Origin of the sequence: Wolbachia endosymbiont of Onchocerca ochengi, from assembly GCF_000306885.1 — a bacterium.
Lineage (GTDB): Bacteria > Pseudomonadota > Alphaproteobacteria > Rickettsiales > Anaplasmataceae > Wolbachia.
This window is the reverse complement of the sequence record NC_018267.1, coordinates 865,068-922,738: the sequence shown is the minus strand read 5'-3', so window position 1 is coordinate 922,738 and position 57,671 is coordinate 865,068. Positions and strand designations below refer to the sequence as shown.

At 31.8% G+C, this 57,671-nt stretch carries 37 protein-coding genes, 2 tRNA genes, 1 rRNA gene and 1 pseudogene (1 of these 41 only partly in view); 32 read left to right on the top strand and 9 right to left on the bottom strand.

Annotated elements, in window-relative coordinates; all coding sequences use genetic code 11:
• On the bottom strand, positions 1 to 448 hold the 5' portion of the coding sequence (locus WOO_RS03405) for a hypothetical protein (protein WP_044135442.1). 161 nt of this gene lie to the left of the window's left edge; the window shows 448 of its 609 coding nt (coding positions 1-448); its start codon is at positions 446 to 448; its stop codon lies beyond the left edge, outside the window.
• A 156-nt stretch (positions 449 to 604) separates the two neighbouring features.
• Between WOO_RS03405 and WOO_RS03400 the strand changes: the two genes are divergently transcribed.
• The 7 genes from WOO_RS03400 (at position 605) to WOO_RS03370 (ending at position 8,590) form a co-directional block, all read left to right on the top strand.
• A 16S ribosomal RNA gene (locus WOO_RS03400) occupies positions 605 to 2,108 on the top strand.
• Between the two features lie 113 nt (positions 2,109 to 2,221).
• Positions 2,222 to 2,599 carry a succinate dehydrogenase, cytochrome b556 subunit gene (gene sdhC / locus WOO_RS03395; protein WP_014869275.1) on the top strand — a complete coding sequence of 126 codons (378 nt, stop codon included), beginning with the start codon at positions 2,222 to 2,224 and terminating at the stop codon, positions 2,597 to 2,599.
• A complete protein-coding gene (gene sdhD / locus WOO_RS03390; RefSeq protein ID WP_014869274.1) occupies positions 2,596 to 2,961 on the top strand; it encodes a succinate dehydrogenase, hydrophobic membrane anchor protein in 366 nt (121 codons plus the stop codon). Before sdhC ends, sdhD begins: the two co-directional genes overlap by 4 nt.
• A gap of 85 nt (positions 2,962 to 3,046) precedes the next feature.
• Entirely contained in the window at positions 3,047 to 4,294 is a 1,248-nt protein-coding gene (locus WOO_RS03385; protein ID WP_014869273.1) for a hypothetical protein, read from the top strand.
• A 1,126-nt stretch (positions 4,295 to 5,420) separates the two neighbouring features.
• Positions 5,421 to 6,650, top strand: coding sequence for a lipoprotein-releasing ABC transporter permease subunit (locus WOO_RS03380; protein WP_014869272.1), 1,230 nt, complete (start codon positions 5,421 to 5,423; stop codon positions 6,648 to 6,650).
• 33 nt (positions 6,651 to 6,683) lie between these two features.
• The gene (locus WOO_RS03375) at positions 6,684 to 7,373 is read left to right on the top strand and encodes a hypothetical protein (protein WP_014869271.1); all 690 of its coding nucleotides are present in this window, start codon (positions 6,684 to 6,686) and stop codon (positions 7,371 to 7,373) included.
• The gene (locus tag WOO_RS03370) at positions 7,370 to 8,590 is read left to right on the top strand and encodes a hypothetical protein (protein WP_014869270.1); all 1,221 of its coding nucleotides are present in this window, start codon (positions 7,370 to 7,372) and stop codon (positions 8,588 to 8,590) included. Before WOO_RS03375 ends, WOO_RS03370 begins: the two co-directional genes overlap by 4 nt.
• A gap of 865 nt (positions 8,591 to 9,455) precedes the next feature.
• On the opposite strand, the gene WOO_RS03365 is transcribed toward WOO_RS03370, so the two are convergent.
• Positions 9,456 to 10,829: a phosphomannomutase/phosphoglucomutase gene (locus tag WOO_RS03365; RefSeq protein ID WP_014869269.1), complete on the bottom strand. Its 1,374-nt coding sequence runs from the start codon at positions 10,827 to 10,829 to the stop codon at positions 9,456 to 9,458.
• 729 nt (positions 10,830 to 11,558) lie between these two features.
• Between WOO_RS03365 and WOO_RS04040 the strand changes: the two genes are divergently transcribed.
• The 4 genes from WOO_RS04040 to carB all read left to right on the top strand — a co-directional run bounded on the left by WOO_RS04040 (position 11,559) and on the right by carB (position 18,498).
• On the top strand, positions 11,559 to 11,726 hold the full coding sequence (locus WOO_RS04040; protein WP_158309955.1) for a hypothetical protein: 168 nt from the start codon (positions 11,559 to 11,561) through the stop codon (positions 11,724 to 11,726).
• 1,732 nt (positions 11,727 to 13,458) lie between these two features.
• The gene (locus tag WOO_RS03355) at positions 13,459 to 14,283 is read left to right on the top strand and encodes a YihY/virulence factor BrkB family protein (RefSeq protein WP_014869268.1); all 825 of its coding nucleotides are present in this window, start codon (positions 13,459 to 13,461) and stop codon (positions 14,281 to 14,283) included.
• A 10-nt stretch (positions 14,284 to 14,293) separates the two neighbouring features.
• Complete coding sequence (locus tag WOO_RS03350) at positions 14,294 to 15,043, top strand: SDR family NAD(P)-dependent oxidoreductase (RefSeq protein ID WP_014869267.1); 750 nt, start codon at positions 14,294 to 14,296, stop codon at positions 15,041 to 15,043.
• Between the two features lie 149 nt (positions 15,044 to 15,192).
• A complete protein-coding gene (gene carB / locus WOO_RS03345) occupies positions 15,193 to 18,498 on the top strand; it encodes a carbamoyl-phosphate synthase large subunit (protein ID WP_014869266.1) in 3,306 nt (1,101 codons plus the stop codon).
• A 188-nt stretch (positions 18,499 to 18,686) separates the two neighbouring features.
• Here carB and WOO_RS03340 read toward each other — a convergent pair.
• Positions 18,687 to 18,760: transfer RNA gene (locus tag WOO_RS03340), tRNA-Asp, on the bottom strand.
• 184 nt (positions 18,761 to 18,944) lie between these two features.
• Between WOO_RS03340 and rpsB the strand changes: the two genes are divergently transcribed.
• Genes rpsB through WOO_RS03305 form a run of 7 tightly spaced genes read left to right on the top strand, consistent with a single transcriptional unit; the run spans position 18,945 to position 23,633 of the window.
• The gene (rpsB, locus tag WOO_RS03335; RefSeq protein ID WP_014869265.1) at positions 18,945 to 19,793 is read left to right on the top strand and encodes a 30S ribosomal protein S2; all 849 of its coding nucleotides are present in this window, start codon (positions 18,945 to 18,947) and stop codon (positions 19,791 to 19,793) included.
• A complete protein-coding gene (tsf, locus tag WOO_RS03330) occupies positions 19,774 to 20,649 on the top strand; it encodes a translation elongation factor Ts (RefSeq protein WP_014869264.1) in 876 nt (291 codons plus the stop codon). The genes rpsB and tsf overlap by 20 nt, the downstream gene beginning before the upstream one ends.
• Positions 20,650 to 20,658: 9 nt before the next feature.
• Entirely contained in the window at positions 20,659 to 21,408 is a 750-nt protein-coding gene (gene pyrH / locus WOO_RS03325) for a UMP kinase (protein ID WP_014869263.1), read from the top strand.
• A 7-nt stretch (positions 21,409 to 21,415) separates the two neighbouring features.
• Positions 21,416 to 21,973 (top strand): ribosome recycling factor, encoded by a 558-nt coding sequence (gene frr / locus WOO_RS03320; protein WP_014869262.1) that lies wholly within the window; start codon positions 21,416 to 21,418, stop codon positions 21,971 to 21,973.
• 6 nt (positions 21,974 to 21,979) lie between these two features.
• Positions 21,980 to 22,315, top strand: coding sequence for a hypothetical protein (locus WOO_RS03315; protein ID WP_014869261.1), 336 nt, complete (start codon positions 21,980 to 21,982; stop codon positions 22,313 to 22,315).
• A 6-nt stretch (positions 22,316 to 22,321) separates the two neighbouring features.
• Positions 22,322 to 23,017: a polyprenyl diphosphate synthase gene (gene uppS, locus WOO_RS03310; RefSeq protein ID WP_014869260.1), complete on the top strand. Its 696-nt coding sequence runs from the start codon at positions 22,322 to 22,324 to the stop codon at positions 23,015 to 23,017.
• The gene (locus WOO_RS03305; protein ID WP_025264174.1) at positions 23,007 to 23,633 is read left to right on the top strand and encodes a phosphatidate cytidylyltransferase; all 627 of its coding nucleotides are present in this window, start codon (positions 23,007 to 23,009) and stop codon (positions 23,631 to 23,633) included. The genes uppS and WOO_RS03305 overlap by 11 nt, the downstream gene beginning before the upstream one ends.
• Positions 23,634 to 23,664: 31 nt before the next feature.
• On the opposite strand, the gene WOO_RS03300 is transcribed toward WOO_RS03305, so the two are convergent.
• Together WOO_RS03300 and WOO_RS04055 are read right to left on the bottom strand one after the other, a co-directional pair.
• On the bottom strand, positions 23,665 to 23,889 hold the full coding sequence (locus WOO_RS03300) for a zinc-finger domain-containing protein (RefSeq protein ID WP_025264173.1): 225 nt from the start codon (positions 23,887 to 23,889) through the stop codon (positions 23,665 to 23,667).
• A gap of 79 nt (positions 23,890 to 23,968) precedes the next feature.
• A pseudogene (locus tag WOO_RS04055) lies at positions 23,969 to 24,331 on the bottom strand (nucleotidyl transferase family protein).
• Between the two features lie 80 nt (positions 24,332 to 24,411).
• On the opposite strand from WOO_RS04055, the gene WOO_RS03295 reads away from it, so the two are divergent.
• The 5 genes from WOO_RS03295 to WOO_RS03275 all read left to right on the top strand — a co-directional run bounded on the left by WOO_RS03295 (position 24,412) and on the right by WOO_RS03275 (position 36,209).
• A tRNA-Phe gene (locus WOO_RS03295) sits at positions 24,412 to 24,484 on the top strand.
• A gap of 144 nt (positions 24,485 to 24,628) precedes the next feature.
• Positions 24,629 to 25,570, top strand: coding sequence for a hypothetical protein (locus WOO_RS03290; protein WP_014869258.1), 942 nt, complete (start codon positions 24,629 to 24,631; stop codon positions 25,568 to 25,570).
• 4,323 nt (positions 25,571 to 29,893) lie between these two features.
• Complete coding sequence (gene ppdK / locus WOO_RS03285) at positions 29,894 to 32,560, top strand: pyruvate, phosphate dikinase (RefSeq protein WP_014869257.1); 2,667 nt, start codon at positions 29,894 to 29,896, stop codon at positions 32,558 to 32,560.
• 1,946 nt (positions 32,561 to 34,506) lie between these two features.
• Positions 34,507 to 35,436, top strand: coding sequence for a class II fructose-bisphosphatase (glpX, locus tag WOO_RS03280; RefSeq protein WP_044135436.1), 930 nt, complete (start codon positions 34,507 to 34,509; stop codon positions 35,434 to 35,436).
• Positions 35,437 to 36,005: 569 nt separating this feature from the next.
• Complete coding sequence (locus WOO_RS03275; RefSeq protein WP_044135434.1) at positions 36,006 to 36,209, top strand: hypothetical protein; 204 nt, start codon at positions 36,006 to 36,008, stop codon at positions 36,207 to 36,209.
• Between the two features lie 131 nt (positions 36,210 to 36,340).
• On the opposite strand, the gene ychF is transcribed toward WOO_RS03275, so the two are convergent.
• The gene (gene ychF / locus WOO_RS03270) at positions 36,341 to 37,435 is read right to left on the bottom strand and encodes a redox-regulated ATPase YchF (RefSeq protein ID WP_014869255.1); all 1,095 of its coding nucleotides are present in this window, start codon (positions 37,433 to 37,435) and stop codon (positions 36,341 to 36,343) included.
• A gap of 1,040 nt (positions 37,436 to 38,475) precedes the next feature.
• Between ychF and WOO_RS03265 the strand changes: the two genes are divergently transcribed.
• The 6 genes from WOO_RS03265 (at position 38,476) to WOO_RS03245 (ending at position 47,831) form a co-directional block, all read left to right on the top strand.
• Complete coding sequence (locus tag WOO_RS03265; RefSeq protein ID WP_014869254.1) at positions 38,476 to 39,756, top strand: CCA tRNA nucleotidyltransferase; 1,281 nt, start codon at positions 38,476 to 38,478, stop codon at positions 39,754 to 39,756.
• Positions 39,757 to 41,239: 1,483 nt separating this feature from the next.
• Positions 41,240 to 42,115, top strand: coding sequence for an Mrp/NBP35 family ATP-binding protein (locus WOO_RS03260; protein ID WP_410543188.1), 876 nt, complete (start codon positions 41,240 to 41,242; stop codon positions 42,113 to 42,115).
• Between the two features lie 52 nt (positions 42,116 to 42,167).
• Positions 42,168 to 43,325, top strand: coding sequence for a 2-octaprenyl-6-methoxyphenyl hydroxylase (gene ubiH / locus WOO_RS03255; protein ID WP_014869253.1), 1,158 nt, complete (start codon positions 42,168 to 42,170; stop codon positions 43,323 to 43,325).
• A 226-nt stretch (positions 43,326 to 43,551) separates the two neighbouring features.
• A complete protein-coding gene (locus WOO_RS03250) occupies positions 43,552 to 44,742 on the top strand; it encodes a multidrug effflux MFS transporter (protein ID WP_458695088.1) in 1,191 nt (396 codons plus the stop codon).
• A gap of 469 nt (positions 44,743 to 45,211) precedes the next feature.
• On the top strand, positions 45,212 to 45,385 hold the full coding sequence (locus WOO_RS04035) for a hypothetical protein (RefSeq protein WP_014869251.1): 174 nt from the start codon (positions 45,212 to 45,214) through the stop codon (positions 45,383 to 45,385).
• A 1,141-nt stretch (positions 45,386 to 46,526) separates the two neighbouring features.
• Positions 46,527 to 47,831 carry an adenylosuccinate synthase gene (locus tag WOO_RS03245; RefSeq protein ID WP_014869250.1) on the top strand — a complete coding sequence of 435 codons (1,305 nt, stop codon included), beginning with the start codon at positions 46,527 to 46,529 and terminating at the stop codon, positions 47,829 to 47,831.
• Between the two features lie 1,786 nt (positions 47,832 to 49,617).
• Here WOO_RS03245 and WOO_RS03240 read toward each other — a convergent pair.
• Positions 49,618 to 50,346, bottom strand: coding sequence for a type I glutamate--ammonia ligase (locus WOO_RS03240; protein ID WP_014869249.1), 729 nt, complete (start codon positions 50,344 to 50,346; stop codon positions 49,618 to 49,620).
• A 319-nt stretch (positions 50,347 to 50,665) separates the two neighbouring features.
• Here WOO_RS03240 and dnaA point away from each other — a divergent pair, with 319 nt between their 5' ends.
• Positions 50,666 to 52,057, top strand: coding sequence for a chromosomal replication initiator protein DnaA (gene dnaA / locus WOO_RS03235; protein WP_014869248.1), 1,392 nt, complete (start codon positions 50,666 to 50,668; stop codon positions 52,055 to 52,057).
• A gap of 38 nt (positions 52,058 to 52,095) precedes the next feature.
• On the top strand, positions 52,096 to 52,404 hold the full coding sequence (locus WOO_RS03230) for a hypothetical protein (protein WP_014869247.1): 309 nt from the start codon (positions 52,096 to 52,098) through the stop codon (positions 52,402 to 52,404).
• A gap of 97 nt (positions 52,405 to 52,501) precedes the next feature.
• Here the strand turns inward: WOO_RS03230 and WOO_RS03225 are convergent, their stop codons facing one another.
• Together WOO_RS03225 and WOO_RS03220 are read right to left on the bottom strand one after the other, a co-directional pair.
• Positions 52,502 to 53,029: a phospholipase D family nuclease gene (locus WOO_RS03225; RefSeq protein WP_025264160.1), complete on the bottom strand. Its 528-nt coding sequence runs from the start codon at positions 53,027 to 53,029 to the stop codon at positions 52,502 to 52,504.
• Between the two features lie 26 nt (positions 53,030 to 53,055).
• Positions 53,056 to 54,549 (bottom strand): UbiD family decarboxylase, encoded by a 1,494-nt coding sequence (locus WOO_RS03220; protein ID WP_014869245.1) that lies wholly within the window; start codon positions 54,547 to 54,549, stop codon positions 53,056 to 53,058.
• A gap of 1,782 nt (positions 54,550 to 56,331) precedes the next feature.
• Between WOO_RS03220 and WOO_RS03215 the strand changes: the two genes are divergently transcribed.
• Positions 56,332 to 57,093, top strand: a complete 762-nt coding sequence (locus WOO_RS03215) for a DsbA family protein (RefSeq protein WP_014869244.1) — start codon at positions 56,332 to 56,334, stop codon at positions 57,091 to 57,093.
• The last annotated feature ends 578 nt before the right edge of the window (positions 57,094 to 57,671 follow it).

The following is a 57,671-nucleotide window of genomic DNA, read 5'->3' as shown; positions in this document are numbered from 1 at the left end:
CTATACTTGATTCTAAATTATTAATTTTATCTTCATTTATTTTTTCATTATTGTGAAATAAACTCATTACTTCTAAATATTGTGCTAATTCACGCAGAACATTAGGAATATCTTGATTGTCTGCCATATCGTTGTAAATAGATGCTGCATCTGTTGGTGTTAAATTTGAGATATGGTTAAATGCGCTCTCGAAATTTGCTAAACACTTCCAACTTGAGCCTATTTCCTCTAATAACTTTATATCTTTTTTGGAAAACAATACTTTATAAAACTTATTGCCTGCGATTGTAGATTGTTTTGTGCTATCAATATTATATAATGAGTACAATATGATAATAACTAGAAATGGTATTAATGTAAGTAAAAGGATGTATTTCTTCATAGTAGTACTCTTAGTAAGTGTATATTTATATATTAATGCTTTTGATTTGCAAAAACATATTGACACTATGATTATATCATATAATAATATTTTTAAAGTTGTTTGAATAGTTGAAGATTAAAAAATATTTCTAAAGTAGAAATAAAGACAGCAGTATAAAGCTAAATTATTCTTTATCGGATTTTATCCGATATACCCTCAACCTTTTATAGGTTGAAGTTTAAATTTGAGAGTTTGATCCTGGCTCAGAATGAACGCTGGCGGCAGGCCTAACACATGCAAGTCGAACGGAGTTATGGTATAGCTTGCTATAGTATAACTTAGTGGCAGACGGGTGAGTAATGTATAGGAATCTACCTAGTAGTACGGAACAATTGCTGGAAACGACAACTAATACCGTATACGCCCTACGGGGGAAAGATTTATTGCTATTAGATGAGCCTATATTAGATTAGCTAGTTGGTAGGGTAATGGCCTGCCAAGGCTATGATCTATAGCTGATCTGAGAGGATGGTCAGCCACACTGGAACTGAGATACGGTCCAGACTCCTACGGGAGGCAGCAGTGGGGAATATTGGACAATGGGCGAAAGCTTGATCCAGCCATGCCGCGTGAGTGAAGAAGGCCTTTGGGTTGTAAAGCTCTTTCAGTGAGGAAGATAATGACGGTACTCACAGAAGAAGTCCTGGCTAACTCCGTGCCAGCAGCCGCGGTAATACGGAGAGGGCTAGCGTTATTCGGAATTATTGGGCGTAAAGAGCACGTAGGCTGGTTAGTAAGTTAAAAGTGAAATTCCAAAGCTTAACTTTGGAATTGCTTTTAAAACTGCTGATCTAGAGGTTGAAAGAGGATAGAGGAATTCCTAGTGTAGAGGTGAAATTCGTAAATATTAGGAGGAACACCAGTGGCGAAGGCGTCTATCTGGTTCAAATCTGACGCTGAGGTGCGAAAGCGTGGGGAGCAAACAGGATTAGATACCCTGGTAGTCCACGCTGTAAACGATGAATGTTAAATATGGGGAGATTACTTTCTGTGTTACAGCTAACGCGTTAAACATTCCGCCTGGGGACTACGGTCGCAAGATTAAAACTCAAAGGAATTGACGGGGACCCGCACAAGCGGTGGAGCATGTGGTTTAATTCGATGCAACGCGAAAAACCTTACCACTCCTTGACATGGAAATTATATCTATTCGAAGGGATAGAGTCGGTTCGGCCGGGTTTCACACAGGTGTTGCATGGCTGTCGTCAGCTCGTGTCGTGAGATGTTAGGTTAAGTCCCGCAACGAGCGTAACCCTCATCCTTAGTTACCATCAGGTAATGCTGGGGACTTTAAGGAAACTGCCAGTGATAAACTGGAGGAAGGTGGGGATGACGTCAAGTCATCATGGCCCTTATGGAGTGGGCTACACACGTGCTACAATGGTGGCTACAATGGGCTGCAAAGTCGTGAGGCTAAGCTAATCCCTTAAAAGCCATCTCAGTTCGGATTGCACTCTGCAACTCGAGTGTATGAAGTTGGAATCGCTAGTAATCGTGGATCAGCATGCCACGGTGAATACGTTCTCGGGTCTTGTACACACTGCCCGTCACGCCATGGGAATTGGTTTCACTCGAAGCTAATGACCTAACCGTAAGGAAGGAGTTATTTAAAGTGGGATCAGTGACTGGGGTGAAGTCGTAACAAGGTAGCAGTAGGGGAATCTGCAGCTGGATTACCTCCTTAGGCTTTGTGCATAGCTCACTGCTTTTAATGGTAGTGCTATTATGCACTATACTGCTGTCTTTACTTCTTCTTTGTTTTGATCTTCCTATTCTAATTTCTTGGTATGAGATTTTATGAGTGATAGGCCTCTTTCTCCACATCTACAAATATATAAAATACAAATTACTAATCTTTTCTCTATTATACATAGATTAACTGGTATCTTGCTATTTCTTTTGTTAGTAATGCTTTCTTGGTATTTTATATTACATGTTTATTTTCCTAAACTGTTTATAGTAAAGTACTTAAATGTATTGTTATCTACTCCTATTGCTAAATTAGCTTACGTTTTATGTTTTATAGGTTTCCTATATCATTCTTTTAATGGTATTCGTCATTTATTATGGGATGTTGGGTTTAACTTAAGAATTACTGATGTTTCGAAAAGTGCTATACTACTGACGGTAATGTTGCTTCTTTTTACTATGGCTTTTTTATTTATGTTTATATGAATCAGTTTAGAAATTCAGTACATTATTGGTGGGTACAGCGTGTTTCTGCAGTGGTTTTGCTACTTTTATTCCCCTGGTTTATCTATTTGGGTTTTTATGTATTTTATGCAAATGCTTCTTTACCTTTTAATGAAAAATTACTTCAGGCTATTGATCATCCTCTAGAACTTTTGTTTTTTGTTATATTACTATTTTATATTTTTTGGCATGCAGTTCTTGGAATACAGGTAGTATGCGAAGATTATATACACAGCATACCTATAAAGTTTTTTGTAATTACATGCATAAAGTACTTATCGAGCGTCACTTATATAGTCCTTGCTTTTACAATTTTTTTCTTTTACAGGCATATTTTTTTATAAGATCGTCAACTTTATGTTAATATGTTATTAACGTGTTGGTTTTATTATTGAACTATAGTGCTTATAGTGATCTTAGTTTAATAATATGTTGGAGGTATTAAAGAAAGTAGGAACAAATCTTGTACTAAAGATAAAAGATCTATTTGCTCCATCTGAATCTCAAGTTTACGTCAAAGACCTCAGAAAGGTGATGGTGTACAAAGACGGGCGAAAGTGTCGATATCCAGAGAATTATGATCATATTGTCAGGTTTGGTAAAATCGAAAAAGGTGAAGATAATAATAAGAATATGTATAAGCTTCGTTATGGTGGATATAAATATAATTTAATTTCTGTTTTATCAGATGAAAAAGGAGAACCTTTTAAAACAAGGGACGGTAAAAGTTATTTTACTATTGAATTTTTAGTTGATAAAGGTAAGGTTAATAGAGACAAACATGATTGTAATGACGATTATCGTGGGTTTTATGAGCCATTTAAGTTTAAAAAATTTGATCTTGCAGGACATTTACCAGTTTTTGAGATTGACACTAGTTTACTTAAGTTAATTAATTCTTCTGTACTGACTAAAAAGAAAAAAAGTAAAGAAGGTAAAGTTCAAGAGTTCATTGATGAAAAAGGAAGAAACGGAGAATTGTTATATACTAGTGATTATAAAAAATTAAGCACTAGTTTTTTTGAAATTAGAGCTCAAGGTAATAACCTTGAGCTAGATAAGAGTCTTATATCTGTTTCTGTTGTCTTTATTGCAGGCCTAGCTAAGATTTGTGCTAAGTTGTTAGCTTTCATTCCTATGAAGTTAGCTGAGCATCTAATAAGAAGACAAAATTTAATTGCGAAATCTTGTGGTTATTTTTTATTTACTACTGCAATAATGGTGAAGAACTTGGTAAATATAGGAACTACTATGTTAAAAGCTCCAATTTTATTGTTTGTAGCAAATAAAAAAAAGTATGGTGATGCTTACCTGACTATGTGGAATTGTCAATTACGTGAGTACTGGAAAGAATTCATGAAAGACTTTAGCGTTATTGGAGTTGGAAAAAGGGAAGAATTAAGGGATAAAGATGATGAAAAGATTATAGGAACGTGGAAAGAGCTTAATGTTAGGAAGCTATTTGTTGAAAAAGGCTTAGAAGAGAGAGTAAATAATAGTAGTGAAGATATAAATAAGTCTGAGGAGCAAAGCTTAAATAGAAAGAAATCGCAAAATGAAATTGATAAAAGGATAGCTGAGTTTAGAAATCAGAAGGGCAGCAATGTTTACATTAGGAAAGAGCAAAATAGGAGAAATTCACAGCAAGGGCAAGACGATAAACCACATACGTACTAGTTTGTGATTACTTAAGTTAATATTACCCACTTTCTACTTTAATCGTTTTACGGCAAGAGCTTGTATGTATTTTATCCTTAGCATAAAGTGTTAGTTACTTAGTTAATATCTTAACTAAATGTATTCTATAACACTATGTGGTGGTAGTATATTTTGGCCTTTGTATAAGCCATAAGCCAAAGTAGTTTCAGAAAATATTTAGCTATAATACTCTGTTTTAGAACACTTTGTTTTAAAACTAGGAAACTAGCTGTGTGTTGCCTATAATTGCTATAAATATATGGGTATAAGTTGTTGTGATGAATGAGTTATATGTGTTGCAGAATATGAAGTAATTTTAAACTAGTAAAAGTTGAACAGTATAATTGCTGTACTTTTCTACAATGGAAATAAAATAATGTTGGTTCTGCCTTCAGATTAAAGTAATTTTTATGCTTTCTGCTCAAAAAACATCTTAGATAGTTTATAAGACTGACTTTATGGTCCTTTTTGAGGTGAAGCTTTATTGAATTTGGTTGTGAATATAGCTGTATCGATGTAGTTTATAATTAAAGTGGAGAAGTACTATATAGTGAAGAGAATTCTATAGAGAAACCTGAATGAGTTTAGTAATAGTTGTTACTGGAGTTTTAGCGTGTTTGTGTTTAAAGCAAAGCGCTATATAGGTGAGATTAAAAATTTATTAGATAAAATTTATGAAACAGCAAGATGCTCTAAATCATGACTAAAGAAATTGAGGAATGGAAATTTTGTAGTGTAATTTTAGTGGGTAAAAGTTTTCCTTATTTATAAAGAATCTTTTTATAAATTTGTTAAGCTATATTTCTAAATAATTTCGTCACTATGAAATGAATAGAATATTATATGATGGTCCTATCAGGGGTTAGGCATGATAATTTAGATGACAGGATATATTATAGCAAAAGATTATGTAATAAAGATTCTAAGTAAAGTTTCTCATAAGATTAAAAATAGAAGTATAAGCTTTCTACTTAGGTAGTTGGCTTTTTTAAGTAGAGAGTTTTCTAAATCTAGGAAGGTAAAAATCTCTAGTTTTTAAGTAAAGAAAGGTTTATAATTGTGTGATATTTTAGGGATATAATGCTTAATTTCAAAATGTTTTATAATGTCCATTACCTTTGAAGTTACTATGGCTATTCGCTATTTGCAGGCGAAAAATGCTAAGTTTTGCTCTATAACGACTTTGTTTTCTATTGTTGGCATTGCTCTTGGAGTTGCAACACTAATAGTGGTGATGTCTGTGATGAATGGATTTAAGGTAAAGTTACTTGACTTAATACTTGGTATTGATGGTCATATTAATGTTTATTTCGATAGAAACGTAAATTCAGATTATCGTGCAGTATCGAAATCTATCGAGAAAATTCCAGGTGTATTAAAAGCAATTCCTATGACCAATGATCAAGTTATTGTTGCGGCAAATGATAGAATTGCAAGTAGCATAGTACGAAGCATGTCAACTAAAGACTTATTTTATAATACTACTATTACAGATAATATAATTGTGGGTAATGTGAGAGAATTTGATAAAGGGGTAATAGTAGGAGCTCGATTAGTAGAAGCTTTAAACATTAATTATGGCGATAAAATTGTGCTTATATCGCCTGAAGGATTTGATGCATTATTTGGTGTAATGCCGAAAGTGAAAGAATATGAGGTTGTAGCAATATTTGATATGGGTATGTTCGAGTATGATAGTACTTTAATATATATGCCCATAAAATCAGCACAGGCTTTTTTTAATTATAAAGATAGCGTGAGAAATATAGAAGTATTTGTGGACGACACTGCTAGGGTGAGTGAATTAGCAAGTGCTATAGAAAAAAAAACAGGAATGAAAGCTGAAAGTTGGCAGTTACAACATAGCAACTATTTTCATGCTTTAAAAACTGAAAGGAATGTAATGTTTTTAATTCTTACTTTGATTATAATTGTAGCGGCATTCAATATTGTTTCAAATTTAATGATAATAGTGCAAGAAAAGAAATTCGCAATTGCAATTATGCGAACGTTTGGGGCAACAAGTGGAAGTATTATACGTATATTTTGTACTTGTGGTCTACTTATTGGTCTTGCAGGAACTTGCCTCGGGTGTATTACGGGTATTGTTTTTTCTCTTAACATTGAAAATATTAGAGTATTTTTAGAAAATATTACTAATATTAAACTGCTCGACCCTATGATATACTTTTTTTCAAGTTTGCCAGTAATATTAATTCCTCAAGACGTAGTGAATATTTCTGTACTTGCACTATTCTTGTCATTTTTAGCAACAATTGCTCCTGCATTACAGGCAGCTGCGCAAGATCCTGCGGAGATACTATGTTATGAATGATATTCAACGACAGTATATAAGCTGGTTTTGATTATGGTATTAGGTGTTACTTATATTATGATAAACAGCATAATATTTTTAAAAATGAATCAACGGGAAAACGAAAGTAATATAAAGAGTTTAGCAGAAAGCATAGATGAGTTAAAGATGTTGCTTGATGTTAACCAATCTAGAATAGAAAAAAAAATATTTGAATTAAAGAAAAATTTACTCACTCAATGTGAGCAAGATAATGGTAGTTCAAGGCATAAGAATATTGCAAAATTACTGCTACTTGTGGTTAAAATGAAGGATTCGTTGTTAAAAAAGGAAAAACTTGATGATTATGTAAACGCAGTAAGGCCCTTAATATTAGAACTTGATGATCCAGAGTTAGAAAATGCTCTAAGTGAATTGGGAGGTTTGAAAGAGGTAAGTACTTTACACGAGTTGAGATCGTCTTTTGAGAAAATCATTGATGCTATTAACTACAATAAAAGTATGCTATTTCAAAAAATCATTTCAAACTGGGTAAAGATAAAAGATAAAAATGATCCACTAATGATGAAACTTGTAGAGATTGAGGAGTTAATAAACGATAATGATTGGCAAGGAATAACTACTGTAGTAGGTAATTTAACACACCCAGAATTTAAACCATGGCTTAATAGATTAAATAGTTTTATTATAGCTTATAGGAATATTTCAATAATATATCGGTATTTATTGCAATATATCTCATGATTTATTTTATAGTTCTCACTCTCTCTTTTTTATTTGGCATGTGGATCAAGATGGGTGGTGAAGTAATAAAGTTGGAATCAGGTAGTTACATCATAAGTGTTGATCTGTATTTTATTATTTTCACTTGTGTACTTTTATTATTTTTATTAATTGTACTTATATATTTTTATTTTTTTGTTTTATCAACATTTGCCAGTATGAGAAATAGAAAAAAAGATAGAGAGGAATTGCTTCTTTTTGAAGCTTTGTTTAGTATGGATTTAGGCAATATAGAGAATGCTCACAAGCTAGTTAAGAATTTAAGTAAAGAAAACGATAGATTATCTTTAATAAAGCTCTTTGACTCATGTAAGATGGGAAATTATAGCTTTTTTAGCAGTAGTTTATTAAATATTGCAAATAAAAATCGTAACTTAGCTCTCCTTGTGCTTAATAAGCTAATTGTTCATCTTAAACAAGAAAAAGCAGTCTTTCAAAAATTCATAGAATATTGTTCTAGTTCAATTAACGATAAAATTCTGTCTATTCCCTTTCAAATAGAGGGTTATATATTGCATGAGGATTGGATTAACGCAATTTTGAAGTTAAAGGAAGCTATAAAGTTTAATATTTTTCTTCCCTTTGATTGTGAGAAAATGTTAGCGGTTTTTTATTGTGCTTCGGCAAAACAATATGAAAATAAAGGGAATTACAAGAAAGCTTTGAGGTCTTTATTTAAAGCACAAAGTTATTGTGCAGCTTTTCAGCCAATTAATTATTTAAGAGCAGAGTTATATATTAAACTTGGAAAAATTAGAAAAGCTTCTGTAGTGTTAGAGGAAGAGTATACAGTAAATCCTACTCCCCAATCAGCTAAGATTTACATTAGTTTAAATAGTAAAGGTGCTGAAAAGCTATATAATCTACGTTCTGATTATTATTTTAGTTATTGTTTACTTGCTTTATCTTCAATTAGCTTAAGTAAATATGATCTTGCAAGTCAACATTTAGATATTGCTATGAGAAAAGCTAATTATGTGTCAATCTATCTTATTATGATACAGCTCAAAGTTGCATTACAAGAGTATGAACAAGTAATTTATTGGCTAAACAAAATGGACTCAGAGGCTATATCTGATCCATATTGGAAATGTGCAGATTGTAATAAAAAGCTAAAGCAGTGGGGCTATAAGTGTTCAAGTTGCAATAGCTTTAACTGTGTATATTATGTTCAGTAATATAAGTCATTTTAACTGCTTTTAAGTTAAAGTTTCTTATTGCTGTCTTGTTTATCTATTTTACTGCTTTCTTCTAAAAGAAGTACAGTGTTATTTGTTATATAAAAGATCAAGTGCCGTAATAGAGGTATTATTTGCACGACTTTCTTCATTATGGTTATATTCTTATCATGCCTCTATATAAGGTTCATAATCTAGCTTTTCCATAAGCTTTTTACTTTTTTAGACAAAATTATTTTTGTTTTATTAGTATAATTAACTTTTGTATTTTATACGCATTTTTTCTCTGTTTATTTTGATCTTGTTTATATTCTTTCTCTGCTTTTTGATGCGCTTGCTTATATTATAATACTGTTTTCGATATAGTCTTTTCTTTGCATTTTGTAACTCTTCCTCTGCTACTTGATTTATTGTGCTATCTTTTATATCATTAGTATTTTTCGGTTGCTTCCTCTATAATTTTTTTAAAATGCTGCATTTTTTCTCACACTTCTCCCTTTCATTTAGTGCTTTTTTATTGCATTCACTTTGATAATCTTTATATTGTTTTTATCAAAAATTTTTAATTTCTTACTATTACTGTATACCTTGTAATATAAGTTTACCTTTTCTAAGTATTGCTTCATGCAGTATGTATTTTTTTATACATTCCCTTTACCAAGTTAGACTTGTCAAAAAATTTGTTGAATTGATTCTTTTAAACATAAAATTTCTCTGCATACTAGCTAAATTTAGTTAATATTTTTAATTTAAATATTATTAAGTGTAATGCTTTAGTAACTTTGTTATCCTTTTTTTGGTGTGTACCTTGAGGACACTCACTATGGTTAAGGAAACAATGAGAAGACAGGGTAGGGGGGAAGCTTTATAAACTACTCTTATTTTGATAGTTACAATTAAGGGACCTTACTTCATCAATATAATAAAATAAAGTCTTTTTAGTAAGTTCAAAATCTTCTAAAGTATTTCCTTCACATCTTGCTGTGATGCAATTTTGTGTGTTTGATTCTCTAAGAAGCCACCAGCCTTTGTTATCGTTATTGGTTACTTTAATGCCATCAAACTCTGAAAATATGATATTTTGTTGTTTTAGTGTTTTCTTTATTAATTCAATTATTTGAAATTTTTTTTCGTCTTTAACTACAATCTTCACTTCATGAGTGATATATAATTTTGGTAAATCCTCAATCATCTGAAATAGGCTTTGGTTTTTCTTGAGCAGAATGTCAATAGCTTTGATAGCAGAATACATTCCATCATCAAAACCTAGTTCAGAAAAGAAAAAATGTCCGCTTGACTCACCAGCAAACTTTGCTTCTTCCTCTAGCATTTTCTTCTTAATTAGTGAGTGTCCAGTAGCACAAATAATTACTTGTCCTCCTAACTTGCTGACAAAATCGTGTACTTTCATACTCATTTTTATGTTAGCAATAACTTTGCTTTGTGGATATTCTTCTAGTACTTCACGTGCGAAAATCATAAATAAATGATCGTTGAAAACGATATTGCCCCTATTGTCAATTAAGCACACTCTGTCACTATCGCCATCAAGTGCAATGCCAAGATCACATTTATCTTTTTGTACGATATCGATTAATTGAGCGAGGTTTTTTTCTTCTATAGGATCTGGATCATGTAGTGGAAATGCTCCGTCTATAGAGTTATTAACTACAATATGCGTATGACCAGATAGGATTGTTTCAATGTGCCTTAAAATTCCACTTACTGGACTATTTCCACAATCCCAGGCCATTTTTAGCTTTTGTGTAGTATTGTTGGTCTTTAATGCACTTTTTAATATGCGAATGTATTCGCCATATATATTTATGTTGATTAAGCTTCCAGTTTTTGTACTGTTTTTGATCGGATTGCTTGTAACTTCCCTTATTTCTTGATCTGAGTAGGTTTTTTTACTGCTAAAAAATTTAAAGCCATTATACTTACTGGGGTTATGTGAAGCAGTGATCATAATACCAAGATCTGCTTGTATAATTTGTGTTGCAGTGTAGAGCATGGGTAAAGAACATAGTCCAACACGTGTAACATTTGCTCCGGATAAAGTCAAACCTCTGATTAGTTCTTTTTCTATACTTGGTGAATCTATCCTGCTGTCATAGCCTATACAAACACTGGATACGGTTTGGCCAAATTTTCTGCCTATTTCATATCCATCATTGATCTGGAGATCTTTGCCTACTATACCTCTAATATCATATTTTCTTATAATAGTATTGTCCATACTGTGCTGCTTAGAATAACTACTATATAATATTGTAGACAGATGCTCAAGTTTCTTCTTTATTCATTTGCATAGTTAGTTAACTTTAAGTATATTTTTTAGAAATATTAAGCAATGCCAAGGGAAAAAAGTCTACTTACGTAGAAGAAGAATCAAAGTATGTTTGTTAGAAACCAAAATTTGGATGTGGATAAGCAGAGGAAAAATAATATTTTGAGTTTCATTGAGTCTTGTAGTAATTTTAGGATTTCGTTAAAAGTAGGTTCGAAAATGAAAAAAAAGCTAACGAAGACTATCTCTATTTTAGAGGCTAATATGGAGATTAGATTTGAAGTATGCCTTTAGGAGAAGTTAATCGAGTAACTGTATTCAAGAAAAGTAGTAGTGATGGAAACTATAGTTTCTCTTAACTCTGATTTATGTAAAAAGCCAATTAACTAACAAGATAAAGGTTCTAAAGGGTGATAGTGTAGGTGTGATATTACTACAGCAGTAAGATCTGAGATGGTATAAAGGATAATTGATAAACAGAAATTTGGCGATTCAAGGTTTATGGATCTATTGCCAAAGGAAAAGAAAATAAAATGTTGAGATTAGTTAAACATAATAAAGAAGTTTTTATTAATAGAAAAACTTTGTATCACGCTTTTACTGATATGGTCTAGAATAGAGGAGATCAGCAGATACTAAAGTAAGTAATGTTGACACGAGATCACCTATGTTACCGTAGTGTCTATATCGAGCAGTAATTTATGTTCTTCTCTTGAAGGAAAACTCGCCCTTTCTTTATGGGGAAAGTCTTTGTTTGGTGTTAGTGAGTTTAGTGGTGAAGAAACGCATAAGCGGGGAAAGAAATTAGAAGAAGGAACTGGTATCTTAGGAAAAATACAGAGTTAAAAAACTGTGGTGAGAAAATAGTAGAAGAAGGCTATAAAGAAGCAAGCTTTGGAAGAAAAAGTTAAGAAGCTTAAAAGGCTATAAGTTAAAAAAGAAGACAAAAAAATTGGCTAAAATGATTAAGGCGTTGGGAGTTAGAGCAAAGAATAAGTGAATTGCAGTAAGAGTTAAAAGATAAAGATAGTGAAATAATAGATTTAAAATCTCAATTAGCAGGTAAAAAAGGTAAAGTTCAATTAACAAATAGAATAAAGGAATAGCTGATGTAATAGGTTAGTTAAATAATGAGCAATTAAAGGATCAAGAGTTGGCTGAAGTGTAAATCGGCTACGAAGAGAAAAAGAAGGTTTAGGAAATAAATTAACGATCTAATAGAGAGGTAATAAGTTGCTGGTAGGTAAGCTAAACAAGGGAAATACTTAGAAGAGAGTGGGAAAGCTCTTAGTGTTAGCTCAAAAAAAAGGAAAAATATGTTGTTAGCAATTGCAGAAGAGGAATTGGATTTGTTAAAGAGAATCTAGAGTAATTGCGGAGTAATATTATAGTAAGAAGAAGGTCAGGAGAAACAGTGGCTATGTCAATCCTAAACTGAAGTTTTGAGTATAATGGTAAGGTAGAGTAACGAGAGTAGAATACAAGATTAAGGTGTATAAGCGTGAATAAAAGTTCAAGTGAGAGATTGGTAAATTGAGATAAGAGAATAAAAGTTTAACTGGAGATAAATTAACTATATTTGAACAATTAAAATGTAATGTGAAAGTGGTTAATGAATTAAAGAAAAGTTTAAAGTAATTGCGAGAAGAAAGTAAACAACTACTGTAAAGTGTAAGAATTAATCAACTACCTGTAATAGATGAAAAAGAAGTTATAGAAGTAGGAATTTAACCCCGAAATATTATGATTATGAGTTGACCTATTTAAAAGGGACTTTGATTTTTACAGTAGGAAAAAGTGTAGGTAATCATTTGTAATCGAAAAAAAGAAAAGTTACACTGGCCATTTAATTAGCTCAAATAATTTTACTTCTGATGGTACACAAGACTTTTTTGATGAAAAGCAAAATATTACTGGTGTGGAATTAGAACTATTGCTGCAGGAAACAAAGTTGCAGATATAGAATTCACTTTCAGCAATCCAAAAAAATTACGGCGTAAAGTTTTTGATCTAGCTGTCATAATTTTTATCAATCTGACGTTGGTTTAATGTAAGATTCTGCTAATAAATAGTAGGATGTCAGTAAGCCTCAGCTACTTTAGATATAAATTACTTAGGAAATTTGCTAGAAAAGTAAGACCCACTATGCTGATCCTGACTCTCTAATTCCTTGAACTAGCACTGATAGTCTTTCACTTAGTTTAAGGGCGACTTAGCCATGTGTAAAGGAAAACTTGAAAGGTGTGCAACTACTATAGTCTTATATAATCCACAAAAAAAGACACCTTAAATTTTAAGTTTTTAGTGAAAATTTTACCATTAAATCTTTATACCAGAAGTAGACTTTGTAGTCAAAACACCCTTAACATCAAGACAACGAAGTTGTTAAAATTTGTCAAGTAGTTTTTATAGCTTTTATTTTAAAAACTAATATCGAAGGCTTTAATGATAAAAGAAGGGATTTATAACAGCAAAAGAATGGTAATACATAACAATTTTTAATGTCATTAAAGGGTTTTTTGCTTAAAAATACATTTTATTTATTTATAAATATATTATTTAGTTTATTTACATTGTAGTGAATAAGTTACTGCATAAGTTTTATAATATCATTTATTATCTTTATCGTGCTTTGATTGATACAATTTATAATGACGGAATGGAGCATGCAGGATACTTGTCATTTTTAATTCTATTATCAATATTTCCTTTTCTTATCGTCTTAATGGCTTTGGCATCAATATTTGCAAATTTCTTAGATCAATATAACATTGGCTGGACATCTATAATTGACAATATGCCACAAGACATTTTAGCATCTTTAATGCCGCGCATTGAGGAGATAATATCAGGTCCGCCACACAGTTTATTGACTTTGGCAATTGTAGGAGCTATTTGGACTGCTTCATCAACGGTTGAGGGGCTTAGAACAATATTAAATAAAGCTTATAAAGTTCCGGTTTCGCCTCCTTATGTACTAAGGAGAATATTAAGTATATTGCAATTTTTAGCAATTACGTTTATTATAACTCTAACCATAATATTCTCTGCATCAGTGCCAATGCTAGTAGGTTTTTCCTATAATGGACTGAGTTACATAAAATATCTCCTTATTGAATTTGTACTCTTTATAGTAGTCTCTTGGCTATATTTTATATTGCCAAATATAAAACAAAACCTGTCGGATGTATTTCCTGGATCTTGTATAGCTGTTATGCTTTGGACAATCTCTGCTTTGGTTTTTAAGCAGTACTTAAAAGCTTCCTTTGGCCAACTAGATTTGATATATGGGAGTTTAGGTGGTGTGGTAGTGTCATTACTATTTTTTTATGTAGTAAGTTTAATTTTTATATATGGAGCAAAGTTTAATTTTCAGCTAAAATACTTTAATGGGCTTCATTGAGGAGAAATAGATGGGTAAATTAGAAGGTAAAATAGCTTTAATTACTGGAGCTTCAAGTGAAATAGGGTCTGCTGTTGCAAAAAGGTTTATTAAGGAAGGTGCGTATGTAATTTTAGTTTCAAGATCTGTTGATAATCTTAGGCCGTTATATAGTGAAATTGAAAAACTTGAAGAATTTAAAGAAGGCTCTGTGAAGCTAATTCAGCTTGATCTTTTAGATTTTGAAAATGTAAAGATATTAGCAAATATGATGGAGAGCCTGAAGTTATCAGAGTCTGGAGTACTTGATATATTAGTTGCGTGTATTGGAATTTTAGGTAAGTTAAATCCTGTTCATGACTGCGAACTTGAAGAGCTACAGAATGTAATGAATACAAATTTTATTGCTAATTGGTACTTATTGAAAAACTTAGATCCTGTGCTAAAGAAATCTAGTTCTGGAAGGATAATATTCATGACCTCAGAAGTAACACTTTCTCCATCTTCTTACCCATATTGGATACCTTATGCTGCAAGTAAAGCTGCACTAGAAATCATGGTAAAGATATATGCATCTGAGACAAAACATACAAAACTATGCGTAAATGCTGTGTACCCAGAGGGACCTTTTGACAGCGAAATGTATAAACAAGCCTTTCCTGGAAAGGATATGCCTGAACTAGTGTTATCTGATAAACTAACAGATAAATTTGTGGAATTAGCTTCTGAGGGTTGTGATATATCAGGAAAAATATTGCCATTGAGCAAATCTATTGAATGAGTTATATGAATATCGTTCTTTAGGAAACTATACTAATTTTAAATTACCTATTATTGTTTTCACCTGATTATATAGCTCATAAATTTAATAAAAATTCACATTTATAGGAAAGATTGGTAACATTACTCAAGTAAGGATTGTGTTATATTATGCCAAAATGCACGGATATAGAATCTATATTAGTAATAGGAGCAGGTCCGATAGTTATAGGTCAGGCATGTGAATTTGATTACTCAGGAACTCAAAGTTGTAAAGTATTAAGGAATGAAGGTTATAAAGTTATTCTAGTGAACTCTAATCCTGCAACTATAATGACAGATCCTGAATTTTCTGATGCAACGTATATTGAACCTATACTACCTGAGATCATAGAAAAAATCTTAATTAAGGAAAAGCCGGATGCAATATTACCAACTATGGGTGGGCAAACTGCTTTGAATTGTGCAATGAAGCTTGCAGATGATGGAATATTGGATACATATAACGTAAAGCTTATCGGTGTAAGTAGAAAAGCAGTTAAAAAGGCAGAAGATAGAGAGCTATTTCGTCAGTCTATGGATAAGATAGGGCTGAAGTATCCTAAAAGTATGATTATAAGAAATCAAAGGCAAATAAAGGAAGCTTTAGATTATGTCGGGTTGCCTGCAATTATCCGTTCATCATTTACTCTTGGCGGTGTAGGCAGTGGTATAGCATATAATAAGGAAGAGTTTTTCAACATTGCAGAAAACTCCTTGAAAGTTTCACCAATAAATGGAGTTCAGATAGATGAATCCATTATTGGTTGGAAAGAGTACGAAATGGAAGTTATTCGTGATTGTAAAGATAACTGTATAGTGGTCTGTTCAATAGAGAATGTTGATCCTATGGGAGTTCATACAGGTGATAGCATTACTGTTGCTCCTGCTTTAACTCTACGCGATGCGGAGTATCAACAAATGAGAAATGCGTCTATAGCAGTACTTAGAGAGATTGATGTTAGTGCTGGTGGTGCAAATGTTCAATTTGCAGTTAATCCTAAAGAAGATGGGAGCCTTGTTGTGATTGAAATGAATCCAAGGGTTTCTCGCTCTTCTGCGCTTGCCTCAAAAGCAACAGGCTATCCAATAGCAAAAGTTGCAACTAAGCTTGCTATTGGGTATTCGCTTGATGAAATACGCAATGACTGTGCACCAACTATACCTGCTGCATTTGAACCGGTGGTTGATTATATTGTCACTAAAATTCCTCGTTTTGAGTTTGAAAAATTTAAGGGAACAGATTGTGAATTATCAACTTCTATGAAATCAGTGGGAGAAGTAATGTCCATAGGACGTACTTTTAATGAATCAATACAGAAAGCTTTCCGTTCACTTGAAACTGGTCTTACAGGACTTGATGAAGTGTTTTCTAATGGCACAGATGTTAATCATATAAAATCTCAATTAGCAAAATTACTACCAAACAGATTACTGGCTGCTGCTGATGCAATGCGTCATGGAATGAGTATAGAAGAAATAAATTCGATTACAAGGTATGATCCATGGTTTTTACAGAATATACAGCAAATTATTTTAGCTGAACAGAAAATTAAGGAAACCGGTTTGCCTGAAGCTGCACACGAGATATTAGAACTAAAAAAGATGGGATTTTCGGATGCAAGGTTGGCAAGTTTAAGCAATAAATCTACTTCTGTCATTGATGTAGCTGACACTGAGATCCAAATGCAGATTTCGGCTTCAAGTGCTAGAACTATGCCAGATCGGATAGAGCAGATTGAAGCAATAAGAAAAAAGTTTAGCATCAAACCTGTTTATAAACGCGTAGATACTTGTGCAGCTGAATTTGAGTCTAGTACTGCTTATATGTATGGGTGTTATGAAGGAGAGGTTATGAATAAGGCAGAATGCGAAGCAAATGTTTCCGACCGAAAGAAGGTTGTCATTTTAGGTAGTGGACCAAACCGTATTGGTCAAGGTATTGAGTTCGATTATGCATGTGTGCATGCAGTTTCCGCTGCTAAAGAAATGGGATATGAAACAATAATGATTAATTGTAACCCTGAAACTGTTTCAACTGATTATGATACTGCTGATCGTTTATATTTTGCTTCATTAACTGAAGAGGATGTACTTGAGGTGCTAAGTAAAGAGCAGGAAAACGGCACACTGGTTGGTGTTATAGTCCAAATAGGTGGTCAGACGCCTTTAAAATTAGCCAAAACGTTAAATGAAAGGGGTTTTAATATCTTAGGTACATCTTTTGATTCTATAGACCTTGCTGAAGATCGTATGAGATTTAGGAACCTTATTTTGCAACTTAATTTAAAACAACCTGAAAGTTCTATCTGTTCTTCGGTGGAAGAAGCATTAGCTAATGCAGAGAAAATTGGGTTCCCATTAGTGGTTAGGCCATCCTATGTTTTGGGTGGTCAATCTATGTCAATCAAACATGATATTGATAGCTTTAAGGAATATGTCCTTAGTCAAACTAAAATTTTTGGACATGGCTCGTTGTTGCTTGATAAATTTTTGGTAAATGCAATTGAAATTGATGTTGATGCTATATGTGATGGGGAAAGAGTTTTCGTTGCAGGGGTTATGGAACATATTGAGGAGGCTGGAATTCATTCCGGTGATTCAACTTGTTCGATACCAGCAAATACATTAAGTGATAAAATTGTGAAGGAAATTAAGCTGCAAACTAAAAGAATAGCTCTTGAATTAAAAGTTAAAGGTCTGATAAATATTCAATTTGCCGTTCAAGAAAGTGACATATATATACTTGAAGTGAACTTAAGGGCTAGTCGCACAGTTCCTTTTATTTCTAAGGCAATCAATATTCCTATCGCGAAGCTTGCTGCTCAAGTTATTTTAGGTAAAAAGTTAGACCAAGAAAAAAAATCTATTGATCACTTTGCAGTTAAAGCTGCTGTTTTTCCGTTTTCCCGTTTTTTAGGAGTTGATGCCCTACTTGGTCCTGAGATGAAGTCAACAGGAGAAGTGATGGGAATTGACTCATCCTTCGAAGCTGCGCTTGCGAAAGCGTACATGGCTGCAGGATATAAGTTACCAACGGAAGGAAAAGCTCTAATTTCAGTGAAGGATGATGATAAAGAGTATATATTGTCAGTTGCACAAATGTTGGAAGAGCTGGGTTTCGAGATATATGCTACTAAAGGTACAGCTTTGTACCTGAATAATAATGGTATAGCTGCAGAAGCTGTGAATAAGGTGAGAGAAGGCAGACCTCATATAGTTGATATGCTTAAAGATGGAAAAATAAATCTGGTAATTAATACTTCAAAAGGTGTAAAATCAGTTTCAGATAGCAAAGATGTTCGCACAACTGCTATTTCGCAAAACATCGCTTATAGCACTACAGCTTCTGGGGGCAGAGCACTAGTGCTTGCAATCCAATATTTAAAGAATAGCAAGCTGGAAGTGAAGTCATTACAACAGATACAGAATATTTAAATGCTAAAAATGAAATAATTTTGTATACATAGTTTTAATATTTTTGGAGTAGAATTTTCTTTACTTGTACTAATGAAGTTAAAATTTGTTGGCATTATATTACGATGCATTTACTATAAAGTTATATATCTAAATTGGAGAAGAAAAAGCTAATAGAGTAAGCTTAAGCTCTGTAGGAAACTTATATGCGGGAGTGATGAGACTTGAACCCATGACCTCATGCGTGACAGGCATGCGCTCTAACCAACTGAGCTACACCCCCCCCATTTCCTTTTGAAACTTTACTTTTAAGGCTAATAAATATGCTTCATTTTGTCAATATTTTTTTATTTGCATTTTAATCTTCTTTATATTACCATGAAAGTAATTTAATTTCACATATGGCTCATACAAATAGCCTTGTTACGGTTGTGCCATGTAAAGATGAACTATTTTGAGGGATTGGAATGGTAAATTTGCCTGAAGTTACTGTGCGTGATTTAGCTGGATCTGGTGTGCATTTTGGTCATAAAATTAGTCGATGGAATGCAAAAATGGCTCCGTATATATATGGAGTGCATCAAGAAAATCGTATACATATAATTGATTTAAGAAAAACACTACCACTGTTACAGGTAGCAATGAGAGCTTTATATGATGTTGCATTTCAAGGTGGCCGCATTTTATTTGTCGGTACGAAATTTCAGGCTTTAGATATTATTGCAAGTGAAGCAATTCGTTGTGGTCAATATTATGTAAATTATCGTTGGCTAGGTGGTATGCTTACTAACTGGGGAACTGTTTCTTCTTCGATAAAAACTCTAATTCAGTGTGAGAAAATTTTAAATGATGAGAATAGCGTTTTAACGAAGAAAGAATTAGGGAATGTTGAAAAGAAAAGGCAAAAACTTGATAAAGCATTAGGTGGCATTAGGGAAATGGGAGCAATTCCAGATATTTTATTTATTATTGATACTAATAAAGAGCACATTGCAGTCAAAGAGGCTAAAAAATTAAGGATTCCAATAGTTGCAGTGCTTGATACTAATTCTAATCCGGATGATATTACTTATCCTATACCAGGGAATGATGACTCAAGAAAATCAGTAGAACTTTATTGTAGGTTAGCTGCTGACTGTATATTAGCTGGGATAGAATCTAGTTTGGCAAAGTCTGGAGTTAAGGTTGGTGATGTAAAGGGTAGTGAGTTTATTCAGGAGAAGGGAAATAATGTTGTGCAAGCTAAAAAGAGGTATAGTAAGGTTCATAAAGGAGATGGAAAGGAGCTAGTGATAGATGAAAATGAATCAAGATAGTATAAGAGAACTGCGCGGTAGAACAGGACTTAGTTTAAGTGACTGTAAAAAAGCATTAGAAGAGTGTGATGGTAGTATTAAAAAAGCCATTGATAGATTACGTACAATAGGACTTACTAAAGCTGATAAAAAGATTGACAGGGTAACTTTAGATGGGCTGGTTGCTATGTATTTAAATAAAAACCGTGGTGTATTGATAGAACTCAATTGTGAAACTGATTTTGTTGCGAGAAATGAAAAGTTTATAGAGTTGATTTCAAACTTAGTATCAATTGCTTATCAAAACCGTTGTACTAGCGTTGGCGATTTAAAAAGTGCTGAGTATGAAGGTATTGGTACAGTGCAAGAAGCTATTATAAATAATACGTCTGTTTTTGGTGAAAAGGTAGAGCTAAGCAAGCTTTGTTACCTGGAAATTAAGGATGGGGTTATTGCTGGCTACGTGCATGGTGATAGTGATATACCTAACTTAGGTAAAACTGGGGCTTTGGTTGCATTGCAGTCATTAGGTGATCAGTTAAAGCTACAGGAAATTGGAAAGCAAATAGCAATGCACATAGTTGCTATGAAGCCTGAAGCTCTTTCTATAGATGATTTAGGTTATACAAAATTGAATAATGAACGTTCTATAGTTGAAGAACAAGTAAATAGCTTAAATAAGCCTGAAGAAGTAACAAAGAGAATAGTAGATGGTCGAATGGTCAAGTATTATGAAGAAGTTGTTTTGCTGGAGCAGAAATTTATCAAAGATAATAGGATAAAAATTTCTGATTTTATAAAGTTGAGTGAATTGAGTGTGAATTCTTCTATTAAATTGTCTGATTATAAGTTATTCATTTTAGGTAATAAAAATTAGTAGTTAGAAATGACTGCTGCAACAGATGAAAAAAGTAAGCTAAAGTACTTTAGGGTATTATTGAAAATTTCTGGTGAAGCTTTAATGGGATCACGACCTTTTGGTCACGACATAAAAGTTATAGATCAATTGTGCAAAGGTATAGCTGATGTTTATAAGCTTGGAGTTCAAGTATGTATTGTAGTTGGTGGTGGTAATATCTTCCGTGGTGCGTCATCTGCATCTTTAAGTAGTTGTGAAAGAGCAAGCAGTGATTATATTGGAATGCTTGCAACTATAATCAATGCTCTAACTTTACAAAACTTTTTAGAAAAAAATTTAGTAAATTCTAGAGTGTTGTCTGCAATACCTATGACCACTATATGTGAGCCTTATATAAGGGAAAAAGCTATTCGTCATTTAGAAAAAGGTAGAGTAGTAATCTTTGCAGCTGGTACTGGTAATCCATTTTTTACTACAGATACAGCTGCAGCTCTACGTGCTATTGAAATGAATTGTGATGTTATCCTGAAAGGCACCCAAGTAAATGGTGTATACTCTGCTGATCCTGAGGAAAATGAAGATGCCATAATGTATGATAGGCTTTCTTATATGGATTTATTAACGCGTGATTTAAAAATTATGGATGCATCAGCCGTCTCTCTTGCGCGTGAGAATTCTATTCCAATTATAGTTTTTTCTTTGAAAGGGGAAAAAATAGTTAATATTATTAAAGGTCTTGGTACTTATACTATAGTTTTATCAGGTTGTAAACGATAGGTAATTTATGTTGAACGAGGTAAAAACTAAAACAAAAGAAAAGATGCTAAAGACTATTCAGTCTTTTCATAATGATATTAAAGGTATACGTACTGGCAGAGCTAACGCATCATTACTAGATGGCATAGTTGTAAACATCTATAGTGGGCATCAAAAACTAAGTCAGGTTGCAGGTATCTCAGTTGCAGATAATAAAACTTTGTCAATTAAAATTTGGGATATTAGTATTATAGGTGAAGTAAAAAATGCTATATTAAGTGCTAATTTAAACTTAAACCCTGTTGTTGAAGGTAATGCTATACGTGTAACTCTTCCAGATCTAACGCAAGAAACTCGTGAAAGATTAGTAAAATTATTGAACCAGTTTGCTGAAAATGCGCGGGTTGCTATTAGAAATATACGTAGAGATGCTATGGAAGAAATAGAGAAAATGCAGGAGAGTAAAGAAATCTCAGAGGATGATTTTCATGGTGCTAAAAAGCAAATACAAAATATTACTGATGATAATATCGAAAAGATTGATGATGAATTGTCTATTAAAGAAAAGGAGATATTGCATTGCTAAGTTGATATGAAAGAAGCCTTCGATAGTGAGGAAAAACAAATTACTTTAAAAGGTGTTATACGGGTAGCTGATGCGCGACTGTGTAAGTGTTGTGGTTTAAGAATAGTTTCTGCCAAGAAGGATGTCATCTCAGTTTTCCGATACTTGGATTCAGCTTTTAGTAACTTTATTAAGAAAGTTATATTTTGTAACATAAGACCAGCTGCTTTTATGCTCATCAACTTGATGTGCTTATTGTTTACAATCAAGGTTTCTGGATCTCAGTATCGGAATATTGAGATGATGCTTTCCAGGTACCTGCTGAAATCAAAAGAATTTTCACTTAAGTCAAAACCTGGTTAAATTTGAATGTTAAATTTAGAGTCTCTACCAAAACATTTAGCGATCATAATGGATGGTAATAGTAGATGGGCAAACAAGCAGGGGAAAATAAAAATTGATGGTTATAGAAAAGGTAGTGAGGTTGCATACGATATTGCTAAGTATTGTATAACTTTAACCATACCATGTTTAACTTTATATGCATTTTCTATGGAAAATTGGCTCAGGCCTAAAGAAGAAATTGATTGCATATTTGATTTACTTTACTTTGCTTTGACAGATAAAGATAAAGTTAATTTTATTTGTAACTATAATATTAAATTGAATTTTGTTGGAAATTTAAATTTGTTACCTCAAAAAGTATTTGATCAAATAAAAAAAGTGGAAGAAATGACTCGTAAGAATGATAGCTTATTACTTACTGTAGCGGTTAGCTATGGAGCAAAACAAGAAATTATACATGCTATAAGTAACATTATAAAAGAAAATATTGATTCTGTGTCAGAGGACAGATTTGAAAAATTTTTGTATACTAAAGATTTGCCAAAGTTAGACTTATTAATTCGCACTGGTGGTGAAAAAAGGTTAAGTAACTTTTTATTATGGCAAGCAGCTTACGCTGAATTATATTTTTGTGATACTTTGTGGCCTGATTTTTCTTGTCAAGATTTGAGCAGAGCATTAGAAGACTATGCAAAAAGAGAGAAAAGATATGGTAGATAACAACTTTATAATTAGAGTACTGTCTTCAATAATAATATTGCTTATATTCTTTTTTGCTATATATTTCAATGATTTATCATTTTACCTACTGGTTCTTTCGATAGCAGTTCTATCTTCTTTTGAATGGTATAATCTAACTCAGGGGAACAGGATCTTATATGTTTTCGCGTTGTTATTGATTGCACTACCGAATGCTTCGTTGATATACCTATATAATCTACCACAAGGGAAATACACATTAGTATGGCTCATCTTAACAATTTGGAATATTGATATTACTGCGTATCTGTTTGGCAAGAATTTTGGTGGAGCTAGAATTTGCTCAATTGTTAGTCCTGGAAAAACTTGGTCAGGATTTTTTGGTGCAACCTTAGCTGGAATGATATGCGCGATTCTTGGATCAGTATTTTTAGGTCTATTTTCAATCTTTTATTCTCCAATAATCGGACTTATAGTTGCTATTCTAGCACAACTTGGCGATTTCACTGAATCTCTTATTAAAAGAGCTTATAATGTTAAAGATAGTGGAAGTATGATACCTGGCCATGGAGGAATACTTGATCGTATGGACAGCTTCATTTTCACTGCTCCTCTTATTGCTATCTGTATAAATTAGCTAACTTTAAAAAGTGGAATGCTGTTAAAGTTCACCCATGGATTTTTCTCCTTTTATTGGCTGCTTCCATAATAGATTTATCAGCGGGTTTAGGTTCTTTAGATTTAAATTCTTCATCCATTAGCTTATTACAATAAGGACAAAATGTTTTTCCTTTTTCTTTATATAAATATATTAGCGGATGACCAGAACCATTATCGTTCTCATCGCCGCGGCAACAAACTATTATTACACTATTATTCCTTACTTCTGTCATGTTGCTCCTTTGGTTTATAATATTTTATGTATTAAATATATATATATATATATATATATTTGGGAGTGGAAAATAAATACTATTCTTCACTTCTTGCTTTATTCATGTTGAAGTTAATCAACTCTTTTGAACTCTTTCTAGAGCAAATTTGCTAACACTTTCTCCTAATCCTGCTATTTTTTTTACAAAACTTGATGAGATAAATTGAGTGTCTTTAGAGCAGGAGGAAATATAGTCTCAATTTTATGGGAAGTTTATAATTTACCATGCTTGTATGTAGCTTTGCGTTAAAAGTAGTGTATGTGTACTTATTAGTGTTTTCTATAATGTTAATTAATAATTTACTAACTAGTTTATATTCCCTTTTTATTATGCCAATATGCCCAAAGGTTATAGGGTCAAGTATGCTAGGATAAATTTCTATTTTATTGTCAGTGTCCACTTTTTATTTTTATAAAAATTGCTTTAAAAACTTTTAATAGACATGATAACATTTTTTATTTAAGAATGAAAGCACATGATGGCCTGATAGCTCAGTTGGTAGAGCAAAGGACTGAAAATCCTTGTGTCGCTGGTTCAATTCCTGCTCAGGCCACTTTCTCCTTCTTACCAAATTTACTTTTTGTTGCAAAATGTTTTATTATTGTATTATAATACTTATATAAGTATAGGTATTAGGTAGGTTATAACGTGTAAGTATTATAACAAGGTATTTAGTATCTTATTAGGTGTAATTCTGTTGTTCAATAGCATTGCTTATGCAAGTGCTAGTGGAAGTTTACATCTAATAAATGGTAGTATAGTTGTTGGTTTATTGAAAACAGAGGAAAAAACATATCCGTGTGAGATTAATTTATCTCGAAATATCTATGAAATGTTTAATAATTGGAAAGTTAGGACTGTTTTGATTGATTGTGATAAGATAATTAGCCTTAAAAAAATCCAGACAGAGTCACTTAATTTTACGGAACAGGATGAAATATTAGCAAGAAAACTGATATTAGAGAGAGTAAAAGTTGAAGTTGCAAAATTCATTGAAGAGCACAAAATAAATAGGATATTTATTCTAGGAAATTATTGTAATTTGTACTTAGAACAATTTTTTCTTGCTCCATGCCACCAACTTGTTACTGAAGCAATTGTGGAAATAGTGAATAATAATCCTGCAATTCACTTGCTTAGTATATGTGGTGGTTTGCAATGCATTATGAATACAAAAGGGATTGAAGTAGTAAATGTGGCAAATCTTGTGAGCGATGAAGAGAAGCAAAGGTTTCATTTAAGATCAACACCTAATCTACAGCAGCAAGAAAATGTACCTCTTCAGCAGATAAAGATAATTCCAAATAGCCACTTAGCAAAAGTGGTAGCTAAATTTTTACCACCTAATGAGAATGGCTGGTTTTTAACATATTTTCCGGATGCTCATTCAGGGGAAGTGAGTAATACGTCAGAAAATAGAAAGAAGTTGGAGTCACTTGGTTATAAAGTTGCAGCATTTTCCAATAATGGAGTAATAGAGGCTATTGAAGATAAGTATGGTAATATTTGCTTTCGAAGCCATCTGGAAGCACTTACTGTAAAATTGGATAAAAGCCTCTATTTATTAGATCACAAGGCGCGTTATGTTTCAACGTTAGTTGCTATGGCGATTATAAATGATTTTCTTTATCGAATTTAATAGAAAACTTTCTGAGATCGATATCATCATACCAGTATGTGATGCTAGAATCTACTCCTTATTATGCAGCTACTTGGTTAAAAGTGAATTCTTTGGGTCCTAGTATCAAGTGCTTTGAGGTAACAGAAAAAAAAGAGCTGCTTGGATGACTTTCTTATGATAAACAATGTTTTATAATCGTAGGTGAAGTTGTAGATAATAAAGTGAAACTATAAATTCAACAAAAAAATTGCTTAGCATATTTTTGTAGTTCCATTGTAATTAACAGTAATAATGTTTTAGAATCAGAATTTGTTTTTGCTTGCAAGTTTTTTTTGTTGAACGATAAAACTATGTAAAAAATGTAGTGTATCCCTTCTTCAATGAAGGCAGGTGTATATATATTTCTATTGTATTTATATTATGTTTTTCTATCTCTTAGAGGTTCTATTAGCTATGACTAACTTTTGTGTAGCTTATTAAATTGTATAGTCTATTGTCAGTATAGCATAGTATATATTATTGGCATTGTAGATTAAAAAAATTTTTATAGTGGCTATACATATATACAAATATTTGTTTTGCTAAGATAATGCGTACAAAAACGACGCCATGAAAGTAACTGACGCTATATATAGCTTTTTTTGAACTTCAGTGTCAACTACTTAGATAGCAAAAAGCAATGTGCTGGGGTGAAAGATGCTCTATCATGGAGTTTACTATGTGGGTTAACTTTCAGTCCAACAGTTTAAAAAAAATCTATTAAAAGAGAGGATTGTTATGTCTATAATGATTTTATCATTAATTTTAGGCTAAATTGGCAGCATTTTTAGTCTAGTTAGGTTATCGGTTTAGAGTCTGAACTCTTTTTTTGGTGAACAGCTCAGTAATGCAATATTTGTAGTCTTGATGCCGAACAAAAGGTAATGTGTAGACAAAGCTAAAAAATCTGTAAGCTTGAACCTTAATCTGCGGTAGGACAGTTTCAATTATCTATGGAACTATTCATGTTGTAGAGGAAATATTATTTAAATTCAACTAATGAAAAAAGAGGAGATGACCGACTGAAATGATATGGGTGTCGTGTATAACTACTATGTAACGCTTGCAATTACAAGTTGCAAAAGAGAAGTAAAAGAATTAAATAAGTACTGAGCAGGTACAAAGTTGTTGAGTTTTGATGAAATAGAGTATGTTTTTACAGCAGTGCAGAAGGTCAGAATCCTGATCCATTTCGCAATTGAAGGAATATCTTGTATAGATATCAAGAGTTTTCCTTTGAAAGACTATGGTAACTATGTTCAGATATTTATTTTTAAAGTGTAAACTGTATTATGGCTAAGTGAATTTTCAGTAATGAAAAACATTAGGAATATCACAATATCATATTCAAAAAAGTTTATGTATGATACAAAATATAAAAGAAAGTTGTGTAAGAAAGGGTAAAGTAGCAACCAGTGTACCTAAATATGGACTAGCGTAAAAAGGGTGGATTATGAAGTTACCTAAAAAAGCATTGCGCTTTTTTTTAGATTAACTAAAAGAAGGTTTATTAAACCTTAAGTAAGTGGGTGTCAATAATGGTTAGTTAGTTTGTATAAGCGATTTGAATATCAAAGATTGTAAAGTATACTCTGTAGTTGAGTTTAAGGGTAATTCTATAGTGGTGCCTGTGATGATAAGTGGGGCAATTAAAGATAGTACTCAGCTAATTTCAAAAGATAGTGGCAAATCAACAATGTGGTGTTGAGTAAGGACATTTGTTTCTCACTTACTGATGGTTTCAAACCTTCTTTTTGTTTTTTTATTCTGCGAAGGTGTAGTTAATAGCTTGAATAATGAAGTTAGGTATAATTACTTCTATGATTATTTAAAGAGCGAACTAAGAGAGTAAAGTATAATGACAACAAATATGCAATAAGAAAATATGGAGAAATAGTAAAGTGAAGCTCACATAAATCCTGGTAGTAGTAAAACAAAGTGAAACCAAAAATGAAAAAATATGGGTTACTAAATATTGATTTCCTAATTCAAATGAAGAGTGATCTTTCTTTTACATAAAACTGCAATTGAAGGGATGATAAAAAAGTGGTAGAATTCAGAAATAGTGGGAAAAATGTTTTCTTGGTATGGAATACAAGGTTATTTTCTTGTTTCTCTAATTTATCTGATGTGTGTGCTGACTTACTATAACTGAAGGCGTGGTGTTTGATTTCAGGAAAAAGTTTCGCAGCTAATATTTCTTTCAGAGTTCTATCTAATCTACTGTAAAATGCTGATTTTAAAAAGTAATTATTTTGATGTAAGTGAGACGTTAAAGGGCGTTATTTAAATATGGCATAAACAATTAACAATCCGTAAATTCAATGATTAAGATGTTGTAAAGTCACTTTTTTTGATGTAGCTGAGCAGAACTCTAAGTTTGAAGTAGTCTAAAAGAACAGAGGAGCTGTTGTACAACATAAAATATCAGTTGATAAAAAGTTGTTTTTAATCACAGTTTAAGGCTGATATAACTTATTAATGTTAGAATTGGGCAGACTTGAACAATCAGTCAACGTTGTCTATTTTAACCGTAATTTTGACTGTCTAGTTGATATTAAGTATTTCTGACTACCAAATCAAAATGTTGTCATAATAGTTGAAATCCTGCACTTATGAAGGAAGGGCGCAAAAACATAGCCAAAGTTTTACTTTATTTTTTTTGTGCAGGGGAGAAATGTATGCAATTTAAAGCTGCCAATAAAACATGCGTGGCTTTCACCGTGAGGTGAAATAACAGTTTTAGATAATAGGGAAAGTATACTATAAAAAAGAATTGTAAAAACAAAATTTAAAGACATGTATATTTAGGTAAGTAGTGTTAGTTATGACCGTTCCATATACATAAACTCTTCTTTCCTTAATAAGATTATTTATTCTTTTAAAATACCTTTTTTTTTGCATCAAAAAACCATAATATAGAAACGATAGATTTATGGTATATTATACTAAAGGTAATACTGCAAGCTTTACTTTAGTTAGTAAGGGAGAAAATTGAAAAGAAGCGATACTTTTTATTTTTTATAACAGTAATAAGAATTATAAACCTATCGCAGGTACAAATGAACAGTCTACTTGTGATATGTAATGGAGTATATTAATAAAAGAATTACAGTTGAATTTTGGTGAGCTGTCTGTTATACATTCATGCTGATTGAAAAAGAAGTAATAAAAATTCAAAGCGCCAAGCTTATAGATAAAAATGAGTTAAGCTTAGCAATTTAATTCGGTGGTAATGAGGCACTAAAGAATGTAACTGTACCGCAGGTGAAATTTTACTCTACTTGATGCTTCAATAATATCTTTTTAAGCGCAACCAGAAAAATGGCTTGTTTTTAAAACGGCAACCTATACCTATGATGACTTATTGGGTAATATAGAGACGGAAGCCTTGATCTTAGGGCTTAGAATAAATAATTTAAGTGAAATATTAAAATTCGCCATTTGACAAAAGGATCAATAATTTGAGCCGTAACGTTTATAGAGATACTGACCATAAGAAGAGCTGCTGTTTTCATCTATTAAACGTTTTTTCTTTGCTCATATGCTAGTAGCTCTTCTCTCGGCAAATTAATAAACTTACTTACCTCTTCATGAGCTTGTTTTATTATTAGGTTATTCTTGTTATTTATCTAAGTTCTTTTCTTTTAATTTCTGCTGTATATTAAAGAAATGATACCACTTTTCTATTATACTCCTCAGTTATTCTTCTTTTGTTTTTATAAATTTTTGCAGCTCAATAGATATGAAATAAAGGTTCTTTAAGTCGTGTTCACTAGTGTTCTCATTCTGAATAATATAAATATAATTTGATTTGTGATTAGCCTTATCTGGAAAAATGCTTCAGTTAGCAACAGATATAAAGGTGAATTTCTTGAGGTTATGATAATTATTGTTTCCTTGATCTACTTTTAACTTGAGTAAATTTTAGCTACGTGACATTGAGTATGCTTTCAAGATCTTTAGCTTATTGAACAACTAACTATGTTCTTCTGTATCTAGAGCTTAGAAAAGCTTTATAAGAAATATCAACAGTAACCCCGCTTTTTAACATCAATCTCAAAATATAAATAAGTAGCTAAAAACATCAAGAAACTTCAGAAGATCTGTAAAAAGTCTTTAAAATGACATTGAATTATATATTCTCATTGAGAATCATTTAATGATTTGTTATTTATACTTTACTGACGTTATTACAAGAAACTCTGTTGCTAAGTTTTGCAAAATTTATTACCCTATGATTTCAAGTCCAGACGAGCTTATTGAAATCATGTATATAGTATATTTGTGAGTAAAGGACCAATGAGAGAAAAGTTGATATATTACTTTAGCCAAATTAAGTGTGAAGGTAATGCAGAAATGAAAAATCTGCTAGGAGGAAAAGGTGCAAATTTGGCAGAAATGTGTAAAATTGGTGTTCCCGTTCCACCTGGTTTCACAATCTCCACCTCTGCCTGTAAGCAGGGACTATCTGACAATTTGTGTAATGAAATCAAAAGATACATGGTGATGCTCGAAAGTGACGTTGGGTGTAAATTTGGAGGCTCGGATAATCCTTTATTAGTTTCTATACGCTCTGGTAGCGTAAATTCAATGCCGGGTATGCTTGATACAATTTTGAATGTTGGTCTAAATGATGTAACTGTTGTTGGACTTGCAAAAAAAAGTGGAGAACGCTTTGCCTATGATAGCTACTGTCGTTTCATCATAATGTACTCGAGTGTTGTACTGAAGCTTGACTATCACTTGTTTCAGAGTGTTATTGATAATGAAAAACAAAAGAGAGGAGTGAAAAATTTAGCTGACTTTAGTATTAGTATTTTAAAGAAGATTATTACTCATTTTATGAAAATAGTATATGAAAAAACTGAAAAACATTTTCCGCAGAGTGTTGAAGAACAGTTGTTCAGCTCGGTGAATGCAGTATTTTTTTCTTGGCAGAATGATAGAGCTGTTTCCTATAGAAAGATAAATAATATTCCTGAAGCCTTTGGAACTGCAGTGAATGTACAAGCAATGGTTTTTGGTAATTTAAATAATAATTCTGCGACTGGTGTGGTATTTACGCGTGATCCTTCAACTGGAGTAAAGAAATTTTTTGGTGAATTTTTGGTCAATGCTCAAGGTGAAGATGTGGTTTCAGGTATTTACACTCCTATGTCGATTAATGGGGAGCAAGAAAATACCATGGAAAAATTGATGCCAAGCGTGTATCGAGAATTGTGCGATGTATGTGAAAAACTTGAAGCACACTATAAAGACATGCAGGACGTTGAATTTACTGTTCAGGATGGTAAGTTATGGATTTTGCAAACTAGATCTGGTAAACGCACGGCTGAGGCTACCGTTCGTATAATAGTTGATATGGTAAGCGAAGGAGTGATTACAAAAGGAGAAGGGATATTGAGAATTAATCCAAAGATTTTTGGTAGTTTATTGCATCCGGTTCTTGATATTAAAAGTGATCAAAAAATAATAGGAAAAGGACTGCCGGCTTCTCCTGGTGTTGCTTCTGGGTATGTGGTATTTAGTGCAAATGATGCAGAGAAAGCTGTAGAGCAGGGTAAAAAAGTAGTTTTGGTGAGGCCAGAGACGAGTTCTGAAGATATTAATGGAATGAATGCTGCAAGCGGTATAATAACAGCACGAGGAGGAATGACTTCACATGCCGCTGTTGTTACAAGAGGAATGGGTAAGCCGTGCATTTGTAGTGTAAACGGACTTTATCTAGATAAAGGAGGGAATTTCTTTTCTGTAGGGAATATAAAAGTAAAAAAAGGTGAACCAATTACCATCAATGGAGGGACAGGTGAGGTAATGCTTGGCATTCTTCCTACAATTTTACCTAGATTATCACAGGAATTTAAAACAATAATTAACTGGGTAGATGGAATCAAAACGATTAAAATAAGAGCAAATGCTGATACCCCAAAAGATGCAAGGATTGCTAAAGAATTTGGCGCAGAAGGTATAGGTTTGTGTCGCACAGAACATATGTTTTTTGTTCATGATAGAATTGAGTTTATTCAAAAGTTAATAATAGCTGACGATAAAAATGAAAGAGCAAGTGCATTAAGTAAATTAGAAGAAATGCAAAAATCTGATTTTAAAGAAATATTTTCTATTATGGAGGGTAGAGAGATTACTATACGTTTGCTTGATCCACCTCTGCATGAGTTTTTGCCTAATGATCACTCTATTATAGAAGGGATTGCTAAGTCACTGAATAAGCCCGTTGAGTTAGTAAAAAATAAAATAGCACAGTTATCAGAAAAAAATCCAATGCTTGGCCACAGAGGTTGTAGGCTCGCCATTTCTTATCCTGAAATATATAGCATGCAAATTAGGGCGATACTCAATGCTGCAAATGAGTTAAAAGAAGAGAAAAAGGTAGAAGTTATGCCTGAAATTATGATCCCTTTTGTCATGGATGAGAGAGAGTTGATTCTGATATGCGAGTTGATAAAAAAAGAATCTTCTGTCATCTTGGATGAAATCCAAGCACAGATTCCGATGTCATACACTGAAATGGCACCAGGTAAGGCTTATTCAATTGGAACGATGATAGAGCTGCCACGAGCAGCACTGATTGCTGATAAATTAGCACAACACGCGGAATTTCTTAGTTTTGGCACTAATGATTTAACACAAACAACCATGGGACTTTCAAGAGATGATTCAGTAAACTTTCTTGATTCTTACAGGAAAAATAATATATTTGGAAACGATCCATTTGAAGTACTAGATATTGAAGGGGTAGGCGAGTTAATCAAAATAGCTGCCGAGAAGAGCAAAAAAATGCGAAAAAAGATAAAACTTGGTGTATGTGGAGAGCACGGTGCAGATCCACAATCTATAGAATTTTTCATCAAATCAGGTGTGGATTACGTTTCATGTTCACCTTATAGAGTACCAATCGCAAAATTGGTGGCAGCGCAGTTTAGTGTTAAATCCAAATGTATTAGGTAAATTAAATTTCAGTATCACGTGCTGAAATGACACTTATTTCTAATCTTTCAAATCGCAAAGTTTATATGGTTTTCTAAATTTGTATGCTCGATCTTATTTTTCTCTCATTTCTCTATAACTTGGCAATGTGTGATTTTTTGCATGTAATCTAATAGAATTATTACAGTAGCAATGAATAATACTGTAATGTAACAACTTCAATAGTATCCTTTGCTAATGAGATGTAAAAACTCTCTTTGCTTTTTTGTACTTAGTTTCTTATGTATTTGGTAAAGAGGATTGAGTTTCTATAAGCTATCAGCTTTATTGCTACTTAATATGGCGGTTAAAAGCTATATCTGTTTTTTTTGTTAGTGTAGAAGGCATTGGTTTATTACTAACATTTTCTTTATCATTGTTAGATCTTGTTTCATTTTTTTTATGCTTGGCACAGTAATAACTTGATTAATTTCTTGTTTCCTGTATTGATTTGCATAATGCAATTTTCTTTTGATCATTCTGTATTATAGAATTGTTGTTATTGCTATAGAATTACTTCTAATTGTTAATATAATCTATATAATTCTTTTCTGGGGTTTAACTTTGATTGATGTGCATTAATATTTTGCAGTAGCATAACTTAGAATATCAATATTACTATTATCAGTATAAGAAATAACAGAGCCTAATATAGATTTGCTCTCCTCAGTTTTGATAATGTATATAATATTTTCTCTTGATCGATTATTGCATTAATAATGGTTATTCCTCTTTAAGAGAAGCTTTATAGCATCTAATTTTTCATCTTTGATTGTGTCTGTACTCTAATAATGCGCTTTCCAGCTCAGTACTTTACTTATGTTTGCTCTGAAAGCTAATTTTTTCCTATTATCGGCTTTCGAAGCTGATTAAGTTTATCGTTCTAGCTATATTTAGATGAAATCTCGTAAATCGTTATCTAGCACGGCAACTAACTAATACTTACAATTTTATAACTCCTGTTGGATTCTGCTCCTCGTTATTTTCTTTTGTATCAGATGTGCTTTACTTATCTTTTTTATTTATTATTGATCTAAGCAGTGCAATTACTATATAGGTTGAGAAGTATATAGAATAATTAGGTTAAGTTGTGGAAATCTACTTTAACTTAAAGAGCTTGTTCTAAGAACTTCCTTAAATAGTAATTTGCTTTTTTTAGTTATTTCTGAAAGATTTCTTATATCAGCTTTTAATTTGTGTGTATCATCTATCTATATATTCCAAAAGTAGTTTAATAACTATTGAATCATTACTACTACAATGTTATTACTTAGAACGTTGATTTTCCTCTATCCAAGAGGTTATTTATAACTTCAGCTTGTTATTTTAAAGAATCTTATATCTAATTGTTTATCTTCAATGATCTTGCTTAATATCTCTAATTTTCCTTTGTGACCTATATAATCTAAAAGCATTTTAACTTCCTGAATGTTGTCTTTATAAATAGTATTATTTGAAGCGTTAAGTGTTTCTTTTTTATTTCTATTAGAATTTGTTGCTATCTAAAAGTACCCTTTAAAGCATCAGCTTCTTTATTGTTACAGTGTAACTTAATTGATTTTGATACTTAATTTCATAAGCTATTCCAATTAGTTTTCAGAAATGTACTGCAGTCAATGGTATTACTGGTCCCTTTGAAAGGATAGAACATTAGAAACAGTTTTTTTAGTATAGTATCCTCAAATGAATTAGCAATTTCTTCATCCATCTTTTTCTCTTATGTTAGTTTTTACAAAACTCCTAAGCAGTTATCTCGGAGCTTTAAGTTGTAATTTCCTTTATTTTTTCATAAGTTAAACTATTAGTTATTTCAGATCTTATCAAATATTGCTATGCTTATTTATATTGACTTTTTACAATTAGTTAGAGAATCTTGCAATTTTGGATGGTGTAATATATATTAAATACTTGTTATTCTTAAATAAATGATGGAAGATTTAGCGTACAAATTAATCAAAGTAACTGAAGCTGCAGCACTTGCTGCATATAAATTTGTAGGTTTAGGTAATGAAAAGAAGGCTGATCAAGTTGCAGTTGATGCAATGCGAGCAGTACTGAATTCTATGGAAGTAAATGGTACGATTGTAATTGGCGAAGGTGAGAGAGATAAAGCGCCAATGCTATATATTGGAGAGAGGGTTGGTATAGGGAATGGTCCTGAGATTGATATTGCCGTTGATCCACTCGAAGGTACTACAATTTGTGCTCATTATAAACAAGGAGCAATGTCTGTTCTTGCTGCAACAAAAAAGGGTAATTTTTTGCATGCGCCTGATGTTTATATGGAAAAAATAGCAGTAGGAAGGGGTCTCCCGGAAGGTGTAGTTTCATTAAGAAATAGTGTTGAAGAAAATTTGGGTAATCTAGCTAAGGCAAAAGGGTGTAAAATAAGTAATCTTGTAGTAACTGTGCTTGAACGTGAAAGGCATAATGAATTAATAGCAAAAATTAGAAAGTTAGGAGCGAAAGTTAAACTGATAGATGATGGTGATATTACTGCTGTAGTTTCACTAATAAATGGCAATCATGATATGTATATCGGAATAGGAGGAGCACCAGAAGGAGTGTTAACAGCTGCAGCACTCAGTTCAATCGGCGGACAGATAGAGGGGAGATTAATATTTGATACGTACCAGTTAAAGGAGAAAGCAAGAAGTTTAAATATTGAGGACCTAGAAAAAATCTACACCATAAAAGATATGGTAAGAGATAAATCAGTGTTTATTGTAACTGGAGTAACAAATGGAGAACTTGTAGATGGAGTTAAATTTAGTCATAATACTTGTTTAATTAATTCTTTAATAATTCTACCTAATATGCTGATAAAGTTGCAAACGATAGAGAATTTGTGCCGGTAATGTTACACGCCTAAACTTTAGCTTTTACAGACACTGATACTAGATATATTGCTCATTATTTCATAGTTTAATAGTAGTGTGATGTTATAGTTATTGAAGGATCTTTCTCAAGAAAAGTTAGTTATGCAAAGAATTTTTTAAACGAGTATAAATTTGACAATGATTCTGGAGTACAAATAGTATTAGGTATTATAAAAAGGGCAATTCGTAGTAAGAATGAATGTATTTTTAGGTATGTGATTAGCACAGAGGAACTTGATACAAGAGAGTTTCTAAATGAGAGATTCCGTATAGTGATACTAGTTGCTTTCTTTAATGGGCTTCAAACAATGTACAAGATCAAGTTCACAATATTCATGAAATCTTAATATTAACTTTATTAGTTTCAAGCTAATTTTAGAAATTAGTAGGTATTTTAGTAAAAAAATAAAAGAATAGAAGAAGAGAAAAGTAAAATAAAAAATATACACATACACAGTAATGGTAAAAATAGTAGCAATTCAGAAAAATGATAAGTAATAGAAAAGCTACTACTTTGAAAAGTTTGCAATGTGTAACATTGAGGTTGGTTGAGTGTACAAGATGAGTCTAGAAAAAAACTAAACTATACTGTTGTTTTAAATATAAATTCTAATCAAGTTGATGATAAGAAATCAGCTATTGTTAGTAAAGATGTTGGACCAAAGGGTATTTTAGAATTAACTAAACAAAACGAAGCTATACTTATAAAGAGTGAAGCTTCGCATGGAGTTTTAGGAGAATGTCTAAAGTAAGTGCCATATATGTAAGAATATAGTTATAGTTATGTTTGGCTTTGGTATGCCTAGCTCTACTATTGACTAGAGAATAGCTGTAGGAGGTAGAGTTTTTTCCTCAAAAAGAACTGTTGCTAGTATCGGGTATGTTAAGCCTTGAACCTAAAGTGTATTATATCACCATCTTGTACAATGTAATCTCTACCTTCGAAGCGGATTTTGCCTGCATTTTTGCAAGCTGATTCGCTTCCATATTTTATATGGTCTGCAAAGCTTATAGTTTCTGCTTTTATGAAACCTTTCTCAAAATCAGAGTGAATTACACCTGCTGCTTTATCAGCTGTCGATCCTATTTTTATCGGCCAAGCGTGTGCTTCTTTTGGCCCCACAGTAAAAAAAGTTATCATATTCAACACTTCATATATAATACGAGCTATTCCATTGAGTCCTGACTCTTGTAAACCAAACTCTGATAAAAAACTCTGTTTTTCTTTTTCGTCTTCGAGATTTGCAATATCTGCTTCAAGTTTTGCTGAAATACAGTAGAATTTGCTCTTGCTCTCTTCTGCTATTTTTTCTACCTTTTTAGATAGTTCATTACCAGTTATGATACTTGAGTCTTCAACATTACAGACATATATAACTGGCTTCGTTGTCAGCAATTGAAGCAATTTCATTTCATCTTCATCTATGTTTCTTAAACTTCTTGCAGGTTTACCAAATTTCAAGCTAGCTAAAACCTCCTGCATTAAATCAAGTTGTTTCTTCTGCTCTTTATCACCTTGCTTTGCTTTTCTTTCTAGTTGAGGTAGTCTCTTTTCTATGCTATCAATATCGGCTAGAATTAATTCCATCTCCACTACTTCAGCGTCTGATATTGGATCTATTTTATTGTGCACGTGGCTGATATTGTCATCCATAAAACACCTAAGTAGATGAATGATGGTATCAACTTCTCTGATGTGACTTAAAAACTTATTACCGAGTCCTTTGCCTTTACTTGCACCTCTTACTAAGCCTGCGATATCTACGACTTTTAACTGATTGTAGATTATCTTCTCTGAATTAACTATCGCTGCAATTTGCTTCAAACGTTGATCTTTTACTGTCACTTTGCCAATATTAGGTTCGATTGTACAGAAAGAATAATTTGCAGCTTCAGCTATGCTTGATTGTGTAAGTGCATTAAATAAAGTTGATTTTCCTATGTTTGGTAATCCTACTATGCCACAGTTAAAGCTCATATTTGCTGTAAAAATTATAATTGTTGTACAATTTAAAAATTTTTGCTATACTTAATTATTAAGTTCTTATTTAGATAGAAACAATTAATATTATAGAGGAAAAACTGTGACTATAACTGATAAGTGGAGATTGTCAAGCAGCTATATGGTGTTAAAAATTTAAAAAGGCTGAGGAGCTTAAAACAGTGAATGGTATTCTTTAAGTGATTAGCTTTTGTCTTGGTAAATTCCATACTGGGAAGGTGATTATCAATGAAAGCTGTTTTTTTTACTAATTTAAACAGGGTTTAAGTAATTAAGAGAGATAGTTGTAGGAGGTTTGTATAAAACAATCCTGCTAAAGTAGTTTACAAGTGCAATCGGCAATGATTTTGATGAGGTCAACGAGTAAATTTATAAGAATCGTGAAATTATGTATGATTAATGTATCAATACTACTGGAGAAGATGAATTCTAGAGTGCCTTAATGTTAAAAGTAGAATACTTTATAAAAAAAGTTGTGTGAAAATTACATATTGTAGAAAATCCAAATAAATAGAACCTGTTTTTGCATCAATTGATAGATGATACAGGGTTCAAAAAATATAGATAAATATAAGTAGGGCTAATTATAACGACAGTGATGTTTTATATATAACAAATAAAGGTAGTGCTCATTTCGAACCATTGATTGATAAAAATGGAAGTTGAATAAAACGAAGGCAAGAAGACTTTCACTAGTAAAAAAAACTTCAGTTAAGTGAGGATCTTAATAATGTTATAACGTTTTAATGTATAATGGAAAGGAGAAGTCGAAAAGGTATCTGAGAAAATATTAGCAAAAAATGTTAATGAATATAATAGGTAGGTTATAAAACGTTCCAAAGAACAAAACTTTTTTAGGCCCGTCATGTAATAGCAGTATAGAAGAATTAAAAGTGACGTTTCATCAACAGCACAAATACTTTGTAAGATAAATCTTCATAGTCCTATGTATTTTTATGTATGACTTTTTACAGATATTTTATATAGTATGAGCTGCAATATTATTGCTAATCTAAATGCAAGTTGTTGACTATGAAACCAGTCTAATTATTAATGCCGTAGAAGAGTTTGGTGGTGAAATAAGGCTTGTTGGTGGGTGTGTGAGAGATTCAATTCTACAGCGCAATGTTCATGATATTGACTTAGCCACTAATCTATTTCCTGGTCAAGTGATTGAAGCACTAAAACTACGTAACATAAAAGCTATTCCAACCGGCTTGAAACACGGAACTGTTACTGCAATTTTAAACAGAAGATCCTTTGAGACTACAACACTAAGATGTGATATTAAATGTGATGGTAGACATGCAAAAGTGGAATTTACCAACGATTGGAAGGCTGATGCTTCAAGGCGTGACTTTACATTTAACGCTCTATATGCAGATAAGTACGGTCATATATATGATTACTTTGGTGGTATTCAGGACTTAAAAGCACGAAGGTTAAATTTTGTAGGTGATGCTGAAGGCAGGGTTAAGGAAGATTATCTGCGTATTTTAAGGGTGTTTCGTTTTCACGCTAAAATATGCGTTGGAGACTTGAGTGATGAAATATTGGATGTATGCAAAAGGCATTCACACATGATTCAAAACCTTTCTGGAGAGAGAATAAGAGAAGAAATGTTTAAGTTGCTGGAGTGCGACAATCCGGTTATGACTCTTAAGAGTATGCAGAAATCTGATGTTTTACAAAAAATTATTCCGAAAGAAGTAAAATGTGAAATTCTATCTTCGCCACTTCTTATTAATACTAAACTTCTTGCAGAGCCATCTGTTATTTCAGCATGTGATACTGTAATTCATACATCTTTCCTAGGTCCCAATGTTAGCTACTTGGATGATATCAAACCAATTGACGCGCTAACAAAATTAGCATTACTTCTTAGAACTACTGAAAAGAATGATCAGGTGCATCTTGGAGAATATGTAAGCAAGTTTTTACGTTTTTCGAACAAGCAAAAGAAAAAGCTATTATTTTTATTATCCAACAATATCAAAATAGAGCTTTCGGAAAGGAAGCAAAAAAAATACATATCTTTCTTTGGTAAAGAATTATATTGCGATTTAGTGAAAATTTATGGTGTTGAGTCTGGAAAGAATATTGACAAATATATTGAGTTTGCCAAAGCGTTTGATATTCCAGAATTTCCTTTGTCTGGTAATGATTTGGTAAACATAGGTCAACAACCAGGAAAAAGTTTAGGTAAAAACTTAGAGTTACTAAGACAACATTGGGAAAATAGCTCCTACACTTTAACAAAAGAAGAGTTGTTATTCTATGCTAAGAGATTGATCTAACTACTCTTTGAGAATTTAATAAATTAACATTTACAGTATTGCTAGCTCAGCTCATAAAAAAGCTAGGCTTTTTGTAGCTGTTTTGATCGATTCCATTTTGCTCAGTGAACTCTTTGCTTATTTCTCGTAATTCTTTCTCTTTCTTTTTTCAATTTTTTTTATCTGATTATCCTTTTTAGATATGATACCTTTTTGCTTTTTGACCTTACTTTTTTCATGATTTAGTTCTATTTGTAAGCTCCTGTTTCATGAGATAAATTAAGTTTATGCTTTTTAAACCTCTTTGCTTTGAGCTACTAATTTCATATTTTCTTGATAGAATCTATTTTTCTATTATTGTGTATTTTTTACTTTTTCAACTTTTTTTTAAAATTTTTAATTACTAGATTAAAATTCTTTATTTTCTTCTTTTAAAGGAAATGTTTTATAAACGTTCAAGTTCTAATTCCTGACTTACATTCTCTAATTGTTCATTTAATTTTTATTACCATCTTTGTAAATTTTATAATGATCGCACTAAACTAATCAATTTTCATTACCTGCTTCTTTATTATCTACTCCGATGCTAGAATAATCTTTTCAGTAAATCTATCTTACTGTAGAGTAAATTTCTTCATCTTCATTCATTACCTCACTCTCTTTTTCTGCAGCTTCAGGTTTTTTAATCAAATTGAATGCTTTCATCTACTGTTTAAAGACTATCAGTATAAATCTTATCCTTTATACAACAAGCTTTAAGTAGAAATGTATATGTTTATAAATATATTAGGCATTTTTATTGTTTTGTTAATAACTTTATTTATTATCTTAACCCTTCACATTAACTACCTGAACAGGTCAAAAGAGCTAAATTGAAAATCCACTAACTATATATCCCAGTTTTAAGCATCAAGTAAGTCTCTTATACTTTTTAAGTGTCCAAAAGTGAATATGTTTATGTATAGATCTAGGTTCGCTTGAGTTGTGCTACTAAAGGTAGTTATATTTTATTCTCTATCTTGTGATTATTCTATTTATTAACTGCGTTAAAAACCTCTTATGATCAGGAAAAACATAACGTTTTTCTCCTGTATTTTTGTTGATAATGGCAGCAGAAGAATTTCTTATTATAAAGCCTCCTTGTAGATTATGGTATTAGAAACTTTGTTTAGAGTATGTGTTGCAATACTCACCTCATTATACTTTCTCCAGAAAGAAAGGAAATATTTTTAAGAAGTTATATAACGGTAAAGCTTGCGTCCAGGTAGTTAAGCTTATTTATATCTGTTCTCTCCCATTGTTAGATGATAGATAGAAATTGACTTTAAGCTATACTGTTCGTACAGTATATACTAGGTGATATTAAGTATATTTAATGATCAATTAAGGAATTGTAAAAGAGAATTTAAAAAAAGTCATAGTAGAGGAAAGTGTTGGTATAGTATCCTCAATTCTTATTAATAGTAGTAGAAATGTTAGTTTTGTTCTTGAAATTTTTGGTGACATGCAAACACCGAATGAAGAATTGAGAAAAAGTTGTGAGCAAATTGTTAAGGCCATACTAGGGGTAGGAAAGGTGACTATAGTTGCTACTAATCAAAAACAAGCTATAAAGCAGAGAGTTAAACTACATATTGATGGGGTAAAAAATATAATTGTTGTAGCTTCTGGTAAAGGAGGAGTAGGTAAGTCTACAGTTGCAATAAACCTTGCTCTTTCATTAGTAAAATTGAAACATAAAGTTGCATTAGTTGATGCAGATATATATGGTCCTTCAGTTCCTAAAATGCTTGGTGCTGAAAAATTAAAGGCGAAAATACAGGATGGCAAAGCAATACCTATAGAAAAGTATGGGTTACATACTATTTCAATTAGCTATTTTATTGATAAAGATCGTGCAGCAATATGGCGTGGACCCATGGTCACAAAAGTACTTTACAATTTGCTAATGGGAACGAAATGGTTGGATATAGAATATTTAATAATTGATACACCACCTGGAACTGGTGATGTACATCTAAGTCTGATGGAAAATTTTAACTTAACTGGAGCGGTGATAGTTTCAACTCCGCAGGAGCTTGCTTTGATTGAGGCCCGTAGAATTTACGACATGTTTACAAAGCTCAGCGTACCAGTTATTGGTATTGTAGAAAATATGAGTTATTTTATTCAAGGTAACTCAAAAATGTATGTTTTTGGAAAAGGTGGCATAAGAAAAGTATCTGAGGAATTAAGAATAAAGCTCTTGGGCAGAGTTCCTTTAGATCCACAGATATGCAGTGCTTCTGATTGTGGAAATCCCCTGATGTTAAGTGAGAATTTGATGAAGATTTATAAAAACATTGCTAAAGATATGGGGTCTTTTATATGCAATCTATAAAGGTTGTTTAAACTTTTTTAAAGTAGGTAGGATGTAATTTAAAGGTCAGCAAATGAATTATGATATAATTATTTCAGGTGGTGGGTTACTTGGTTTTATTGCTGCCATTGGTCTCAGCAATAACTCTGTATCCGTAGCTGTGATTGAAAAAAGTAATCTACAGCATGTAATTAATGACAATCGAGTATTTGCTATTTCTCAAGGTTCGAGAAAAATATTGGAAAAATTAGGAATTTGGCAGATCATAGAAAGTGAAGCAGAACCTATACTTGATATATTCATACTAGATGAAAATAGTCCGGTTACTGTACATTATGATCATAAAATAGTTAGTGAAGAACCAATGGGCTATGTTATCAGCAATACTGCTATATGGGATGCAATCAATAATAATTTTTTGAAAAAGCTAAACATATATTCTCCACTTTCCTATAAGACAATTATTTGTGATGCAGGATATGTAGAGGTTATTCTCGATAATGACCAGAAATTAATATCGTCGTTACTTATCTGTGCTGAGGGTAAAAACTCTAAATTACCGGAGTTATTTTCTATACCGGTAATGAAATTTGATTACAAGCAAAATAGCATAGTATTTAATGTAAAACATGAATTGAATCACCAAAATTTAGCTGTAGAACGGTTTTTTCCTGGTGGTCCGTTCGCAATTTTGCCAATGAAGGGTGGCCATACTTCTTCAATAGTTTGGACAGAAAAATCTGAAGTTTCTAAAATGCTAATGAACTTAGCTGAAGAAGAATTTATCATAGAGCTCAAAAAAAGATTTGGCTCTTATTTGGGGGAAATTAGATTAGAGGGTAGAAGAAAATCTTATTCTTTGAGTTTTGCTTTTGCGAAAAGATTGTATAAAAGCAGAGTTTTGCTTATCGGTGATGTAGCACATTTGATTCATCCTGTTGCAGGTCAAGGACTTAATCTTGGAATTAGAGATATAGAAAGTATTATAAAGCAAATAACTGCTGTAAAAGCATATGGTATTGACATTGGTAGTAGTTATTTATTGAAAAAAATTTCATGTGATAGATATTGTGATAATTTTACTATGGCGCTTGCAACTGATTGGTTAAATAGGATCTTTTCTAATAGAGTATTTTGCACTAAAACACTGAGAAATCTTGGCTTAATGGTAGTTGAAAATTCAAATTTCCTCAAAAAACGCTTTATTCATTACGCTATGGGGTTTAGGTAAGATTTATATGTCAAAGACCTTGACTGAGGTGAATTTCAGTGTTTCTTTACTTCTGTTGTTTAAGCTGACTCTTTATCTCAGAGAAAACTCTTTTCTTTTTCTCCACTTCTTCTTAGGCAAAGTTATCCTTCGAATAGCTATCTTCAGTTCTAGTAGTGATAAACTAATGTACTGATTAAGGAAAATTTATTATAATAAAGCTTCTGTAGCTCAGCGAAGCAATTAAGTGGCAATACAAAATATTATCTCTCTTATCATGATACTATCTGTAGCAATTGCCGATATAGCAACTGACCTATATTTAGTCGCATTACCGAGTATTGCTAATCATTTTAAGGTAGAAGGCAGTGTAGTGCAGCTTACTATTAGCTTAAACTTAGTTGGATTTGCGATATCTGGACTAATTTATGGTCCGCTATCTGACTATTATGGTAGGCGTCCGATCATGCTAATTGGTATGACAGTTTTTACTTTGGCGAGTATTATGTGTTGTATGGTTAATAATATTGTGCTCTTAATACTAATTCGCTTTATACAAGGAATAGGAGCTGGTGTTACAGGTGTTGTTGGGTATGCAGCAATAAAAGATATATACTCAGGTAGTGAGTATTCGAGGATGATTTCAAAATTAAATATGGTGGTAGCACTTTCACCTGGAATAGCACCAGTGGTAGGTAGTTATATAATTTCACACGGATATAACTGGAAATTTTTGTTTCTTATTATATCACTAGCAGCAATTATTATGCTTATTTTTATTTACTTTAAGTTACAAGAAACACTTGCTGTAAGTAAAAATAAAATTAGTATAGCTAATTTGCTTGTTGATATTTTCAAGCAATATATATCGATGTTTAGAAATTATCGTTTTCTTGGATTTTCGGCTATTCATGGATTAACTTTTATGTGGCTTTGGGCGTATGTTGCTAACTACCCTTTCATATTTGAGTCTATTGGTGTTGAAGTACAGTATTTCGGTTATTTCATATCAATCATAGTTATATTTTTCATAATCGGAGCTTTGGTTAATAGAAAGTGTGTGCCAGAAATAGGTGTTAGCCGAATGTTAATAATAGGTTTAATATTGCCAATAATACCTGAGAGTTTATTGGCGTATTTTTACTCTATAAACAAATTAAGTATGTTTGTTCTTCAAATTATTTGGATTCCAAGTAATATAGGTCTTGCACTTGTAATAAGTAATAATGTAACTTCTGCTTTGGAAACAATTAAAGGTATAGGACTTGGCAGTGGAGTTCTCTCATTTTGTAATATGATGTTCGGAGCTATCGGAATATATATAATAGGGAAGTTTTTTTCTTACTGCGTTTTGTCAAATGCACTGTTAACAATTGCATGTTCTACAACTGCAGTTCTTATATACTGTTTACTTGAATATACTAAAAAGTATTCTTAAGCCTAATAACGAGAGGTAGTCAAAGCCTAACTAAGATAAAAAGGTATTTATTCAAAAGTGTGATTAATATATAAATATTGAAGTGAAAATACTTTCATAAGAATAGCTGATACCTAAAATACGGAAAACTTAATTTTAATTAAGTGACTGCATTTAGATTACAGTGCCTAGCATATAGATCTACTGTTTAAGTATCAAGATAAAGGTTATTATTTTTTGTTGTGGTATTTAAATAAACGATGATTTTCCTCATTACAGCAATTAAAGAGATTTTAACAGTCCTGCGGAGAGTTACTAAACGCTGGTAAAGTATTTTTCGTTTTTCTGTTACGGATAGATAGTAACCATAACAGACGACATGTATAATACTTTTTAAGTATAAAATCTGTCGCCTATAATTTATAATTTGCTAACTTTTTATATAAATCGTACAATAATTAAATTATGTTGTTTTTAATACGAAAATTATATGCCTGATTATGAAAGTTTGACACAAGGACAAAAGGATTGGTACAATAAATCATTGTATGTACTGTTTACTAGAGCAAAGTTATCACTAACAGAAAAATATATAATTAGGAGAGCTATTAAGACGATTAAAGAAAATAAAAAAGAAGCTCACCATATTGTAGAAACGCTCTAAAAAATGATTTACTGTAAGTTATTTTTATCAATTTAGATATAACTGAAATTCTTAGCTCTACTGCGTAAGTATCAATGTTTGTTTTTTTTGTAATTCATGATGATGAAGATTATTACGGGGAGTTGATTATTTTTTAAAAAATTAAAGATAATTACAGATACTTTATGTAATATTATCAATATTTTTGACTATAGTTAGTATAACTATAGCTACTGCATTGACAATTAGACTTATTACTCTAAGTGACATTGAATATACGAGATCAAAGTCTAGTGTTAAATTAAGTGTTCTGGAAGATAAAGTAGCATATAATATTAGCTCTATTAAATAGCTATTTGTAATCTTGCCCAGAGAAATGAAGAGAAAATTTAGAGTCTTTTTATGAAAAAAGAGTGTTCAATAAACCATACTATACTATGTTGGGTTCAAAAAAGGTGAGTAGTAAATTGTTCGATGTCTTCTACTTTTTCGAGATTAGTATTTATGGCAATATACAATGTAAAGTCTAAGAGAGCTGATCAGCTTTCATGTAACTGTTTTTATACTATATGTATATGCACTTCTACGATGTACAATACGATGCTGCTTGTAATAATATTATACTAACGCTAGCTATAACTGGTTGAAATGCTGCTTTTGGAGATTTTATGAAAAATTTTTTATCAAATATCTATTACACAGTTTTATTTCAGTAGAAGAAAGATTATCAGCAGGTTTGGTTCTTGCTCGTTGATTTTTTCTATCAACGGAAGTTAATTCTATAGCAATTTCTATCAAGAAATTTTGAGCTTTTTCGCCACTTCCACATGCAGGTTGTTTCTATATGAAGATCTTTATTGTTTTTTATACAATAAACTATCAGTTTTTGTAGATTCTATATAAGAGGTATCTTTCTGGATTTTGAAACTCTAAGTATTTTATTCAACATTGAGATGAGAGTTTCTTGTTGTTTTAGTCTGCAGAAATTAGAGATAATTAAATACCTTCAGCTTTATGATAAAAGGGCTATACAATTTGTCGAGAAATTTTTAAATACACTTTACTAAAAGTTTATTATATAGCTATGCAGTAGTAGGTTTATTTTATCCTTGTCATTTGTAGTGTACTGCATTAATATTTACATGTTGATCAGAAGGTATTGATGAATAACATTGTAATTGTCGGCTTACAGTGGGGTGATGAAGGAAAAGGTAAAATGGTAGACTATCTTTCTGAGAACGCTGGTGTGGTTGTTAGATTCCAGGGGGGAAATAATGCAGGGCATACTATAGTAGTAGATGGTGAAGTTTATAAATTAAATTTGCTGCCTTCTGCTATTTTAAGGACAAGCAAGATATCCATTATAGGAAACGGTGTTGCTCTTGATTCACATGCCCTAATCTCAGAAATAGAGTTATTAAAAACTAGAGGAATAGATGTTAACCCTAACAATTTGATGATTTCTGAAAGCTGCCCATTAATACTCAGTGTACATAAGGACAAGGAAAAGTTGTTTGAAAATTTAAACGGGAATCATAAAATTGGCACAACAAACAAGGGAATAGGACCATGTTATGAAGATAAGGTTGGAAGAAGAGCTATACGCCTTTGCGACTTAGAAAATACAGATGAGCTTAATGGAAAGATTGATACTCTTCTAAGTTACCACAATGCTATCAGAAGGAGCTTAAGCTGTCAGGTAGCAAAAAAAGGGGAAATATTAAAGGAAATTGAAGAAGTCTCAAAAAAAATTCTTCCGTATAAGAAACCAGTATGGAGAATATTGAACGATCTCATAAAAGAAGGCAAGGAAATAATATTTGAGGGCGCTCAAGGCACATTTTTAGATATTGATCATGGGACATATCCTTTTGTTACTTCAAGCAATACTGTGGCATCGCAAGCAATAACAGGTTCAGGATTCTCTTCCAATGCTTATGTTATCGGTGTAGCAAAAGCTTATACTACAAGAGTAGGCAACGGTCCATTTCCTACTGAACAAAAAAATGAACTAGGAGATAGCTTATTTTCTATAGGTAAGGAGCTTGGAACAGTAAGTAATAGGAAAAGACGCTGCGGTTGGTTTGATGCAGTTTTAGTACGTCAAGCAGTACAACTCTCTGGAGTTTCAAGTGTTGTATTAACTAAGCTAGACATTCTTGATTCTTTTGATAGAATTAAAATATGTACTGGTTATGAGTACAATGGAAGGGTGTACGATTATTTACCTGCATCACATGCAATACAGGGAAAATTAGAGCCAATATATGAAGAATTTCCTGGCTGGAAAGAAAGAACTCAGGGCAAAAGGTTGGTTAAAGAGTTACCTACAAATTTAATAAGATATATAAGAAGAGTAGAGGAATTAATAGGTGTGCCAATTCATTTAATTTCAACCAGTCCAAAAAGGGAGGATGTTATTAAGCTTAGGGATTTTAAACTTTCTGAAAGAGTTCTTATATCTTAATTAACTACTACCCAGTAAAAATTGCTTGTTTAACGAAAAAGTATTTGTGTTACCTTTAGTGTGAGTTTGTTAGTTAAAATGGCTTTGTGCTATAAATTTATAGCAATGGTTAATTTAGTATGTGGAGAGGAGTGAAAGAGTTAAATTCAAGTTTAACACTTGTAGTTATTTTCAACTTAGTTAAGATTTATAATCAAAGTTAATATAAAGAAGGTTTGTTAGCTTTAAAGTATGATTGTTTATTTTGAGGTAGGTTATTTGCTGTGACTAATGAGGTAGAGAAAAGTAAAGCAGTGAGTGTGGAAAAAGTAAGTAATCTTTTTAGAAGATGATCTTGTTTCATACTTTAGAGTAGTTCTTATTTCAAATGGGACAAACAACTTGTTAAAATTAAATAATGAATTATATTTACTGAATATAATGATGCAAAAAAGCTTAAGGTAGATTATGATAATATTAAGTTACTTATGAGTAGTATTGGTGAAAATAGGAGAGAGTGGGTCTTTGCATGGGAAAGAACTAAAAGCATTATAATCTTGCAGAAGATTTTTATATAACACCTGGCTTTATCAATTATGGAGAATTACGTTTGTTATTGAGCGAGTGGGATAGTAGAAGATTTTACACAACAAAATTTAGTAGACAAGATCCTCCTTTGATGATTTATGAAAAACAAAAAGAGCTTCACTACTATATTAAAAAAATCTTGAGTGGTGTGTTTATAATCTAATAATCAATAAAATTTTTAAATAAAAGTATATAATTAGAATAATAAATGGAAAAGTGAGGACTTTTTGAGAAAGTGTAGGTAATTAGATAGAATTAGTAAAAAAAGTGGGAAGTTACAAGCAGGTATTAGAAAAGTAGTTTTTTGAATTTACTATGAAGAAACTTTAAAGTAGATAAAATCTTCAGTGCTAATCTTTATTGGCTGTAATAGAAGTGAGCTGATTAAGGTTAGTGCTATTTTATAGCAAGAAAGAAATGTTGGTGGGTTGGGTGTCTATTGTGGTAACACTTATTGAAAAAGTGAGAAGAGAAATCATAAATTAAAAGAAGAGCATATTATTTATCAAACGAAAAATTGACTTGTCGAAGATATGTTTAAGAAGGTGGTTTTAACTTGAATTATGATTATAAATGAGGTGAGAATCATGCCTTATTGTCAAGAGAAGATAAAAAATTAATAAAAAAGTGTATGATATTAATAAAAAGTAAAGGATCTAATTCTATATTATTGTTTGATGTCATATCTAAAAGTATGTTGGTAGTAATCTTACTTCTACTACTGATAATGATTTGTTAGTTTAAACAGAAATTACTTTATAGTACGTAACAGACTGGAGTTAGAAAATCAAAAATTATGAGAAAGGTTAGAGAAAGAGTTTAGTAAACTAAAAGAAGAGGGAGTGGTATTAAAAAATTAGTTAGAAGTAACTCGTAGAGTAGCTGAGGGAAAAATTAAAGAGTTTTTGAAAGGGAAAAAAATCGCGCTTTTTGAAAAACTGATGTAAATGTAAACATAGTCAGCGTATGACATTACAGTGAATGGTAAAAGGTTTGTCCGGTAGACATCTTTAAATGTAATGTTTAACTTACATATAGAAGACAGGTGTTATCTTTACAGTATAACGAAGAATTAAAAGAAACAATAAGCAATAAGTGGAAAAGATGGAGTAAAGAAATGTGTTTAACATGACAGTATGTAAAATATTTAAAAATATGATTTAATTAGTTTATTTTTTAAGTAAATATAATACCTATATGGTAGTAAAATGGTTGAGACTTATATTAAACTTTCCATCTTATACTGGGGGTCAGATGCAATTCCGTATACTCTATTTGGTGGGATGATTTTATTCTCTATCCCAAAAATGATACCTTCAATTATAGCTATAAGTACTTTTTCAAGATTGCAATCTGCTCCGGGAACGCGGTGTTCTAAGCGACATTTACTGCTGGAACTTAAAGTCCTAATCGCAGCAGTTCTATTATTCACACCCCAACTGACTGTAGTTGGGGTGTGAATATCTGGGTACTGAAATCTGAGATATGAATCATTGTTAGGAGCAAAGAATAACATATCTTTTTTCATCATAGCACATAATCCACCAATACTATAAATCAAGAAATCACTGTACTTTTGTTCACTGCAATAAAATAAGTTGCTGTTATGTAAATTAACTAAGTTAACATGCACATTTAATGCACTACCTGCTCTGTCTAAGTAAGGTTTTGCTTTAAAGGAAGTATTACCACCAAGTTTTTGTGCTGTTTCAGTAATTAATCCCTTTACTAACTCAAAGTGTTTAATTAAGTCATTAAAGTTCGTATAACAACTACTTTTTATCTCATATTGGTGTATAGAGGTCTCTTTTTCACAGAAAAAACCAAGTAAGGCTATTTTGTCTTTAGCATTACTGAGAAATAAGCACTCTTTCTCTATTCCTTCGATATAAAATTCTAGCTCAATACCAAATTGAATATAATAGTTTAGATTACTTAATATATTCATGAATTTATTTCAGTAAGTTTATATTAAGTTAGTTATATTTATACTGGCACTTTACTTTTTTGCCAATACATTCAATACTATATTTATATATGATATATTATTGTTTTTTTAGTACACTGCTAAGCACTTAAGGATAAGTGGAGTTCATTTATTGAAAGAAAATAAGATTTAATTTTAGTGCTTTTATACCCTTTACAACTCATCAAAAATCACCATAATTTTTAGTGTGTATTGAGTAGTGTTAGCTTTTCACTTTGCAACAAAATTATTGATTACCTTTTGTTTTTCTGATTATTTACTTTTTTTCTTGGTGTAGTGTATGAGCTTAATTAACTCTAAGGTTTCTGCTATGTTTTTTGACCAAGTTGTTACAGTAACAGATCACAATGTTACTTGGGAAAAAATCCAGAATTGTCTTTATAATCTTTATGGGAAGGCGACATATAACAGCTGGCTAAGTTCACTTAGATTTGTCAGTAGTAGCAATGAAGAAGTTTTGTTATCTGTACCAACAAGGTTTATAAAGGAGTGGATTACAGTTCATTATATGGAGAAGATACTATCTTTATGGCAAAGTGAGGATAAAAATATACGTTCTATTGATATTCGAGTAACCGGGGAGGAAAAGGATTTAAGTTCTAATGCTATAGCAAAGAGTAAGGAGGAGAGTAATAATCATAGCCTTGGTTCACCACTGGATCCGAGATTTACTTTTGATAACTTTGTAGTAGGAAAGCCAAATGAGCTAGCGTTTACAGCTGCGAAACGTGTGGCAGAGTCTATAATAGATCCAATATCAGGTAGCAATCCTTTGTTTCTATATGGCGGGGTAGGGCTTGGTAAAACACACCTAATGCATGCTATAGCTTGGTACATAGTCAATTCTCTTCCAGCAAAAAGAAAAGTAGTATATTTATCAGCGGAAAAATTCATGTACCAATATATTACAGCACTAAGGAGTAAAGATATCATGTTGTTTAAAGAACAATTTAGATCGGTAGATGTATTGATGGTAGATGATGTGCAGTTTATTAGTGGTAAAGATAGTACGCAAGAAGAGTTTTTTCATACTTTTAATGCATTGATAGACCAAAATAAGCAATTGGTTATATCAGCTGATAGATCTCCTAGTGATCTTGACGGAGTAGAGGAGAGAATAAAATCCCGTCTTGGTTGGGGGTTGGTAGCAGATATTAATGAAACGACTTTTGAATTAAGACTTGGTATATTGCAGATCAAGGTGGAACAAATGAATATATACGTTCCAGATGATGTCCTAGAATTTCTAGCAAAAAACATAAAATCTAATATAAGAGAATTAGAGGGAGCCTTAAATAAAGTTGTCCATACTTCATTGATCGGAAGAAGTATAACAGTAGAATCAGCCAGTGAAACTCTAGCAGATCTTCTTAGATCAAATCATAAGCCAATTACAATAGCAGAAATACAAAAAAAGATAGCTGAGTTTTTTAATATAAAAGTTGCAGATATGCACTCTAATAGAAGACTCCGTGCTCTTGTAAGGCCGAGGCAGGTAGCTATGTATTTTGCTAAAAAGTTTACACAAAAAAGTTTTCCAGATATTGGAAGGAGCTTTGGTGGTAGAGACCATGCTACTGTTATACATGCAGTAAAACAGATAGAAAATTTTATAAGGACTGACTCAAATTTTGCTGATGAAATTAATCAGTTAAAAAAAATGTTTAAGTAGACTTTTTTAAAGTTAGATTATATATAGGTCTTAGTACCATGTTTGTTAGGTTAAGAAAATGTTGTAGAGAATGTAAGTTTCTTAAATTTAATAAAAAAGTGAGTAGCCTACATAATGAAAAAGAGCAGTTTATTAATCAAAAAAGTTCAAGGAATTTTTTTAATGAAAAAATAGGTAAAATCTCGTCAACTATAATAGGGTTGATAAAAAAGGAGGAAAAAGCTGTAAAAGGTTTATTATTAGTAAAAGCTACAATATTGGAGAATATAGAAATTGATAATTATAGTGTAAAAACGATGTATCAATTGTTAAACAAGGACATAATGAATATAATAAAACAGGTTTGAACTTTGGGAAGTAGTAGAATTCATGAAAAAGATGCATAGTAAATCTTTGACATTATTATTACATTAATTAACTAAAATATCTACTTTTTGGCAGTACCTAGAAAGTATATTTGTAAGATTGAGACTGTCGTGTTTCCCAGTTTTTCACATATTGTTGAATTAGTTCAGGATAGTCTTCAATAATTAGTAGGTTCTCGGCATTACCTTTTTCAGCTGTTCTACTAAGATTGAATGATCCTGTGATGACTCTTTGATCATCAATGATTATTATTTTATTATGAGCAATCTTAGGTTTATCATCAATCCAAACTGGTATTCCACCTGCAGATAATTCATTTATTACACTATATTTTGAATAAAGTTGCGATTTATCTAAGATGACTTTGACATCAACACCACGCTTTTTAGCCTTAATCAAAGCATCCGCAACTGTTTCAAGAGTAAATGTGTACTCTTGAACTAAAATAGATTCTTTAGATCGATCTATTTCATTAATTATTGGCGTAGTACAATCTTCTTCAGGTGAAAAGCAAACTGTAGCTCTTGGACAGGGTGAAAATATAGGGCCTGCATAATAATACAGGGAAAAGCATATTAATAAAGATAAAAGGTATAAAAGCCTCACAAGCACACCAAAAGCATAGGACTACATTATAATTTATAATCTATCAATCCATATTCCTTCCACTTTTGCGTAACTTTCCTTACTATTTCCTCACTCATTTCAATTTTTCTTCCCCACTCCCGTTTAGTTTCAGGTGGGATTTTGTTTGTTGCATCAAACCCCATTTTGCTTCCAAGTCCACTTTCAGGAGAGGCAAAATCTAAATAGTCAATTGGTGCATTTTCTATCATGATAGTATCACGCACAGGGTCCATTCTCGTTGATATTGCCCATGTTACCTCTTTCCAATTACGGATATTTATATCATCGTCAACAACTACAATAAATTTTGTGTATAAAAACTGTTTTAGAAAGGAAAATATTCCCATAACAATTCTTTTTGCATGTCCTGGATAAGATTTTTTGATTGACACTACTGCTATTCTATAAGAACACCCTTCTGGTGGCAGATAAAAGTCTACTATCTCTGGAAATTGATTAATAAGAGTTGGCACAAAAATTTCATTAAGTGCCTCGCCAAGGATTGATGGTTCATCTGGTGGCTTGCCAGTGAAAGTGCTGAAATAAATTGGATTTTTACGCATAGTAATTGCAGTAATGTTAAACTCAGGAAATTGCTCAACAGAATTGTAATAGCCGGTGTGGTCTCCGTACGGCCCTTCATCTTGATATTTATCCAAACTCACGTAGCCTTCTAAAACAATCTCTGCATGAGCTGGCACTTGAAGTGGTATAGTCTTACACTTTACAAGTTCGATGGGCTTTTTTCGCAGCAGTCCAGCAAATTGGTATTCTGACAATGTTTCTGGCAATGAAATTACTGCAGCAATAAGTGTTGCAGGATCACCACCAATCGCAGCAGCAGCAGGAAATTTTGTGTTTCGCCTTTCTTCTTTCCATCGTTTGTGATGACTTGCCCCACCACGGTGTGTAAGCCAACGCATCAAAGTCGTTTTTTTATCTATGACCTGCATGCGATATATACCAAGATTGAAATTATCTTGTCTGTTTTCCGTTGGTCCTTTTGTTACCACAATCGGCCAAGTGATAAGCGGTGCAGGTTCATTTGGCCAACATGTCTGAATGGGTAGTAATGCAAGGTTCACCTCTTCTCCAGTCAGCACTACCTCTTGACATGGGGCTTTGCTCACTACTTTACTTCGCATCGATAATACGGCTTTTAATAAAGGAAACATTTTTATAGTATCTCTGAAGTTTTTTGGTGGCTCAGGAGATTGCAAAAATGCTAAAAATTTACCCAGATCTCTTAGTTTACCAGGATTTATGTTCAAACCTAAAGCTATTCTATTGATAGTGCCAAATAAATTCACTAGAACAGGAATTGGATTTTTGCCGTTTTCTGTAACAACATTTTCAAAAATGATAGCTGGTCCATTATTTAACAGAATTCTACGGTGAATTTCTGTCATTTCAAGAACTGTCGAAACCTCTTCCTTGATTCTAATCAAGTCCTTTTTTTCTTCTAAGGCTTTAATAAAGTCGCGTAGGTTGTTATACATAACTTAAAGCAAATCTTCTAGTGTAATTACGTAATATATTGCATTTTTTAATTGATTTTTGTAAATCCTGCTTGCAGTAATTAATATCCAGAATATTTACTTCTTTGATTTCATTTTCTCCACACAAACTACTTCTTTTTCTCTTCAATATTTAATAAACTCCTTTGTACTATAAGGCTTATTGCTATGCTTATTTCATAAAGTATTATGCATATCTTTTCGATCAAAAGCTAGACCTATTTAAACACCAGATTCTTTAACTGTATTTTATATCGATACTGATATTGCCGATTTTCTACATATAAATCCTATATGCTTTTATATTAATTTTTTTATAATTATATTGACATATTTAAAATATACTGTTTAAAATACTTGTTTTTCTGCATTTGCAGGCTGTTTTTTATTGTTAATTTCTGATAGTGAATGCCCATTGTTACTACCTTTTTCATCTCTTCTCTGAATGGTTTAATTCATGCTGAAAAAAATAACACATATTCATCCATATACTATAATATGTTTTTCTTATTGCTTTATTCAGTGTAAAAAACATCTAATAAATCCTGTTTTTTCTAAACTCCTTGATTTAGTACTCAAGTAGCACCACCTTCAGTGATTTTAGTTGCTTTTATTATCTCTTTTTGCTAATTCCTTTTAACCTCTTTATAGTCATATAAATTTTATATACGTTTCTGGTTCTTTACATCTTCATATAAAGGGTAAACAGCATATTAAATTCATTGAATAGCAAACCATCCATTTTTCAAATGGACCTCATTAATATTTTGAATCACTAACAATCATTTACTTATTGTTTTTAGGTAATGTAGTATTTTTTCCGTTATTACATAAATCTGTAGTACCTGTTGGTGGTTGAAATTGACTTTTAAACATCTAAAATACTTTTTAGTTTCACGTGAGTCAAAAGACTTCAAACTTATTTTTGCAGTAATACGATTATGTAGTTTCTTTTATTATATATTAATTTTTAAATATCTAAGAAACTGCTGAGTCACAAATAATTAATATATGGTTTTTTGATATATCTAATACACATTCAAAAATGCTCAGTACTATTAATAATCAGATTTTTACGTAGCAAACTATAGCAACTCATTAAAAAAATATCACAGCTTATCCATTTCCATATTTATCAATCAAAAGAGGTAAATGACATAACACATCCACCCAGTTTTTTAGGTACAGCAATTCTTATGCCATCATGAAAAACCCTAGACAATAATTTTATAGGACCTCAAACTATGCCTTTAAATTGTATTTATTAAGATCTGTTTACTCAAGTAGGATTACATTAATTTTGCTAAAAGTGGTTTACGTTTTTCCACACGACGTCAATTATATTCTGCAACGAACTTAGCAAATTGGGAAAAACTTATTTTCTAAAGTAGCCGTTTCTTTTTCTCTAGCAATTATTAGCCCACTCATATAATTTACTGCAGCATATGTTAAAATTGTGTTCCGCGATTATAAAATAGTCAACTTTTTATTGCGACGTCTATAATTACTATATATAGCAGTGAAAGGTAGAGCATTTCATAATTGGTCACTCTAGAGAGCTTTAACTACCTGCATCACCAAATCTTTTGATAAATTCGTGATAATATATCTAAATTTCATTGTGCGTAAAGCTTGTACTTACAGTAAAACTGACTATAAAATACACTTAATACGAATGTTTTTATATCTTAACATAGATTCTTCTTTTGATATATAAGTAAATATGTGCTAAAAACTTCATGTTGTAGATTATTTAGTAAGTATATGTCTAGAATACAATTTTTATTGATTTTTATGTTTACAGTAGTAAGTTTGCCAGTAATAAGCAATTGGCTTTCATATCGCAACCAAACCTTAAACAATGATTGTATCGGTAAGGGAATAGATAATAACTATGTGAGTAGAAACTTTGATAAGATTATAAAAACTTTCCGAAAGGAGTCAATTAGAAGTAGTTATGCTACCCTGGATGATGCAACTAAAGATAAAATCTTACAATATAAAAACAAAATATTTGACTCGGCTTATCCTTACTCAGGAAACAAAAATAGTAAAATTATAGCTGTGTGGTTCTTTGACTATTCTTGTAGCTATTGTAAAGCCATGAAGGACGATATCAAACAGTTGATTAATGACGGTAAAATTAAGTATATTTTCAGGGATACTCCAATACTTGGTAATAACTCTTTAAAGGCAGCAAGAGGTGCTTTAGCTGTCTATTTCATTGATAAAGAAAAATATTTCGATTTTTATTATGCTGCCTTAAGTTATAGGGGAGAATTTTCAAATGAAACTGTATTAAATATAGTGAAAAATATAGGGGTTAATGAAAGTGATTTTAATAATTCTATGAAAAGTAATGCAGACAAAATTGAGCAAGCGATAAACAATAGTAAACTTTTAGTAAAGGAATTAGGAGTAGGTGGTACACCTCTTTTAATAATTGGGGATAGTCTGTTTGTAGGGGTAACTAATTTGAATGTATTACGCAAGAAAGTGGATGAATTAAGCCATAAGCAAAACTAGTTATAATTTGCTACAAAACTTTATTTTTTTGTTTGAGAGTACAAGTAAGCTTAAGTGTGTAAACGATAGTAAGCAACAGCAGTTTTAGTATCAATCTAGGTAGCTGTAATTTAGTTACTTATTACGTAGATGTAGGATGTTCCAAAGTTGTAGTGCTTATACACCTCTCCTTTAGTCGCATTACTTCAACTTTATCTTTATGAGACAGATATGTTTCATTTATAGAATTAGATTTCCAGAAAATATATCTTATAGTTTTACTAGAGAGCTAGAATTTTCTACTTACTGACGTGCACAACTTATAATGGTTGTGAACAGCGCAATATCAATTGGTTTCGTTCATAAAAATTAGAATAGGAGAAAGTAAAAAGCTTCTTGTTAACTGATTTAAAACCTTATGCTAATGAAAAAGATAAATAAGCACATATGTGCATAATTAAGAAAATATATACATGATGCAGTAAAGATCCGCTTAAATGGTGAAAAAAAAGCGAATATTTAGTAAGTTACTCGTGAGGTAAGTAAACTTACCAGTAAAAGGGAACAATAATCACTGCAAGCTGTGAATTTTTGGATAC

Excerpts from the sequence above, each read along its gene's own strand:
- WOO_RS03260 (WP_410543188.1), top strand. The coding sequence starts at position 41,240 with ATGCAAACACCGAATGAAGAATTGAGAAAAAGTTGTGAGCAAATTGTT.
- WOO_RS03385 (WP_014869273.1), top strand. The coding sequence starts at position 3,047 with ATGTTGGAGGTATTAAAGAAAGTAGGAACAAATCTTGTACTAAAGATA.
- WOO_RS03305 (WP_025264174.1), top strand. The coding sequence starts at position 23,007 with ATGGTAGATAACAACTTTATAATTAGAGTACTGTCTTCAATAATAATA.
- WOO_RS03265 (WP_014869254.1), top strand. The coding sequence starts at position 38,476 with ATGCAAGTTGTTGACTATGAAACCAGTCTAATTATTAATGCCGTAGAA.
- WOO_RS03240 (WP_014869249.1), bottom strand. The coding sequence starts at position 50,346 with ATGAATATATTAAGTAATCTAAACTATTATATTCAATTTGGTATTGAG.
- carB (WP_014869266.1), top strand. The coding sequence starts at position 15,193 with ATGCCAAAATGCACGGATATAGAATCTATATTAGTAATAGGAGCAGGT.
- glpX (WP_044135436.1), top strand. The coding sequence starts at position 34,507 with ATGGAAGATTTAGCGTACAAATTAATCAAAGTAACTGAAGCTGCAGCA.
- WOO_RS03215 (WP_014869244.1), top strand. The coding sequence starts at position 56,332 with ATGTCTAGAATACAATTTTTATTGATTTTTATGTTTACAGTAGTAAGT.
- WOO_RS03300 (WP_025264173.1), bottom strand. The coding sequence starts at position 23,889 with ATGACAGAAGTAAGGAATAATAGTGTAATAATAGTTTGTTGCCGCGGC.
- WOO_RS03365 (WP_014869269.1), bottom strand. The coding sequence starts at position 10,829 with ATGGACAATACTATTATAAGAAAATATGATATTAGAGGTATAGTAGGC.
- ychF (WP_014869255.1), bottom strand. The coding sequence starts at position 37,435 with ATGAGCTTTAACTGTGGCATAGTAGGATTACCAAACATAGGAAAATCA.
- WOO_RS03220 (WP_014869245.1), bottom strand. The coding sequence starts at position 54,549 with ATGTATAACAACCTACGCGACTTTATTAAAGCCTTAGAAGAAAAAAAG.
- WOO_RS04035 (WP_014869251.1), top strand. The coding sequence starts at position 45,212 with ATGCCTGATTATGAAAGTTTGACACAAGGACAAAAGGATTGGTACAAT.
- ppdK (WP_014869257.1), top strand. The coding sequence starts at position 29,894 with ATGAGAGAAAAGTTGATATATTACTTTAGCCAAATTAAGTGTGAAGGT.
- dnaA (WP_014869248.1), top strand. The coding sequence starts at position 50,666 with ATGAGCTTAATTAACTCTAAGGTTTCTGCTATGTTTTTTGACCAAGTT.
- uppS (WP_014869260.1), top strand. The coding sequence starts at position 22,322 with ATGTTAAATTTAGAGTCTCTACCAAAACATTTAGCGATCATAATGGAT.
- WOO_RS03370 (WP_014869270.1), top strand. The coding sequence starts at position 7,370 with ATGATTTATTTTATAGTTCTCACTCTCTCTTTTTTATTTGGCATGTGG.
- rpsB (WP_014869265.1), top strand. The coding sequence starts at position 18,945 with ATGGTAAATTTGCCTGAAGTTACTGTGCGTGATTTAGCTGGATCTGGT.
- WOO_RS03380 (WP_014869272.1), top strand. The coding sequence starts at position 5,421 with ATGTCCATTACCTTTGAAGTTACTATGGCTATTCGCTATTTGCAGGCG.
- pyrH (WP_014869263.1), top strand. The coding sequence starts at position 20,659 with ATGACTGCTGCAACAGATGAAAAAAGTAAGCTAAAGTACTTTAGGGTA.
- WOO_RS03350 (WP_014869267.1), top strand. The coding sequence starts at position 14,294 with ATGGGTAAATTAGAAGGTAAAATAGCTTTAATTACTGGAGCTTCAAGT.
- WOO_RS03230 (WP_014869247.1), top strand. The coding sequence starts at position 52,096 with ATGTTTGTTAGGTTAAGAAAATGTTGTAGAGAATGTAAGTTTCTTAAA.
- sdhC (WP_014869275.1), top strand. The coding sequence starts at position 2,222 with ATGAGTGATAGGCCTCTTTCTCCACATCTACAAATATATAAAATACAA.
- sdhD (WP_014869274.1), top strand. The coding sequence starts at position 2,596 with ATGAATCAGTTTAGAAATTCAGTACATTATTGGTGGGTACAGCGTGTT.
- WOO_RS03375 (WP_014869271.1), top strand. The coding sequence starts at position 6,684 with ATGGTATTAGGTGTTACTTATATTATGATAAACAGCATAATATTTTTA.
- ubiH (WP_014869253.1), top strand. The coding sequence starts at position 42,168 with ATGAATTATGATATAATTATTTCAGGTGGTGGGTTACTTGGTTTTATT.
- WOO_RS03245 (WP_014869250.1), top strand. The coding sequence starts at position 46,527 with ATGAATAACATTGTAATTGTCGGCTTACAGTGGGGTGATGAAGGAAAA.
- tsf (WP_014869264.1), top strand. The coding sequence starts at position 19,774 with ATGAAAATGAATCAAGATAGTATAAGAGAACTGCGCGGTAGAACAGGA.
- WOO_RS03315 (WP_014869261.1), top strand. The coding sequence starts at position 21,980 with ATGAAAGAAGCCTTCGATAGTGAGGAAAAACAAATTACTTTAAAAGGT.
- frr (WP_014869262.1), top strand. The coding sequence starts at position 21,416 with ATGTTGAACGAGGTAAAAACTAAAACAAAAGAAAAGATGCTAAAGACT.